Below are 57,671 nucleotides of genomic sequence, written 5' to 3'. Positions count from 1 at the left end.
GCCGAGCGATCGCGATCCAGTGGTACGAAGGACTGCTCATCCCGGGATTGCTCCAGACCGAGGAGTACGCCCGCGAGCTGCTGAGCCACAGTTGCCCACCGCTGGACGACGAGACGGTGGATGCCCGAGTGGCTGCACGACTTCAACGCCAGGAGAGGCTGCACCGCTCCCTGACTGTGATGTTCAGCTTCGTCATCTACGAAGCCGCGCTGCGATCCATGGTCGGGGGGCGATCCTGCATGAAGCACCAACTCCACCACCTGTTGGAGCTCGGCAAGTTGCGAAACGTATCAGTGCAGGTGCTACCGGTCGGACGCGGCGCCTACCAAGGCCTCGGCGGCTCCCTGATCCTGCTGGAGTCTCCCGAGCACGATCACTTCGCCTACATCGAAGGACAGGAAACGGGGGTGCTGTACGCCGATCCCGACAAGGTGAGCGTCCTGACTCGCCGCCATGGCATGATCAGCCAGCAAGCCTTGAGTGCCGACGGCTCAATGGAGTTCGTCAGACAGGTAGCGGAGGAGCTTTGAGCGACCAACCCGAGTGGTTCAAGTCCAGCTACAGCAACGATCAGGGCGGCGCCTGTGTTGAAGTCGCCTCCTGCCCCTCCGCCATCCACGTCCGGGACTCCAAGGACAAGGCCGGCCCGACCCTCACCTTCTCCCCCGAGGCGTGGTCCGCATTCGTCACCTTCGCCACCGAAGCTCAAGCCACCGACGCCGAGTGACCCTTTAGTCGAATGGGTGGGCAACCACCTTCCAACCACCCCCGCACGCAGCAGATATGACTTATCGTCACGACTTCACCACCACCCGTCGCGCCGTGTAGCGTGCCCATAACGAGAACAACCCCCGACCGGTGCTACCAACACCGAACGGGGGTCTGACCACCTCGATCGACTGACTAGGACTCGATCTGTGGCTACCCACAACTCTACCGCCATGGCCTCCCCCGGGTACGGCAAGCAGTCCGCGCCGGGGGAACTCCCCCGGGCCGCCGACGACTTCGGCCACCTTCCGGCCCGCGAGGCGTACCTCGCCAGCCTGATCAGCCACCTCCCCGACGGTGCCGCGATGGACGTCAAGACCCTCGCCGCCATCAACCCCCTCTTCGGGCAGATGGCCGTCCGCACCGCCCTCAGCAACCTCTCCACCGCAGGTCACCTGCGTCGCGTCCGCGAGCGCGTGAACGCCGACCGTCCGCAGTGGGTGTTCCGCACCTACTTCTCCCGGACGCCCCGCTCCGATGCCTGGTGGAACCACTTCATCTCCACCGGGGAGGAACTCCAGGCCCCGGAGGCGTCAACGGATTCGGCGCCCGATCCCCCGGAAGAGCGACGCACCGTCGTCTCCCCCGCTTACGCCGCCCTCGCCGGCCTCGGCCTCACGGACGCCCGCCTCCCGCTCTCCGCCGCCGACTGCGCGGCCCTCGAACCGCTCGCCGCCGAGTGGTTCGCCCGGGGCGCCACGCCCGCCCTCTTCACGGCCGCCCTCACCGCAGGCCTCCCGCCGGACGGCATCCACAGCCCGGCGGCCTTCACCCGCCGCCGCCTGCTCGACAAGCTGCCCCCGGAACGCCCACTCCCCCAACAGCAGGCCACCCGCATCGCCGAGTGCACCGACTGCCGCACCCCGTGCCGCCCGCACGCCCTCCTCGGCGGCCTCTGCCGCACCTGCCGGGGCACCCCCGCGGCCGCGCCGCCGCACCGGCACCTCTCCCCGGCCGCCGTCCGCGCGCATGCCGCACGCGCCCGCCGAGCGGTGATCACATCAGCACGATCGTGAATATTCACAGGCCGGGGCGTGAACCTATGCAAAATCCCAAGGTGAAGTAGGTTACAAACCTTGCAATCCAAGACGCCCGGTTTGCCCACATGCTGAGATCCGTGCGATAGTCAGGACATCGAGAACTTCGGCGGGCCCGACCTGGCACTGCCGACGCCCATCGCGCGACACGCACCCCCTTGGCCGCGCGATGACTTGCAGGGGCCCCCACCGCCGACCACGGCGAATCCGGGGGCCCTGCGCGTATCCGGACCCTGACGCCCGGCCCCGGAAGCCCGCCCCTCAGCCCCGCTCGCGGACCTTCAACTCGAACCACACGCCCTTGCCCCGCGGCAGCAGGTCCGCACCCCACCGGTCCGCCAGGTCGTCGACGATCTTCAAGCCGCGCCCGCGCTCGTTCACCGGCCGGGGCTCGGCGAGGATCATGCAGGGCAGCGACCTCGACGAATCCCGGACCTCGATCCGCAGCCACCCGGGCTTGCGGCTGACGTGCAGCCCGATGGTGCGCCCGGCGGCGTGCCGCACCGCGTTGGCCACCAGCTCGCTGGTGAGCAACTCACCGGCCTCCAGGTGCTGGTGGAGCTCCCAGGACTCCAGGACGTTCAGGACCAGCCGACGGGCCACCGGGCCCGACTCCGGCCGGGACGGCAGCCGCACCTCGTTGGGCGCGGACTGGTCGCACAGTCTGCCGGAGTACATCTCCTGCAGCTCCTCGGAGCTGAGCCGTTCCAGCGCCGAGAGCGCACCCTGGACGTCGATCCACGACGCCTCCGCGACCCTGCCGGCCACGGGAACCGATGACTGATCTGCTTCGCCCCAACCCGCCATGCCGTCCATCATTGCGGAACGCAAGCGGCCGCGTACGGACAATGAGCAAACGATCTCGCCCGAGTCGGCATATGCCTCCAGCAACCCGGCCCCGGAAAAGCGTCGACCCGGGCCGACCGAAGTCAAGCCCGGGTTGACGTCTCACCGCAGCGACCTGCTGGTTACCACTTGCTCCACGGCAGGTTCCAGCCGCTCAGCCCGTTCGCCGGGTCGAGCGTCTCCTTCTTGATGGAGTTCTTCACGGTGACGACGTCCCCGACCAGCGTGTCCGCGTAGAACTTGCCCATCGAGGTGGAGTCCCCGCCGCCCTTGACGTCGCGCAGGCCCACGCAGCCGTGGCTGACGTTGTCCTCGCCGAAGGCGGAGCCGCTCCAGTAGTTGCCGTGCACGTACGTCCCGCTGGTGGTCAGCCGCATCGAGTGCGGCACCTGGAGGTCGTAGGACGCGCCGGTCATCCCGGGCAGGGTGCTGGACTGCATCCGCACCGTGCCCTCCTTGGACATGACCACCATCGTGCCGTTCCAGGTGGGGTGTTCGTCCGAGCCGGAGGTGATGTCGATGGAGTTCGACTGGCCGTCCCGGACCACCGTCATCGTGTGCGCGGCGGCGTCAACCGTCGAGACCTGGGATCGCCCGATCGTGAAGGGCTCGTCCCGGTCGCTGCCGTACACCCCGGGGGCGATCTCCACGCTCTTGAGGCGGTAGTGCACCGTCACCTTGGTGCCCGGCTTCCAGTACTCCTCCGGGCGGAAGTCCACCCTGCGGTCGTCGAACCAGTGGCCCTTGACCTTGGTGCCGTCGCTGGCCTCGAAGGTGATGCCGTTCAGGACGGCGTCCTTGTTCTTGACGTCCTTGCTGAAGTCGACCGAGACGATCATGCCGACGCCGTACATCGCGTTGTCGTCCACGTTGTCGGAGGCCTTGGCGAGCGCCGCCGGGGTCAGCGTGGTGAAGCTGCTGTCCGCCTCGGCGACCGCGCCGTTGGCGTCCGCCGCCATCGCGCTGACCTGGTAGGCGGTGCCCACCGAGAGCCCGGCGGACGGGGTCCAGCTGGCACCGTCCGCGGCGATCGTGCCGGGGACCTCCTTGCCGGCCTTGTCGCTCACCTTGACGGTGGTCAGCTTGCCGCCCGTCGCACCGATCTTGAGCGTGCCCGGCGCCACGTCCACCGCGCCGTTCTTCGGCTCGATGCTCACCGCGGCCGTGGACACCTTCGGCGCCGAACTGCCGGGCGCCGAGGCGGACGCCGAGGCCCCGGCACCGGCCCCCAGATCGGCCTTGGCGGCGCCGCTCCCGCTGCCGCCCCCGTTGCCGCCGCCACAGGCCGCGGTCAACGTCATCGCCCCGCCGACCAAACCGACGGCCACCACTCTGCGTATCGACCTCATCGCCGATTCCCTCCCTTGCTCCCCGCGGTCACGACGGACCCGCCCCATAGATGTGCCGGGCCACCGGAAAGGTTGCGCCGTTCGAGGGGCTTTCTGCCCCGAAAACCGAGCGGCCCGACCACCCCAACGGGTGAGTCCGGGCCGCTCGTACAGAAATCCGACCGGGCCTACCAGTTGGCCCAGGCGATGTTCCAGCCGCCCAGCCCGTTGGAGGGCGAGACGGTCTTCTCCTTGCTGTTCACGACCTTCACCACGTCGCCGACCATCGAGTCGTTGTAGAACTTGCCGGCCACCGAGGAGTCGCTGCCGCCCTGCACGTCCTGCATCGAGATGCAGCCGTGGCTGCCGTTGAGGTTGCCGAACGGCATGCCCTTGTACCAGTAGTTGCCGTGCACGAAGGTGCCGGAGGTGGTCAGCCGGATCGCGTGCGGCACGTCCTTGATGTCGTACTCGCCGCCCAGGCCGACGGTGCGCGAGTCCATGTGGGTGATGCCCTCCTTGGCCATCACCACCATGGTCCCGCTCCAGGACGGCGTCGCGTCCGCGCCCATGGTGACCGGCAGGGTGGTGCTCTTGCCGTCCCGCTCGACCGTCATCTTGTGGGACTTGGCGTCGGCGGTGGAGACCATCGAGCGGCCGATGATGAACGGCTCGTCCTTGTCCACGTCGCCGTAGACGCCCGGCGCCACCTCGACGCTCTTCAACCGGTACTTGATGGTCACCTTGGTGCCCGGCTTCCAGTAGTCCTCCGGGCGGAAGTCCACCCGGCGACTGTCGAACCAGTGGCCCTTGACCTTGGTGCCGTCGCTGGCCTCGAAGGTGATGCCGTTCAGGACGGCGTCCTTGTTCTTGACGTCCTTGTTGAAGCTCACCGAGACGATCATGCCGACGCCGTAGGTGCCGCCGTCGGCGATGTTGTCGTTGACGGAGGCCTTCTTCTCCGGCGTCAGCGTGGTGAACGAGGTCGTCGACGCGGCCACCAGCCCGGCGTCGTCCTTCGCCTGCGCGTTCACCTTGTACGCCATGCCGACGGCGAGCGCCGCCGCGGGCTTCCAGCCGGCGCCGTCCGGGGCGATCGCGCCCTCGACCGGCTTGCCGTTCTTGTCGGTCACCTCGACCGCGGTCAACTTGCCGTTGGAGACCGAGACCTGGAGCGCGTTCGGCGCGACGTCCTCGGCACCGTCCTTCGCCGACACCGAGAGCACCGCCGCCGAGGTCTTCGGCGTGGCCGCACCGCCGCCGCCGGGGGCGGCCGTCCCGCCGGCGTCCGCCGGGGCCGCCGCCGTCGCGTCACCCGAGGTGGCGCCCTTGTCGTCGTTGCACGCCGCGGTGAGCAGCAGCACGCTCCCCATGACCAGTGCCATCGCGCCCCTGCGCCGGTAGCGCCCACCGGTGCGTATCGCAGCGCCGGCCGTGTTCCCCGTCTTCACGGAATCTCCCCTCCAGGTATTCACTCACTTGACGCGATGGGCGCCCGGAAGAGTTGCACCGGGTCCCGATCTTTCGCATCGGGCCCGACGCGTCGGAGCAGGATAACCGTGCGGTCGGAGCGGATCCCGGGGAGGTGGCTACCGCAGCGCGCTGCCCGCCACCCACTGGTCCCACGGCACGTTCCAGCCGTTCAGCCCGTTCGACGGCGGCACGAAGTCCCCGGCCGAGGCCCGCACCTCGATCACGTCGCCCGGGACGGTGTGCTCGAACAGCCACCCCGCCGGGGTGTCCTTGCCGGAGCCCCCCTTGACGTCCGCCAGCCCGATGCAGCCGTGGCTGGTGTTCGCGGTGCCGAACACCCCTTGGTCCGCCCAGTAGTTGCCGTGCAGGAAGGTGCCGGAGGTGGTCAGCCGCATCGCGTGCGGGACGTCCTTGATGTCGTACTCGTCGCCCATCCCGACGGTCTGCGAGTTCATCCGGGTCAGCTTGTACTTCTCCGACACCACCATCACCCCCCGGTAGGTGGAGTGCTCGGGGCTGCCCCCGGAGACCTTGAGCACCCGCACCACCTTGCCGCCCGCCCCAGCCCGGACCGTCAGGGTGTGCGCGTCCAGGTCCACCGTGGACACCTGGGCCCGGCCCACCGTGAAGCGCAGGTCCCGGTTCTGGCTGCCGAACGCCCCCGGCGCCCCCTGCACGTCCTTGAGCCGCAGCGCCACCGTCACCTTGGTGCCGGCCGCCCAGTACTGCTGCGGGCGGACGTCCAGGCGCTGGTTGCCGAACCAGTGCGCCGCCACCGGCACCGGCGGGTCCGCGGTGACCTGCACGGCCCGCTCCACCGCCGCCCGGTCGGCGATCGGCCTGCTGAACCGCAGCGAGACCGGCATCCCGACCCCGACCGTGGACCCGTCCTCCGGCGTGAAGAACGCCACGAAGGTGTGCGCCCGGGCCGCCGTGGAGAACTCCGAGTGCTGGGCCGCCCGCTGGCCCTGGTCGTCCTCCGCGACCGCGTCCAGGGTGAAGGCCGTCCCCAGCGGCAGCGCCCCCTCCGGCGCCCAGCTGGCACCGTCCGCGCCGATCGCCCCCGGCAGCTCGACCCCCTTCGCGTCGGCCAGCCGCACCGACACCAGCCGCCCCTGCGTCACGCCCACCCGCACCGGCCCCTCCGGCGGCACGTCCTGCGCCCCGTCCGCGGGCACCGCCGCCAGCACCGCCCGCGACGGCGGCGGAGGCGTGGGCGCCCCGGCCCCCACCGCGTCCCCCGCCGGCGCCCCGGCCGACCCGCCGCAGCCACTGACCACGGCCAGACAGCACACCGCCGCCGCCACCCGGCGCGCCCACACCCCACCTCGGCGCCGCATCCCGGGGCCTCCCACTGCTCGGGTCCGACGCCTGGAACACCGGACTCCGGGAACAACGACCCCGAACCACCCCGGGACACGCGCCCACCACCCGCACCACCCCATCCCCACCAACCACCCCCACCCCCGACCGGGGCGAGCGGGACGCGCCGCGGGAGGGGACGGTGGAGGGGGTGGGTGCGGAGAGGGGCGTAAACGGGAAAGAGAAGGTGAACGGGGCCCGGGACCCCCCGTTCAGGGAGGGCACGACCATGACCTCAGGCCAGGACCTGGAAGCCGAGGAGGCCGGGGTACGGCCGGGCAGCTGGCAGCCCCTGGGCGCCCGCTTCCGGACGGACCGGCCGGGCGGCCCCGGCACCAACTTCGCCCTCTGGGCGGCCGGTGCCGAGGCCGTCGACCTGTGCCTGTTCGACGAGGACGGCCGGGAGCACCGCCACCGCCTCACCGAGCAGGACCTCCAGGTCTGGCACGCCTTCCTCCCCGGCGTCCGCCCCGGCACCCGCTACGGCTTCCGGGTGCACGGCCGCTGGGACCCGTGGACGGGCGCCCGCTGGAACCCCGCGAAGCTGCTGCTCGACCCGTACGCCCGCGCCGTCGACGGCTGCTACACCTCCCACGACGCCGCGTGCTCCGCCGTCCGCAACTGGCCGGAGGCCGACGTCGCCGACACCGTCAGGGACAACCGCGACTCCGCCCCGTACGTGCCCAGATCCGTGGTCGTCCACGACGACGACGACTGGTACGACGACCACCGCCCGAAGACCCCCTGGGCCGAGACCGTCCTCTACGAGCTGCACGTCCGCGGCTTCACCATGCGCCACCCCGACATCCCCCCGCACCTGCGCGGCACCTACGCCGGACTGGCCCACCCGGCCGCGCTCGCCCACCTCACCCGCCTCGGGGTGACGGCCGTCGAGCTGCTGCCGGTGCACCAGTACGCCAGCGAGGACCACCTCCAGTCCCGCGGCCTGGTCAACTACTGGGGCTACAACACCGTCGGCTACTTCGCCCCGCACGCCGGCTACTCCGCCTCGGGCTCCCGGGGCGGCCAGGTCGGCGAGTTCAAGCGGATGGTCCGCGCCCTGCACGCCGCCGGGATCGAGGTGATCCTGGACGTGGTGTTCAACCACACCGCCGAGGGCGCCGAGCTGGGGCCCGCACTCTCCCTGCGCGGCATCGACAACGCCGGCTACTACCGGCTGGCCCCGCACCGCCCGCGCGGCTACGCCGACTACACCGGCTGCGGCAACACCCTGGACACCCGCCGCCCGCAGGTGATCCGGCTGATCACCGACTCGCTGCGCTACTGGGTCTCCGAGATGGGCGTGGACGGCTTCCGCTTCGACCTCGCGGCCGCCCTGGCCCGGGCGAGCGACGGCGTCGACATGGAGCACCCCTTCCTCGCCGCGATCGCCCAGGACCCCCTGCTGAGCCGGGTGAAGCTGATCGCCGAGCCGTGGGACGTCGGTCCGGGCGGCTACCAGGTCGGCGGCTTCCCCCCGCTGTGGGCCGAGTGGAACGACCGCTACCGCGACACCGTACGGGACTTCTGGCGCGGCGCCCGCCCGGACGTGCGCGAGCTCGGCTACCGGCTGGCCGGCTCCTCCGACCTCTACCAGCGCGCCGGTCGCCGCCCGTACGCCTCCGTCAACTACGTGACGGCGCACGACGGTTTCACCCTGCGCGACCTGGTCTCCTACGACCGCAAGCACAACGAGGCCAACGGCGAGGCCAACCGGGACGGCACGGACGACAACCGCTCCTGGAACCACGGCACCGAGGGCGAGACCACCGACCCGGAGGTGAACGCCCTGCGGCTGCGCCAACTGCGCAACCTGACGGCCACGTTGCTGCTCTCCGCGGGCGTCCCGATGATCACCGCCGGGGACGAGCTGGGCCGCACCCAGGGCGGCAACAACAACGCCTACTGCCAGGACGGCGAGGTCAGTTGGCTGGACTGGTCGCTGCTGGAGCAGCCCGGCTGGCAGGAGCTGTGCGAACTGACCGGACGGCTGGTCCGGCTGCGCCGGGCCCACCCGGTGCTGCGCCGGCGGGCGTTCTTCTCCGGCCGGGCCGCCACCCCCGGCGGGCAGCCGGACCTCGCCTGGTTCACCCCGCTGGGCAAGGAGATGACCGAGGCCGACTGGTTCGGCCCCACGGCCTGCCTCGGCATGCTGCTCTCCGGCGCCGCGCTGCCCGAACGGGACGACACCGGGCTCCCGCTGGCCGACGACAGCTTCCTGCTGCTGCTCAACTCCGGCCCCGAACCGGTGGCGTTCACCTTGCCCGGCGAACCCTGGGCGGAGCCGGAGGCCGCCTACGAGACGGTGCTGGACACGGCCGCCGCGGGCACCGGCGAGGCCCGGCCGCGGGGCGCGGTGGTGCTGGGCGGGCGCTCGCTGCAACTGCTGCGCGCACCCGCCCGCGACGCCCGGGTCAGTTGAAGGGGCGACTGACCTCGACGTTCTCCAGGATGCCGAGCGCGTCCGGCACCAGCACCGCCGCCGAGAAGTAGGCGCTGACCAGGTAGGAGGAGAGCGCCTGCTCGTTGATGCCCATGAAGCGGACGTTCAGGCCGGGCTCGACCTCGTCCGGGATGCCGACCTGGGTGAGGCCGACCACGCCCTGGTCGTCCTCGCCGACGCGCAGCGCCAGGAAGGAGGTGGTCCGGTTGGCCGCCACCGGGATCTTGTCGCAGGTGAGGATCGGCACCCCGCGCCAGACCGGCCGCCGCTTGCCCAGGACGTCGACCGTGCCCGGATCGATGCCGCGCTTGGTGCACTCCCGCTCGAAGGCGGCGATCGCCTTCGGGTGGGCGAACAGGAAGTCGGTGTCGCGCCGCATGGAGAGCAGCTCGTCCAGGTCGTCCGGGGTGGGCGCGCCCGAGTGGGTCTGGATCCGCTGGTCGAAGTCGGCGTTGTGGAGCAGGCCGAACTCCGGGTTGTTGATCATCTCGTACTCCTGCCGCTCACGCAGGGCCTCGATGGTCAGCCGCAGCTGTTCCTCGGTCTGGTTCATCGGCTTGCTGTAGAGGTCGGCGACCCGGGTGTGCACCTTGAGCACGGTCTGCGCGACGCTCAACTCGTACTCGCGCGGCTCCAACTCGTAGTCCACGAAGGCGCCGGGCAGCTCGTACTCGCCCTGGTGACCGGCCGAGAGGTCGATCTCCGCCTCGCCGTGGGCGTTCTGCGCCTGGGCGGCGTCGGCGGCGAAGCCCAACAGCTGCTCGCGCAGCGGCGCGGAGCGGTCGACCAGCTCCTGCAGCCCGGCCGCGTTCAGTGCCATGGCGACACCGGCGGTGCCCGCCCGTACCGTGTACGGCCAGCTGCCGCCGGGCTCGGTGATCACCTCGTCGCCGACGTGGTCGCCGTCCGCGAGGGTGCCGAGCACCGTCTCCTCGCCGTACTTGCCGGTGCCGATCCGGTCGACCTTGCCGTGGGCGATCAGGAACACCTCCTCGATCGGCGCCCCCTCCCGCACCAGGACGTCACCCGGCGCGAAGTCCCGCTGCACGAAGCGGCGGGCCAGCTCGGCCAGCACCTCCTGGTCCTCGAACCCGCGCAACGCCGGCAGCTCGGCCAGCGAGGGCGCGATCACCGTCACCGTGGAACCGGCCTTGGCGAAGCCCACCCGGCCGCGCCCGGCGGCGTAGCTGAGACGACGGTTGACCCGGTACGTACCCGCGCTGACCTGCACCCACGGCAGCACCCTGAGCAGCCAGCGGGAGGTGATCTCCTGCATCTGCGGCTTCGACTTGGTGGTCGTCGCCAGGTTGCGGGCGGCCGTGGTGCTGAGGCTGAGCTGGGCCCTGACCTGCACGGTTGCCGATCCTGGGCCGGGGGTGGGCTCGGTGTCGACCGTCATGTCCACACACTCCTGTCACTCGCTTGCCGATGAGCATCCGTCAGGAGATGTAATCGGCCGTTCGGCAGGCGCCCGCAAGAGGCGCACGGCGCACTCCTCCCTGCACGAACGGCTCCGCACGCCCCTCAGCACGCCCTCGCCTCACCCGTTCGGGTGGCCGGTTCTCGGCGGCCGTCACCGACAGGGGCGAAAAACCGGATGAGAAATGACGGGCACTCTGCCTACCCTCACCGCGATGGCCGAGAACCGACAAGACTCCGACCGCACGACCGGGCGACGCCGCTCCACGGTCCGCTCACTGCTGCGCCTGTGGCCCTACGCCCGGGCCGTCCGCGGCCGGCTCCTGGTCTCGGTGTCGGCCGCCACCCTCGCCATGCTGAGCACCCTGGCCGTCCCGGTGGTGCTCGGCCGGATCGTCGACGGCCCGCTCGCCCGGCACGACCTCGACGCGCTGTGGCCGCCGATCGGCCTGCTGCTGCTCCTCGGACTGGTCGAGGCCGCCCTGTTCTACACCCGCCGGGTGGTGCTGTCCCGCCCACTGGGCCGGCTGGAGGCGGCCATGCGCGCCGACCTCTACGCCAAGCTCCAGCGGCTGCCGGTCTCCTTCCACGACCGCTGGGGCTCCGGCCAGATGCTCTCCCGGGCCACCACCGACATGAACGCCATGCGGCTCTTCCTGGCCTTCCCGCTGGTGTTCCTGGTCGTCAACTCGGTGACCTTCCTGGCCGGCACGGTGCTGATGTTCGCCCAGGACTGGCGGCTCGCCGTGATCATCCTGCTGCCCGCCGCGCCGCTGCTGGTGCTCACCCGGCGCTTCGAGTCCGAGTACTCCGTCACCGCCCGGCTCGCCCAGGACCAGAACGGCGACCTCGCCACCGTGGTCGAGGAGTCGGTGCTCGGCATCCGCATCCTCAAGGCCTTCGGCCGGCACCGCGCGATGGCCGAGCACTTCCGCGCCCAGTCCCACCGGCTGCGCCGCACCGAGCTGAGCAAGGCGCACCAGCTCGCCAACCTGTGGGCGGTCATCGTCGGCCTGCCGGAGATCGCCCTGGGCTGCGCCCTGGCCGTCGGCGCCTACCTGGTCGCCCACGACGAGCTGAGCGCCGGCACCCTGGTCGCCTTCCTGTCCACCGCGCTCGCGCTGCGCTGGCCGGTCGAGTCGCTCGGCTGGCTGCTCGCCTACGCCAACGAGGCCGCCACCGCCACCGACCGGTTCTTCGAGGTCATCGACGAGCCCGATCCCGCCGACCCGACCACCGCGACCGCCGCCTCCGGCACGCAGGGCACCCCAGGCACCCCGGACGGCATCCGCTTCACCGGCGTCCGCTTCCGCTACCCCGACGCCCCCGAGGACACCCCCGACCTGCTGGCCGGCATCGACCTGCACGTCCGCAGCGGCGAGACGATGGCCCTGGTCGGCGCCACCGGCAGTGGCAAGACCACGCTCACCGCCCTGCTCCCCCGGCTGTACGAGGCCACCGGCGGCCGGATCACCCTGGACGGCCGGGACATCGCCGAGCTGCCCCGGCAGGAACTGCGCGAGCTCGTCGCGGTCGCCTTCGAGGAGCCCACCCTGTTCTCCGCCACCGTCCGGGAGAACGTCCTGATGGGCGCCCCCGGCGCGGACGACCGGCAGCTGGCCTCCGCCCTGGCCACCGCCCAGGCCGGCTTCGTCGAGAAGCTCCCGGCCGGAGTGGGGACCGAGGTCGGCGAGCAGGGCCTGAGCCTGTCCGGCGGCCAGCGCCAGCGCCTCGCGCTGGCCCGCGCCGTGGTCGGCGACCCGCCCTTCCTGGTGCTGGACGACCCGCTCTCCGCGCTCGACGTGCACACCGAGGCCCTGGTCGAACGGGCGCTGCGCGAGGTGCTCGGCTCCACCACCGCCCTGGTGGTCGCCCACCGCCCCAGCACGGTGCTGCTCGCCGACCGGGTCGCGGTGCTCGCCGACGGCCGGATCGAGGCCGTCGGCACCCACCAGGAACTGCTCCGGGACTGCCCCCGCTACCGCGAACTGATGTCGGGCGAGGCCGCCCCGGTGCCCGAGGGCCCGTTCGTCCTTGAGGAGGGCTCCACCCGATGACCACCACCGTCGAACCCGCCGGGCCCGCCGCGGCCGACCGGAGCGACCAGGCCGACCTGACCGCCCCGGCCGAGGAGGAGCTGCCCGCGCCCCCGGCGGACGAGGAGGACATCCCCGTCCCGCCCGGCGCGCCCCGGGCACTGCTGCGCTCGCTGCTCGCCCCGCACCGGGCCCGGATCACCGTCGCCATGGTGGTGATCCTGGTCCAGCAGGCCGCCCTGCAGTCCGGCCCGCTGCTGGTCGCGGTGGCGATGGACCGCGGCATCCCGGCGCTGCGCGAGCACGACTCCGGCCCGCTGGTCGCGGTGGTGGCCGGCTACCTCTTCTGCGCCCTGCTCAGCCCGCTGCTGCAGTGGGTGTTCATCAAGATCAGCGCCCGGGTGAACCAGGACGTCCTGCTGGACCTGCGCGGCCGGATCTTCCGGCACGCTCAGCGGCTCAGCCTGGACTTCCACGAGCGCTACACCTCGGGCCGGATCATCTCCCGGGCCACCAGCGACATCGACGCGCTGCGCGAACTGCTCTCCGAGGGCCTCCAGGAGCTGCTGACGGTCTTCCTGTCGGTCTGCTACATCTCGGTGCTGCTGGTGGTGCTGGACTGGCGGCTGGGCCTGGCCTCGCTGGCGGCCTTCCTGCCGCTGGCCCTGGTCGCCCACTCCTTCCGCACCCGCTCGCGCCGGGTCTACCGCCGCTCGCGGACGGCCGCCGCCTCGATGATCGTGCGCTTCACCGAGACCATGAACGGCATCCGCCCGGTGCAGGCCTTCCGCCGCGAGAAGGCCAACGACGCCGCCTTCGGGGTGGTCAACCGGCAGGCCTCGGCGGCCAACGCGGAGGGCTTCATGGAGCTCGCCCGGTACGTCGGCCTCTCCCGCGCCACCGCCAACGTCTGGTTCACCGGCATCGTGCTGATGGGCGCCTACCTGGTCGCCGACGACGCGCTGGAACTGGGCGTGCTGACCGCCTTCGCGCTCTACCTCCGCCGCCTGTTCGACCCGATCGACCAGCTGGCGATGTTCCTGAACAGCTACCAGGCCGCCGCCGCGGCACTGGAGAAGATCGCCGGCCTGCTCGCCCACGAGCCGACCGTCGCCGAGCCGGCGGAGCCCGCCGAACTTCCTCAGGCAGCCTCCAAGGGCCGCGAGGTCTCCTTCGAGGGGACGCGCTTCGCTTACCGCACCGGCAAGGAGGTGCTGCCGCCCTTCGACCTGCTGATCCCGGCCGGACAGACGGTCGCGGTGGTCGGGGCGACCGGCGCCGGCAAGTCGACGGTCGCCAAGCTGCTGGCCCGCTTCTACGACCCGACGGACGGCCGGATCCGGCTGGACGGCGTGGACCTGCGCGACCTCGCCACCCCGGAACTGCGGCGCGGGGTCGTGATGGTGACCCAGGAGTCCTTCCTGTTCTCCGGCACCGTCGCCGAGAACATCGCGATCGGCCGCCCCGGCGCCACCCGAACCGAGGTCGAGCAGGCCGCCCGGGAGATCGGCGCGTACGGGTTCATCGCCGCGCTCCCGGACGGCTTCGACACCGACGTGCGCAAGCGCGGCGGCCGGATCTCCGCCGGGCAGCGCCAGTTGGTCGCCTTCGCCCGCGCCCTGCTGGCCGACCCGGCCGTGCTGATCCTGGACGAGGCGACCAGTTCCCTGGACGTGCCGGGCGAGCAGGCCGTGCAGCGGGCGATGCGCACGGTGCTGGCCGGCCGCACGGCGGTGATCATCGCCCACCGGCTCTCCACCGTGGAGATCGCCGACCGGGTGCTGGTGATGGACCAGGGGCGGATCGTCGAGGACGGCTCACCGCGGCAGCTGATCGAGGGGGCGGGCCGTTTCGCCACCCTGCATCGTGCCTGGCGGGACAGTCTGGTGTAAGAAAGGCCCTGGCCGCAGGGCCCCACAGTTGTGCCCGTCCGGGTGCGCCGTCACGCACCCGGGCGGGCCGCTCCATGTCCGGGCCCGCGGGCCCCGGCCGCGTCAGGTCACCGTCACCACGTAGTCGGTGTGCCAGTCCGGCGAGGGGCGGTCCTCCACCGCGGCCACCACGTCCAACGTGCCGCCCGGCAGCACCTGCCCGGCGACGGTCGAGGAGTCGATCACCACGGCCGGGTCGATGAAGACCGCGTCCTCGAACCGCGGCCCGCTCGCGTAGTGACAGGTCAGCGTGCGCGGCCCGGTGGCGGTGCAGCCGTACGGGGGCGTGCCGGTCAGCGTGGTGTGCTCGGGCACGGTGATCGCCAGGTCGATCGGGTGCCGCGAGTACGAGGGGCCGGCGTTGTACACCCACAGCGGCAGGTCGATCGTCGCCCCGGGCCTGCCGGTGAGGTCGCCGGGCTGCGGGACGGGGTGCCCGGCCTGCCAGGCGGAGGAGGCGCCGACCATGAAGTGGGCCCTGGTGTCGGCGGTGGTCAGGCGGTACGCGGTGGTGTGGCCGGACTGGTCCGGGTCACCCGGGTAGAAGGCCTGGACGTCGCCGTCGACGGTGAGGAAGGACTCGGTGATCGGCGCGACGTACAGCGCCAGCCGCTCGACCGAGGCCGCCCCCGGTGCCAGCCCGGCCGGGATCGTGTACGAGCTGCCGGTGCCGAAGTAGGTCAGGGTGACGGCCGGGTCGGCCGACCGCACCACGCCCGGCGCGGGGAGGTGCACCACCACCAGGGTGTCGTCGGTGGTGGCGGCCGGCCCCTGGTTGGTGACCTTCACCTCCAGCGTCCCGGTCCCGCCCGGGACCACCGGGTCCTGCGGCGGGCAGACCTCCAGGGACAGCCGCGCGGTCGCCGGTGGCGCCGGGAGGGGGGCGGTGGCGGCCTGGGCCGGCCACGCCACGAGGAGCACGGAGAGCGCGGCCAGGGCGGCGGCGCGCAGGGTTCGCATCATGGCCTTCACGCTCCCCCCGCCCGTCACCCGGGGCAAGCGGATGACTGCCGTCCGTAGCAACGGTGGACGGCAGCCACCCGGTCCGGGGCCTCAGCGCAGCAGCCCGGCGTCCATCCCCGTCGACTCGGCCGGGAGGGCGACCAGCCCCAACTCGGCCGGCGAGGCCAGCCGGGGGTGCGCGGGCAGCACCCGCACGGTGTACCCGAACGGGCCGGTGCGGCCGAGCTCCAGCGCGCCCTCGTAGCGGGTGCGGCCGTCCAGGTCGGGCCCGCCGACCGGCTTGAGGGCGAGCACCTCGGCTTCCGAGATGCCGTCCGTCTCGTCGACCCGGCCGGAGACCGCCTGCACCTCGACGTCGCCCGGCTCCAGCGCGCCGAGCGCGACCTGCACCCGCAGCGCCAGCGAGCTGCCCAGCTCCTGGGCCTCGGCCGGACAGTCCGCCTCGACGTGCTCGACCCGCACGCCCGGCCAGCCCTCCCGGACCTTCGCCTTCCAGCCGGCCAGCTCCCGGGCGCAGGCGTGGTCCCGGACCGCCAGCTCGCGCTGGGCCAGCGCCGCCGGGGTGTACAGCCGCTCGACGTACTCGCGGACCATCCGCCCGGCCAGGACCTTGGGGCCGAGGGTGACCAGGGTGTGCCGGACCATGGCGATCCAGCGGTGCGGCAGCCCGTCGGAGCCCCGGTCGTAGAACCGGCCGGCGACCTGCTCCTCGATCAGGTCGTACAGCGCGGCGGCCTCGATGTCGTCGCGCCGCTCGGCCTCGCTGCTCTCCGGGTCGAGCACGCCGGCGTCCTCGTCGGCGGTGGGGATCGCCCAGCCGTTCTGGCCGTCGTACCACTCGTCCCACCAGCCGTCCAGGACGGACAGGTTGAGGCAGCCGTTGAGCGCGGCCTTCATCCCGGAGGTGCCGCAGGCCTCCAGCGGCCGCAGCGGGTTGTTCAGCCAGACGTCGCAGCCCGGGTAGAGGTGCTGGGCCATCGCCATGTCGTAGTCCGGCAGGAAGACGATCCGGTGGCGCACCGTCGGGTCGTCGGCGAAGGCGACCATCTGCTGGATCAGCCGCTTGCCCCCGTCGTCGGCCGGGTGGGCCTTCCCGGCGACCACGATCTGCACCGGCCGGGTGGGGTGCAGCAGCAGGGCGCGCAGCCGGACCGGGTCGCGCAGCATCAGGGTGAGCCGCTTGTACGAGGGCACCCGGCGGGCGAAGCCGATGGTGAGCACGTCGGGGTCGAGCACCGAGGAGACCCAGCCGAGCTCGGCCTCGCCGGCCCCGCGCTGGCGCCAGGAGGCGCGCAGCCGGCGGCGGGCCTCGTCCACCAGCTGGGCGCGCAGGCTGCGGCGCAGGTCCCAGACCTCGGTGTTGCCGATCCGCTCCAGGCCGGTCCAGCGCTGGGTCTCGCCGGTGGTCATCGCCTCCTCGGCGCGTTCGGCGCCGATCTCGGCGGCGCCCAGGCGGACCACGGCCGGGTCGATCCAGGTGGCGGCGTGCACCCCGTTGGTGACCGAGGTGATCGGCACCTCGGCGGGGTCGAAGCCGGGCCAGAGGCCGTTGAACATCGAGCGGCTGACCTCGCCGTGCAGGGTGGAGACCCCGTTGGCGCGCTGGGCGAGCCGCAGGCCCATGGCGGCCATGTTGAAGAGCTTCGGGTCCCCGCCGGCCCAGGTCTCGGCGCCGAGCGCGAGCACCGGCTCCACCGGGACGCCGGGCAGCGCGGCGTCGCCGTCGAAGTGACGGGCGACCAGCTCGCGGTCGAAGCGGTCGATGCCGGCCGGGACGGGCGTGTGGGTGGTGAACAGGGTGCCGGCCCGGACGGACTCCAGGGCGGCGGCGAAGTCCAGCCCGGCGCCGGCGGCGACCAGTTCGCGGATCCGCTCGACGCCGAGGAAGCCGGCGTGGCCCTCGTTGGTGTGGAAGACCTCGGGGGCGGGGTGCCCGGTGAGCCGGCAGTAGGCCCGGACGGCCCGGACGCCGCCGATGCCGAGCAGCATCTCCTGGAGCAGCCGGTGCTCGCTGCCGCCGCCGTAGAGCCGGTCGGTGACGTCGCGCTCGGCGGGCGAGTTGGCCTCGATGTCGGAGTCGAGCAGCAGCAGCGGGACCCGCCCGACCTGGGCCTTCCAGATGTGCGCGGCGAGGGTGCGGCCGCCGGGCAGGGCGAGGTCGACCCGGCAGGGGGTGCCGTCGGCCTCCCGGAACAGGCTGACGGCCAGTTCGTCCGGGTCCAGCAGGGGGTAGCGCTCCTGCTGCCAGCCGCTCCGGTCGAGGGACTGCCGGAAGTAGCCGTGCCGGTAGAACAGCCCCACGCCGATGATCGGGACGCCGAGGTCGCTGGCGGCCTTGAGGTGGTCGCCGGCCAGGATGCCGAGGCCACCGGAGTACTGGGGCAGCGCGGCGGCGATGCCGTACTCGGGCGAGAAGTAGGCGATGGCGGTGGGCGGCGGGGTGGCGCCGCCGTCCTGTTGGGCCTGGTACCAGCGCGGGCCGGTGAGGTACTCGCGCAGGTCGTCGGCGAGGTCGCCGAGTCTGCGCAGGAAGCGCCGGTCGGCGGCGAGCGCGGCCAGCCGGGCGGCCGGGACCTCCCCGAGCAGCCGCACCGGGTCCTCGCCGGTCGCGGCCCAGACCTCCGGGTCCACGGACCGGAAGAGGTCCCTGGTCTCGGGGTGCCAGGACCAGCGCAGGTTGAGGGCCAGCTCGTGCAACGGCTGGAGTTGTTCGGGCAGGACGGTGCGGACGGTGAATCTGCGGATTGCCTTCACAGCGGTGAAGCGTAGCCTCGACGCTCGGTCCGACTACGGGTCAAGTGGACTATTGGGCATCCGTTCGGGCTATTGATGAGATCGCATTCGGCGCATTGGTCTGCACGGGGGGCGCGCGAGGCGCACATTTCCGGGCGCCGCGCTACCAATGCGTGAACTCTGCGGAACAGATCCATTTCCGGCCGGTCCACGGCCCCGGACAAAACCCGAAACTACTGTCGTACCGCTGCGAAAACCGTGTCGCCGGTGCGAGGATGGCCGAAGGTCGTTGATGCTGCGGGGACAACGACGACGGGTGGCGTCCCCCGTGGAGCAGCACGTCCGAATCCTTTTCGCGTTGATCCTTCCTCTTCTCCCTTAGCCCGTTCGGCGCTCACCGCGCACCGGCGCGTGTCCTCGCGCACGGTCGGCTCGTTCACGGGTCGACCGGCCCGCCCGGGGGCGTGCCCGCGGAGGCGTGCGCCGGAACGCGCACCGGTTCCGGGGCGCCCCGCCACCGGTTCGGCGGGCGCCGGGCAGGTTGCCGGGGACAGCGGCGCGGGCAGGCTTCCGGTCGCACGTCCACCCCACCCACAGTCCTCCCGGTACTCCCCCCGGCCCACCCCCGGCCCGCGCGGGAGCTGCCGCTGATCTCGGGCAGGAGTTTGGCATGCACGGCGACACGCGGGACCAGTCCACACCGGTGGCCGACACCGTCGACGCAGCGGTCGCGGAATCCGCCGGACGGATGGATTCTGACACTCGGACAGACCCGGCGATGCCGTCGCCCCGGGTGTCCGGGGCGGTCCGTACCGAATCCTCCGCAGCACAGGCTCCCACGGCGCAGCCCTCCGCAACGGCCCCCCAACCCGGGGCCGAGGAGGGCCCGGCGGCGGCACCGCGCAGGCGCACCACCACCACGCGCCGCAGCACCGCCACCGCGGGGGCCGGCTCCGGGGCCACCCCGCCGGAGCCCTCGGGAACCGCCGCGAAGACGCCCGCGCGCAAGGCCCCCGCCCGCAAGACCGCCACCAAGACCGCCACCAAGCCCTCCGCCCGCAAGACGACAGAGAGCGACACCGTGATCGGCCGCATCCCCGTCCTGGACGTCAGCCCCCAGATCGACGCCGGCCGCCGCCCGGCCAAGGCCGTCGTCGGCGAGACCTTCCCGGTCACCGCGACGGTCTTCCGCGAGGGCCACGACGCCGTCAACGCCAACGTGGTGCTGCGCGACCCGCGCGGGCGCAGCGGCCCGTGGACGCCGATGCGCGAGCTCGCCGAGGGCACCGACCGCTGGGGGGCGCACGTCACCCCGACCGGCCCGGGCCGCTGGTCGTACCTGGTGGAGGCGTGGAGCGACCCGGTCGCCACCTGGCGGAAGACCGCCGCGGTGAAGCTGCCGGCCGGGATCGACACCGCGCTGGTCCTGGAGGAGGGCGCCCGGCTGCTGGAGCAGGCCGCCGCCGGGGTGCCGAAGAAGGACGGCCGGGCGCACGTGCTGGCCGCCGCGGACGCGCTGCGCGACCCCGGCCTGCCGCCGCTGTCCCGGCTGGCCGCCGCGCTCGCCCCCGAGGTGCTGGAGCTGCTGGCCCGCCACCCGCTGCGGGAGCTGCTCAGCGCCTCCCGCCCGCTGCCGCTCCAGGTGGACCGCGAGCGCGCGCTGTTCGGCTCCTGGTACGAGTTCTTCCCGCGCTCGGAGGGCGCGGTGGTGGACCCGAACGGGGTCGAGCCGCCGCGGTCCGGCACCCTGCGCACCGCCGCCGAGCGGCTGCCGGCGGTCGCCGCGATGGACTTCGACGTGGTCTACCTGCCGCCGGTGCACCCGATCGGGCGAGCCTTCCGCAAGGGCCCGGACAACACCCTGACGGCCGGTCCGCACGACGTCGGCTCGCCCTGGGCGATCGGCTCGCCGGAGGGCGGCCACGACGCCGTCCACCCGGACCTCGGCACCATCGAGGACTTCGACCACTTCGTCGCCGAGGCCAGGGCGCTGCACCTGGAGGTGGCGCTGGACTTCGCCCTCCAGTGCTCCCCCGACCACCCGTGGGTGAACAAGCACCCGGAATGGTTCAGCCACCGCGCCGACGGCACCATCGCGTACGCCGAGAACCCGCCGAAGAAGTACCAGGACATCTATCCGGTCAACTTCGACCAGGACATGGACGGAATCGTCAAGGAAACCGTCCGGACCCTCCGGTTCTGGATGTCGCACGGCATCCGGATCTTCCGGGTCGACAACCCCCACACCAAACCGGTGGTGTTCTGGGAGAAGGTGCTCGGCGACATCGCCCGCACCGACCCGGACGTGGTGTTCCTGGCGGAGGCGTTCACCCGCCCCGCGATGATGCACACCCTGGCGAAGATCGGATTCCACCAGTCGTACACGTACTTCACCTGGCGCACCACCAAGCGCGAACTCACCGAGTACCTCACCGAACTCACCGGCGACGCGGCCGCCTACATGCGCCCCAACTTCTTCGCCAACACCCCGGACATCCTGCACGCCTACCTCCAGCACGGCGGCCGCGCCGCCTTCGCGATCCGCGCCGTGCTCGCCGCCACCCTCTCCCCCAGCTACGGCGTCTACGCCGGCTACGAGCTGTTCGAGAACGAGCCGGCCCACCCCGGCTCCGAGGAGTACCTGCACTCGGAGAAGTACGAGCTCCGCCCCCGCGACTGGAACCGCACCGACACCCTCGCCCCGCTGCTCACCGTGCTGAACCGGCTGCGCCGGCGCCACCCGGCCCTGCAGCAGCTGCGCGACCTGCGCTTCCACCCGACCGACAACGAGCAGGTGCTCGCCTACTCCAAGACCGCGACCACCGCCGACGGCCTGACCGACCGGGTCATCACCGTGGTCAACCTCGACCCGCACCACGTCCAGGAGGCCACCGTCACGCTCGACGGCGACGGGCCCCACGCGGTGCACGACGAGCTCACCGGCGCCGCCTACACCTGGGGCCGGCACAACTACGTCCGGCTCGATCCCTCAGCCGAGCCGGCTCACCTCCTCACGGTTCGGAGGAACCCAGCGTGACAGTGAACGAGCCCGTCCCCGACACCTTTCCGGAGACCTCGAAGAAGAACCTGGACCCGGAGTGGTTCAAACGTGCGGTCTTCTACGAGGTGCTGGTGCGGTCCTTCCAGGACAGCAACGGCGACGGGGTCGGGGACCTCAAGGGGCTCACGACCAAGCTCGACTACCTGCAGTGGCTCGGCGTCGACTGCCTCTGGCTCCCGCCGTTCTTCGCCTCGCCGCTGCGCGACGGCGGGTACGACGTCGCCGACTACAAGTCGGTGCTGCCGGAGTTCGGCGACCTCGCCGACTTCATGGAGTTCACCGACGCCGCACACGCCCGCGGCATGCGCGTGATCATCGACTTCGTGATGAACCACACCAGCGACCAGCACCCGTGGTTCCAGGCCTCCCGGGCGGACCCGGACGGGCCGTACGGCGACTTCTACATGTGGGCCGACGACGACAAGCAGTACCCGGACGCCCGGATCATCTTCGTCGACACCGAGACCTCCAACTGGACCTACGACCCGGTGCGCAAGCAGTACTACTGGCACCGGTTCTTCTCCCACCAGCCGGACCTCAACTACGACAACCCCCGCGTCCAGGACGAGATGATCGCCGGGCTGCGGTTCTGGCTCGACCTCGGCATCGACGGCTTCCGGCTGGACGCGGTGCCGTACCTGTTCGCCCGCGAGGGCACCAACTGCGAGAACCTGCCGGAGACCCACGAGTTCCTCCGGCGGGTCCGCAAGGAGATCGACGCCGACTACCCGGACACCGTGCTGCTCGCCGAGGCCAACCAGTGGCCGGAGGACGTGGTCGACTACTTCGGCGACTTCACGGCCGGCGGCGACGAGTGCCACATGGCGTTCCACTTCCCGGTGATGCCGCGGATCTTCATGGCCGTGCGCCGGGAGTCCCGGTACCCCGTGTCGGAGATCCTGGCCAAGACCCCGGCGATCCCGGGCGGCTGCCAGTGGGGCATCTTCCTGCGCAACCACGACGAGCTGACCCTGGAGATGGTCACCGACGAGGAGCGCGACTACATGTACGCGGAGTACGCCAAGGACCCGCGGATGCGCGCCAACGTGGGCATCCGCCGCCGGCTCGCCCCGCTGCTGGAGAACGACCGCAACCAGATCGAGCTGTTCACCGCCCTGCTGCTCTCCCTGCCCGGCTCGCCGGTGCTCTACTACGGGGACGAGATCGGCATGGGCGACAACATCTGGCTGGGCGACCGGGACGGCGTGCGCACGCCGATGCAGTGGACCCCGGACCGCAACGCGGGTTTCTCCTCCGCCGACCCGGGCAGGCTCAGTCTGCCGCCCATCATGGACCCGGTGTACGGCTACCAGGTGACCAACGTCGAAGCGCAGCAGAGCAGTTCGAGTTCCCTGCTGCACTGGACGCGTCGCATGATCGAGATCCGCAAGCTCAACCCGGCGTTCGGCCTGGGCACCTACACCGAACTGCCGTCCAGCAACCCCGCCGTGCTGGCCTTCGTGCGCGAGCACGAGGGGGACCTGGTCATGTGCGTGAACAACTTCTCGCGGTTCGCGCAGCCGACCGAGCTGGACCTCCGGCAGTACGGCGGGCGGTACCCGGTCGAGCTGATCGGCGGAGTGCGCTTCCCGTCGATCGGCGAGTGGCCCTACCTGCTCACGCTGGCCGGCCACGGCTTCTACTGGTTCCAACTCCGACAGCCCCCGCGCACCAGCGGAACCGGGCGGTCGAAGTAACGATCCGCCGAGCCCTGCCACCAGCGGCCCGCACAGCACCACCAGACCCTCCGGGGGCGCGAGTTGACCCCCGCGCCCCCGGAGTTCTCTGCACCACCGCGTACGGAGAACAGCCCAACGGCCACCCACACGAAGGCGTGACACCCGAGCCGTGCTCGCGTGCCGCGACCGCCGCGCCGCCGAAATCCGGAAGACTGACGGACCCCGGCCACGACCCGTCGGGCCGTCCGCGTGCTTCCGGGGAAAGGGAGTCATGTCCGAAACCTCCCGTTCGCAAGCCCATGTGCAGCACGACGCCCCGGCCGGCTCCGCGCCGCACCCGGGCGCGCGGGGCACCGGGGTCCGGAGAACGGCCCTGGGGGTCAGCGAGCTCGTCCAGGCGGCCCTGCCGCTGATCGCCGACTGGCTCCCCACCCAGCGCTGGTACGCCGGGAAGGGACGCCCCATCACCGGACTCGTCCCGGTGGTCGGCACCCCGCTGCAGGTCGGCGACCCGGCCCTGCTGCACCTGCTGCTACGGGTCGAACACGCCACCACGGCCGGCCTCCCGCACGGCGACACCTACCAACTGCTGCTCGGCATCCGCACCCAGGGGCCCGCCGGGATCGAACCCGGCGCCGTACTCGGCCTGCTCACCCAGGGCCCGTACGACGGCGCCGCCCTCTACGACGCCGTGCACGACCCCGAACTCACCGGACGCCTCCTGGAACACCTGGCCACCGGCGACCGGTTCGGCTCGCTCTCCTTCCGCCGCACCCCTGGCTCCGGACTGCCCGCCAACCTCCCCGGCCGCGCCTCCACCGCCGAACAGTCCAACAGCTCGGTCATCTACGGCACCTCGTACATCCTCAAACTGTTCCGGCGCGTCCACCCCGGCACCAACCCCGACCTGGAACTCTCCCTCGCCCTCTCCCGGGCCGGCTCCACCCGCATCCCCCGGGTCGCCGCCTGGTTCGAGAGCCGGATGGAACGCGCCGAACCCGCCACCCTCGGACTGCTCCAGCGCTACCTGCCGGACGCCGAGGACGGCTGGGAACTCGCCCTCGACCAGGTCGGCCGGCTCAAGGGCGACCGTTCCCCCGGCAACTTCGCCATCGAGGCGCACCGGCTCGGCCGGGCCACCGCCGAGGTGCACCGGGTGCTCGCCCGCTCCATGCCCGTCGCCCGGCTCGACCGCACCGAGACCGGCCGGCTCGCCACCGCGATGGCCGACCGGCTGGACAGCGCCGTCGCCGCCGTCCCCGGCCTGCTGCGCTTCCGCGCCGCCCTGCGCGCCGCCTTCCAGCAGCTCGCCGACGCCCACCCGGACGGCCTGCCGGTCCAGCGCATCCACGGCGACCTCCACCTCGGCCAGGCCATGCGCACCCCGCACGGCTGGGTGCTGCTGGACTTCGAGGGCGAGCCCGCCAAATCCGTCAACGAGCGCCGCGAACCCCAGCCCGCCCTGCGCGACGTCGCCGCGATGCTGCGCTCCTTCGACTACGCGGCCGCCCACCTGCTGGCCGGCGGCCCGGTCGACCCCGAGCTGGCCCACCTCGCCGCCGCCTGGGCCCAGCGCAACCGCACCGCCTTCTGCGCCGGCTACACCGCCGGGGGCGGCGCCGACCCGGCCGCCTCACCCGAGCTGATGCGGGCGCTGGAGATCGACAAGGCGGTGTACGAGGTGGTGTACGAGGCCCGGCACCGGCCCAGCTGGCTGCCGATCCCGCTCGCCGCGATCAACCGGCTCGCCCTGTCCGTCTGACCCCGCGCTCCCGTCCCGCCCGCCCGCCCGCCACGAGTTCGCCCATCCCCGCCGCTGGAGGACCACGCCGTGACGCCGCTCGACCCGACCGGCCGCCCCACCCGCCCCGTTCCGGCCACCTTCCTGGCCGGGGCCGCCGAACCCGGGGCCGCCGACCGCGGGGGCTCCGACCGCGGGGGCTCCGACCGCGGGGGCTCCGAACGCGGGGGCTCCGAACGCGGGGCCGCCGCCCCGGCCGGTCCCGCCGCAGACGCCCCGGTCGGTGCCCTGCGCCTGCCCGAGGCGCCACTGCCGCCGGCCGAGGTGGACCGGCTGGTGAACGGGCAGCACCACGACCCGCACGCCCTGCTCGGCGCCCACCCGGTGCACGGCGGGACGGCGATCCGGGTGCTGCGCCCGTTCGCCGACCGGGTGGTGGTGGAGACCGCCCACGGCCCCGCCGAACTCACCCACCAGCAGGGCGGGTTGTTCACCGGCCTGCTGGCGGGCGGCGAACCCCCGGACTACACCCTGCTGGTGGACTACCCCGACGGCGAACCCCAGCGCCAGCACGACGGCTACCGCACCCCGCCCACCCTCGGCGAACTCGACCTGCACCTGATCTCCGAGGGCCGGCACGAACAGCTGTGGCAGGCGCTCGGCTCGCACGTGCGCACCGTCGACGGCGTGGCCGGCACCGCCTTCGCGGTCTGGGCGCCCAACGCCACCGGGGTGCGGCTGATCGGCGACTTCAACCACTGGAACGGCACCGGCCACCCGATGCGCTCGCTCGGCTCCTCCGGCGTCTGGGAGCTGTTCGTCCCGGGCGTCGCCGAGGGCGCCACCTACAAGTACGAGATCCACACCCGGCAGGGCTGGGTCCTCGACAAGGCCGACCCGCTCGCCCGGGCCGCCCAGTGCCCGCCCGGCACCGCCTCCGTCGTCACCTCCTCCACCCACCGGTGGCAGGACGACGAGTGGATGGCCCGCCGGGCCCGCACCGCGCACCACCGGGCCCCGATGTCGGTGTACGAGCTGCACCTCGCCTCCTGGCGGCCCGAGCTCACCGACTACCGTGCCATCGCCGAGGAACTGCCCCGCTACCTCAAGGAGTTGAACTTCACCCACGTGGAGTTCATGCCGGTGATGGAGCACCCCTTCGGCGGCTCCTGGGGGTACCAGGTCTCCGGCTACTTCGCCCCCACCGCCCGGCTCGGCAGCCCCGACGACTTCCGGTACCTGGTCGACACCCTGCACCGGCACGGCATCGGCGTGATCGTCGACTGGGTGCCCGCGCACTTCCCCAAGGACGACTTCGCCCTCGCCCGCTTCGACGGCGAACCGCTGTACGAGCCCGCCGACCCGCAGCGCGCCGAGCACCCCGACTGGGGGACGCTGGAGTTCGACTACGGCCGCACCGAGGTGCGCAACTTCCTGGTCGCCAACGCCGTGTACTGGTGCGAGGAGTTCCACATCGACGGCCTGCGGGTCGACGCGGTCGCCTCGATGCTCTACCTCGACTACTCCCGCGAGAGCGGCGGCTGGACGCCCAACCAGTACGGCGGCCGGGAGAACCTGGACGCGGCCGCCTTCCTCCAGGAGATGAACGCCACCGTCTACCGGCGCTGCCCCGGCGTGATCACCATCGCCGAGGAGTCCACCGCCTGGGACGGCGTCACCCGGCCCACCGACGCCGGCGGCCTCGGCTTCGGGCTCAAGTGGAACATGGGCTGGATGCACGACTCGCTGGTCTACATGTCCAAGGAGCCGGTGCACCGCAAGTACCACCACAACGACATCACCTTCTCGATGGTGTACGCCTACTCCGAGAACTACGTCCTGCCGATCTCCCACGACGAGGTCGTCCACGGCAAGCAGGCCCTGGTCTCCAAGATGCCCGGTGACTGGTGGCAGCAGCGCGCCAACCACCGCGCCTACCTGGGCTTCATGTGGTCCCACCCCGGCAAGCAACTGCTCTTCATGGGGCAGGAGTTCGCCCAGGGCGCGGAATGGGACCACGAGCAGGGCCCGCAGTGGTGGGTGCTCGACGAGCAGTGGCCCGCCCACCAGGACCACCGGGGCGTGCGCCGCCTCGTCCGCGACCTCAACCGGACCTACCGGGACACCCCCGCCCTCTGGGAGCTGGACACCACCCCGGACGGCTTCCGCTGGCTCGACGGCGGCTCCGCCGAGGACAACCTGCTCTCCTTCGTCCGCTTCGCCGCCGACGGCACCCCGCTGGTCGCCGTCTGCAACTTCTCCCCCGTCGTCCGCCACGGCCACCGGGTCGGCCTGCCCGCCCTGGACGGCCGCGAGCAGCTCTGGGAGGAGGTGCTGAACACCGACGCCGAGGCCTACGGCGGCAGCGGTGCCGGCAACTCCCGCCCGATCAAGGCCGATCCGGTCGAGTGGAACGGCCAGCCGCGCTCCGCCGAACTGGTCCTGCCCCCGCTCGCCACCCTCTGGCTCCGGCCCGCCTGACCCCGTAGGCTCCCCGCCCGGGACTGATCGTCAACGGGCGGGGGGCTCGTACGTGTTCACGGCCTTGGCACTGGCCTACCTGCTGCCGCCACTGATCTGCTGGGCGTTCCTGGCCCGCACCCGGGCCGTCGGAGCGGCCGTCCTCGCCGTCCTCGCCGCACTGGCCCTGGCGCCGGCCGGCCTGGAGCAGGAGTGGTACTTCACCCGCGCCACCGCCGAGATCGAGGCCGGGTACCCGGTCGCGGCCGGCCTGGTGGTGCTCGCGGGCGCACTGGTCGAGCGGCGGCTGCGCGGCCCCCGACCGGAGCGGCAGTACGACCACCCGGTCGCCGGATCGACCGTCGCGCTCACCGCCCACGCCCTGGTCGGCGTGGTCATCGCCCTCGGCTACGGCCTGTTCGCCTTCGACGCCTTCGTCCCGAGCGCGGCGGAAGTGTCCGTTCCCCCCGGGCTGACCGTCACCCGGAGCACCGAGGGCCACTGCGGCTCCAACTTCTGCTCCCGCACCCTCACCCTCGGCAGCACCGCCGGCCTCCCCGCCGCCGAGGTGGAGGCCCGCATGCGCGCCGCCCTCACCGCCGACGGCTGGACCCCGGGCCGCGACGGCGCCCTGCTCCGCCCGCACGGCTGGCTGCTGGACCCGCGCCTCTCGACGGCCTACCTCCACGGCACGGAACTGGAACTGTCCGGCTCCGAATCGGCCGCCGCCGCCCGCTGACCGCCCCGGTCGGCGTCACCGGGGAGCCGTGACCGGGAACCCGAGCTCCTCGGCGGCCCGGCCGAGCTCGCGGTCGTAGGTGACGAAGTCGGTGAGTTCGGCCCGGAAGGGCTCCGCGCTGGCCAGGTGCAGCGCGTCCAGCGATCCCAGCCGCGGGGTGCGGTAGGCGAGCGCCCTGGCCAGCACCGCGCTGCTGAGGTCGACCCGGTAGGCCCCCCGGAGCGCCTGGTCCACGTGGTACGGGACCAGCTGGTGCGACAGGCCCGCGCGGAGCAGCGTGCGGGTGATCTCCAGCCGGGCCAGTTCGCTGGTGATCAGTTCGGTGCCGTCGGGGAGCGCCTCCCGCCAGGCGCGCAGCGCGGCTGTCTCCGGCTCCGGCTTGATGAACTTCAGCAGCGCGCAGGAGTCCAGGTAGATCAACGGTCGCGCTCCCGGTTCCGGTCCTCGATCAGCAGGTCCGACAGGCTGCCGACGTCCGGCAGCAGGTCGAGGGCGAGCTCGGGCATGCCCTGCTCGGTGGGCGGAGTGACCTCTCCGGCCGCGACCAGGCGTTCGAGGGTCGACTCCGGGGCCGTCTCCGGCACCAGTCTCAGCACGGGCCGCCCGCGGTCGGTCACGACGATCGTCGCGCCGGCCCGGACCCGCGCGACCGCCTTGGACGGGTTCTGGTTCAACTCACGCAGTCCCATGGTCTCCATACCAGCCAATGTAACTACATGAGGTAGGTACATCAAGGGCAGGCGTCGGCGCAAGTCCCCGGCCCAGGCCCTTGGTCCCTTGCCCCTCCCCCTTGGCTCTGCTCGCGGACGGGCGTTCGTGGTGCGAAGGTATGGTCGAGATGACCAGCTTCCGAGGCGACGGGACGGAGACATCCGCGTGGCGCGCAGCGTGTACGTGACCGGGATCGACCGGGGGGACGGCCGGCAGGCCGTCGAACTCGGGGTCATGGAACTGCTCACCCGCCAGGTGGACCGGGTCGGGGTGTTCCGTCCGCTGGTGCACGCGGCCGCGCCCGGCGAGTCCGGCTCCGACCACGTCGTCGAGCTGCTGCGCGGGCGGTACCGGATCGACCTGCCGGGCACGGAGCTGTACGGGCTCACCTACGAGGAGGCCGCTGCGCTCCAGGCCGCCCAGGGGCAGGACGAGCTGGTCTCCGCGCTGGTCGACCGCTTCCGGGCGCTGGAGCGGCGCTGCCAGGCGGTGCTGGTGCTCGGCACGGATTTCGCCGACACCAACATCCCGGACGAGCTGGCCTTCAACGCCCGGCTCGCCAACGAGTTCGGCGCCGCCGTACTGCCGGTGGTCGGCGGCCAGGGCAAGGACCCGGAGGCCGTGATCGCCGAGGTGCGCAACGCCCACCGGGCGTACACCGACCTCGGCTGCGAGACCCTGGCGATGATCGCCAACCGGACCTCCCCGGGCGCCAAGCAGCGGATCCAGCGCGCGCTCACCGAGAAGCTGCCGATCCCGGCGTACGTGATCCCGGAGGAGCCGGCGCTGGCCGCGCCGACGGTCGCCCAGCTGGTGGAGGCGACCGGCGCCGAGGTGCTGCTCGGTGACGCGGCCGGGCTGGCCCGGGACGTCCGCGGCTTCGTCTTCGGCGGCGCCATGCTGCCCACCTTCCTGGACGCGCTGACCGAGGGCGCCCTGGTCGTCACCCCCGGGGACCGCGCCGACCTGGTGATCGGCTCGCTGGCCGCGCACGCGGCCGGCGCCCCGCCGATCGCCGGCGTGCTGCTGACCCTCGGCCAGCACCCCGGCCCGAACGTGATGGCGCTGGCCGCCCGGCTCGCCCCCGGCACCCCCGTCGCGGTCGTCCCGGAGGGCAGCTGGCCCACCGCCGCCACCCTGACCCACCTGGAGGGCAAGCTCACCGCGGCCAGCCCCCGGAAGGCCGAGATCGCCCTCGGACTGTTCGAACTGCACGTGGACACCGCCGAGTTGACCAACCGGATCGAGGTCGGCCGGTCCGAGCGGGTGACCCCGATGATGTTCGAGCACGAGCTGCTGGAGCGCGCCCGGGCCGGCCGCCGGCACGTGGTGCTGCCCGAGGGCACCGAGGAGCGGGTGCTGCGCGCGGCCGAGATCCTGCTGCGCCGCAACATCTGCGACCTCACCCTGCTCGGCGAGGTCGACGCGGTGCGCCGCAAGGCCGCGGGCCTGGGCATCGCCCTCCCGCAGGACGACCCGGGCGCCGACCGCGCCCAACTCCGGGTCGTCGACCCGAGCACCAGCCCGCTGCGCCGCCAGTTCGCCGAGCTGTACGCCCGGCTGCGCGCCCACAAGGGGATGACCGTCGAGCTGGCCCTGGACGTGGTCACCGACGTCTCCTACTTCGGCACCCTGATGGTCCAGGAGGGCATCGCCGACGGCATGGTCTCCGGCGCGGTGCACTCCACCGCGGCGACCATCCGCCCCGCCTTCGAGGTGATCAAGACCTCGCCGGGCGCGTCCATCGTGTCGAGCGTCTTCTTCATGTGCCTGGCCGACAAGGTGCTGGTGTACGGCGACTGCGCGGTCAACCCGGACCCGGACGCCCAGCAGCTGGCCGACATCGCGATCCAGTCGGCCGCCACCGCCGCCCAGTTCGGGGTGGAGCCACGGGTCGCGATGCTCTCGTACTCGACCGGCACCTCCGGCTCGGGCGCGGACGTCGACAAGGTCCGCAAGGCCACCGAGCTGGTCCGCGCGCTGCGGCCGGACATCCTGGTGGAGGGCCCGATCCAGTACGACGCGGCGGTGGACGAGCACGTCGCGGCCACCAAGCTGCCGGGCTCGCCGGTGGCCGGGCGGGCGACCGTGCTGATCTTCCCGGACCTCAACACCGGCAACAACACCTACAAGGCCGTCCAGCGCTCGGCCGGCGCGGTCGCGGTCGGCCCGGTGCTGCAGGGGCTGCGCAAGCCCGTCAACGACCTCTCCCGCGGCGCGCTGGTGGAGGACATCGTCAACACCGTGGCGATCACCGCCATCCAGGCCCAGGACGACAAGGAGCCGCAGGCATGACCGCAGGAACGCGCGTCCTCGTTCTCAACGCCGGCTCCTCGTCGGTGAAGTACCAGCTGATCGACATGCTGGACGGCGCCCGGCTCGCCTCCGGGCTGGTGGAGCGGATCGGCGAGGCGGGCGGCCGGCTGGTGCACACCCCGCGGGCCGGCGAGCGGCGCGAGCTGGTGCAGGCCTTCCCGGACCACTCGGCCGCGTTGAAGGCCGTCGCCGAGGAGCTGGCCGCCGACGGCATCGGGCTGGACTCCCCCGAGCTGGCCGCGATCGGCCACCGGGTGGTGCACGGCGGCAAGCGGTTCACCGAGCCGACGGTGATCACCGACGAGGTGCTCAGGGAGATCCGCCGGCTGATCCCGGTCGCGCCGCTGCACAACCCGGCGAACATCACCGGCATCGAGGTGGCCCGGGCGCTCCGGCCGGACCTGCCGCAGGTGGCCGTGTTCGACACCGCCTTCCACGCCTCGATGCCCGAGTACGCGGCCCGCTACGCGATCGACAAGGCCGTCGCCGACGAGCACCGGGTGCGCCGCTACGGCTTCCACGGCACCTCGCACCAGTACGTCTCGCGGGCCACCGCCCGGCTGCTCGGCAAGGACCCGGCCGAGGTCAACGTGATCGTGCTGCACCTGGGCAACGGCGCCTCCGCCTCGGCGGTCAGCGGCGGCCGCTGCGTGGACACCTCGATGGGCCTCACCCCCCTGGAGGGCCTGGTCATGGGCACCCGTTCGGGTGACATCGACGCGGGCGTGGTGTTCCACCTGCACCGGGTCGGCGGCCTGTCCGTCGACCGGATCGACGACCTGCTCAACCGCCGCAGCGGGCTGCGCGGCCTGTGCGGCGAGAACGACATGCGGGAGATCATGCGTCGCGCCGACGAGGGGGACGCGGACGCGAGGCTCGCCTTCGACGCGTACGTCCACCGGCTGCGCAAGTACATCGGCGGCTACTACGCGGTGCTCGGCCGGGTGGACGCGATCGCGTTCACCGCGGGCGTCGGGGAGAACGCCGCGCCGGTGCGCGCGGCGGCCACCGCGGGACTGGAGGAGCTGGGCATCGCCGTGGACCCGGAGCTGAACTCGGTGCGCTCGGGCGACGCCCGGATCATCTCGCCCGGCTTCTCCCGGGTGGCGGTCGCGGTGGTGCCGACCGACGAGGAGCTGGAGATCGCCCGGCAGGCCTTCGCCCTGGTGCACCGCGAGAGCGAGCTGTCCGAGGACTGACACGGAATCGTCTCGTTCCTCGGGATCATTCGTCGGCGATTCCTCCCGGTCCGTGCCGAATGCACCTATAACACGAACGGATAGACTGATCCATATGCGCCGAGCGAAAATTGTCTGCACCCTGGGTCCGGCCACGGACTCCTACGAACAGCTGAAGGCCATCGTCGAGGCGGGCATGAACGTCGCCCGACTGAACATGAGCCACGGCAACCACGCGGACCACGAGGAGCGGTACCGCAAGGTCCGCCAGGTCTCGGAGGACACCGGCAAGGCCATCGGCGTCCTGGCCGACCTCCAGGGTCCCAAGATCCGTCTGGCGACCTTCGCCAACGGCCCGGTGACCGTCGACAACGGCGACGAGTTCACCATCACCACCGAGGACGTCCCCGGTGACCAGCACATCTGCGGCACCACCTACAAGGGCCTGCCCGGCGACGTGAAGCCCGGCGACCCGATCCTGATCAACGACGGCGTCATCGCCCTGGAGGTCGTCAGCGTCGACGGCCCGCGGGTGAAGACCGTGGTGGTCGAGGGCGGCGTGCTCTCGAACAACAAGGGCATCAACCTGCCCGGTGCGGCCGTGAACGTCCCCGCCCTGTCCGAGAAGGACAAGGACGACCTGCGCTTCGCGCTGCGTCTGGGCGTCGACATGGTCGCGCTGTCCTTCGTCCGCAACGCGGAGGACATCAAGGACGTCCACGAGGTCATGGACGAGGTCGGCATCCGGGTGCCGGTCATCGCCAAGATCGAGAAGCCGCAGGCCGTCGAGGCCATGGAGGAGATCGTCCTCGCCTTCGACGCCATCATGGTCGCCCGCGGCGACCTGGCCGTCGAGTACCCGCTGGAGCGGGTGCCGCTGGTCCAGAAGCAGCTGATCACCCTGGCCCGCCGCAACGCCAAGCCGGTCATCGTCGCCACCCAGATGATGGAGTCGATGATCCACGCCTCGCGCCCGACCCGCGCCGAGGTCTCCGACGTCGCCAACGCCATCCTGGACGGCACCGACGCGGTGATGCTCTCCGCCGAGTCCAGCGTCGGCAAGTATCCGGTCGAGACCGTCCGCACCATGAGCCGGATCTGCGAGAAGGCCGAGGAGGAGCTGGTCTCCCAGGGCCTCCAGCCGCTCAACCCGGGCCGCAAGCCGCGCACCCAGGGCGGCTCCGTCGCCCGCGCCGCGTGCGAGCTGGGCGACTTCCTGAACGGCAAGGCGCTGATCGCGTTCACCAAGTCCGGTGACACCGCGCGTCGGCTGTCCCGCTACCGTTCGCCGATCCCGGTGATCGCGTTCACCCCGGACTCGGCCACCCGCAACCAGCTCTCGCTGAGCTGGGGCGTCGAGTCGTACGTCACCGAGCAGGTGGCCACCACCGACGCGATGGTCGCGCAGGTCGACCGCGAGCTGCTGAAGCTGGGCGAGCTGGGCGAGGGCGACACCGTGATCGTCACCGCCGGTGTCCCGGTCGGCATCCCCGGCACCACCAACATGGTGCAGGTGCACCGCGTGGGCGGCCACGGCGAGTGACGCCCCGGTAGAACGAACGCCGGTGGGGCGGTCCTCCGTAAACGGGAGGGCCGCCCCACCGGCGTTTTCGCGTCCGCTACCCGGCGCCGTGCGTCCGCCGCTCGGCGGTCACTTGTCGCTGTAGGGCGCGTCGTCGTTGAACAGGTGCATCCCCGGGATGTGCAGGGTGCCGCCGAACTGGCCGGCCTGCTTGGCCGTCACCCCGGTCAGCTCGATGTCCAGCGGGATCGGGATGGCGCCGATCAGGTCGTACAGCCAGCGCGGCAGGGTGTCCGGGGTGAGGGTGATCTCGCCCAGGTCGATCGGGATCGGCAGGCCGAGCAGCTTGGACAGGTGGCCGGACAACCGCTCCACGTACATGGTGACCGGGCCGTTGCGCATGGTCGAGGTCGAACCCGGGGCGCTCTGGACGTGGAAGGTGACGCCGTTGCCCTCCAGGGTCGACATGTCGAGGTTCTCGATGTCGACGCTGTCGACCACGAACTTCAGCACCCGCTTGGTGCCGGTCGGGGTCTTCACGTCGTAGACGCCGTGGAAGGCCGCGCCGTGCAGGCCGAGCCGGCTGGTCTGCAGCGTCCAGTTCTGCTCCGGGACGACGTGCTCGGCGGTGGCCGCACCGGCGGTCAGGTTCCGGGCGTCCACGTCGCAGTTGGGGTTCGCGGTGGGCGAGCCGGACGGGGTGGCGGCGGCCGAGGAGCTCGACGACGCACCCGCCGACGGGGTCGTGGACGGAGCCGCCTTGCCACTCGCCTTGCCGCCCGCCTTGGCGCCCGCCTTACCGCCGGAGGCGGTGGCGGCCGGCGAGGGCTGCCCGCCCGAGGGCTGGGCGGCGGCGGACTGCCCGTCCGGGGACTGAGCGGCGGGCGGCGCGGCCTGCTGGGTGCCGGCGGCCGGGGCCTGCGGCTGGGCGGGCTGCGCCGGGGTGCCGACCCGCGGGGCGGGGGCGGCCGGACCCTGGGGGGTGGCACTCGGTGTCGCGCTCGGCGAAGGAGTGGCCGAACCGCCCGGGTTCAGCAGGTGGTTGATGCCGCCGACGAGGTCGTCGATCAGCCCGGCCCGGCTCGCGGTGGCCGTGCCGCTCCCGGTGCCCGGGTAGACGGCGCTGACCGCGCCGGAGCCGCCGGTGGTGGCGGTGGTGGCGGAACGGACGGCCGACTGGGTGGCCGTCGTCGCTGGGGGCTTCACCGGTGCGGTGGTCGGCGCCGTGGTCGGTATCTGGCTCGGCGTGGTGGTCGGCGCGGTGGTCGGCAGCGAGCTCGGGCCGGACGAGGGCGTCGTCGTCGGGCTCCCCGTCGCCCCCGGCGTACCGGTCGGCGCGGGCGGCGGCTCGGGCAGCTCGCTCTTGGGGACGGGCGTCTCCTCGACCGGCGCCACGTCCGGCACGGCCACCGGTGCGTTGCCGCACGGCTTGCCCGCAGCGGACTCGGCGACCGCCGGGTTGGGCGTGTAGGCGGCCGCCATCAGCAGCGCGGTCGGCACCGCGGCCATCGCCAGGGCGCGGCCTCTCAGCCGGACCCGGACCGGCGTGCGCGGCGCGGCGTGCCGGCCGGAGCGCTGCGCGGGGACGGCCGTGCCCTCTGCTTGCTCGGCCGGCCCGGTCACCGCGCCCCCTCCTGCTCCCCGGCGGTGCCCTGCTTCGGAACAGCGGCCTCGGCGGCGGGCTCGGCCGCGGGCTCGACGGCCTGCTCCACGGGCCCGCCCTGGGCGGGCAGCTTCGCGGTGGGCGCCTCGACGGCGGCGGTCTCGGTGGCGACCTCAGCGGTGGCGACCTCAGCGGTGGCAGCCTCGGCGGTGGCGACCTCAGCGGTGGTGGCCTCGGCAGCGGCGCTCTCGGTGGCGACGCTCTCCGCCACCGCACCGTCCGCCGGCCGGCCGCGCCGTGCGCGCCGCCCCTTGGCCGGCGCGGTGGACGGCTCCGGCAGCGGCGCCCAGGAGACCATCAGTCCGCCGCCGATCAGACCGGGCAGCAGGGCGAGGCCGAAGCCCGCGAGGTTGGAGACCGGGATCGAGACCAGCGTCAGCAGGATGGTCGCGATGCCCGCGAAGACCCGGACGGCGGGCTGGAACCAGGCGGTCAGCCCGAGGATGATCATCAGTACCCCGATGATCAGCGACCCGGCACCGGCCGTGGTGGACATCGCGATGGTCAGCCCGCCGAAGGTGAGGTGGGCGTACGGGAAGTAGAGGATCGGGACGCCGGCGATCATGGCCAGCAGGCCGCCCCAGAAGGGCCTGGAGCGGCGGAATTCACGGAAGTGCCGCCAGAGCCACCCGACGGGGTTCTGCTGACGGGGCCGCGTCTCGACCGTTGCGCTGGACATGGTGCAGCTCCTCGACGTCGCTACGAGGGAAGAACGAAAAAGGTGGGTGCCGGGGGTGGCGGTCGCCCGCCGCCCCCGGCCCCGGGTTGCCCAGTCATCCGGGCACGCCGGTCGGCGTGCCGTCAGACGTGGCTCAGAAGCACTCGTTGCCCGCGCCGTCGCCGCTCTTGAGCGCGAGGTTGAGGCCGTTCAGCTTGAACGTGCCGGCCGAGGTGGCCCGCGCGGTCTGCTGAACGCCGCTCAGGTCGGCGGTCTTGGCGGACTGGGCGAAGCCGGTCGCGCCGGTCGGCAGGCCGGCGCCGCCGCCCGCCTTGGTGACACCCGCGTGCGGGGCCCAGCCCTGGGTGGCCGTACCCGAGAGGGTGGAGGCGTCCTGGCCGATGTTCATCTGGGTGAAGGTCGCGTCCGCCTTCAGCTGCTCCAGGTCGATCAGCAGGTTGTCGGCCTGGACCGGCTTGCCCGCCTCGGTACCGGCGTGCAGCTGGAGGGTGATCTTGCCCAGCCCGAAGCCGGACAGGTCCGTCACCACCGACTGGCACAGGTTGGTGATGTCGGCGTGGTCGAAGGCCGAGACCGCGACCGGGTGGGGCTTGCCGTTCGCCTCGATGTCGACCGAGCCGAACTGGGAGAAGTTGGTGCCGTGCAGCTGGTCGGTGCTGACCTTGAACTGCTGGCCGGAAATGCTGAACGAGGCGGCGAGCGCACTGTTGGCGATCGAGACGCCGACCATCGCGGTGGCCGCGACGCTCGGCACCATCACCAGGGCGAAGCGCTTCCAGCGGGTCTTGCCGTAGGTCTTGGACATGCGAGTCCTCCTTCTAGGACGTACATCTCCGGCTTCCCGGCGGCGCGTCCCGCGCCGGTGGGAGCCTGGGATGGGAGAGAGCTACGTCCTCGGTAGCGGAGAGCGCCTTGGGCGTCGTCGGACGCGGGAGCGGCCTGCGTACTGCGGCACTCCCGTCCCGAAACCGGCCGTCCTTGCGGGACGACGGGTCGGATCGACGACATCGGCGATCACCCCCGAGCGACAACCAGCGACCGCGCAGGGCCGCGCGGCCGGTCGAGGACAGGAACCGCCGTGGGACCGCGGATACCCCCCTGCCCTCCCTACCGCCGACCGGAGCCGGCGGATCACCCGGTGGGGATCCCGCGCTCCGCGTGGCCGACGGGCTGTCGGAGGGTGTGGAGTCTGGGACCGGGCGTGGCCGATCGTGCTTGAATCCCGGGCGAAGCACAAGGGGTGCCTTACTGACGGGTAATGCAACACCAGGTGGCATTGATCATGGAATTGACCCGAGTTGCACCGTGCGTGACGTGTTGAAGGAAACGTGACGGCGAAATCTGCCGGAAACAGTGGCGAAACACCCGTGGGTGGTCACGGAAAGTGACCACCCACGGGTGAAATCAAGATTTGGTAAACCTCTGTCCGGTTGACCGGATTGTCGCCAAATCACCAGGCGACACCGCAGGTCATCCGAGGTGCCAGGCACCCGGTGCCAGCACCGGGGCCGGGCCGCCGCGGGAGCGGCTCGGAACAGCAGGCTCAGAACAGCACGCGGCTCAGAACAGCACGCGGGCCAGCGCCGCACGGGCCACGACCACCCGCGGGTCCTCCGGGCCGATCACCTCGAACAGCTCCAGCAGGCGCAGCCGGGCGGTGTCCCGGTCCTCGCCGAAGGTCCGGCCGACGGTGTCCACCAGGCGCCCGAAGGCGTCCTCGACGTGACCGCCCACCAGGTCCAGGTCAGCGGCCTGCAGCTGGACGGCGACGTCCTTCGGGTCGGCGGCGGCCGCCGCCCGGACCGACTGGAGGTCCAGGCCCTCGACCCGGTGGAGCAGCTCGGCCTGCGCCAGGCCCAGCTTGGCCTCGGTGTTGCCCGGCTGGTCGACCAGCACGTTCCGGTACGCCTGGACGGCGCCGCTCAGGTCGCCGGCGTCCAGCGCGTCGTGCGCGGCGGCCAGCGCCGGGTCCTCCGGCCGCTGCACCGCGGCGTCGTCGGCCTCGCCCGGGACGAACGCACCGCCGGAGATGCCGAAGCGCTGCTCGGCGACCAGGATCAGCTGGTCCAGCACCTTGCGGACGTTGGCGGCGCTCTCCGCGCCCTGGAACAGCGGCACCAGCTGACCGGCCACCACGGCCATCACGGCCGGGATGCCCTGGATGCCGAACTGCTGGGCGATCAGCTGGTTGGCGTCCACGTCGATCTTGGCGAGCACGAAGCGGCCGGCGTACTCCTCGGCCAGGCCCTCCAGGATCGGGCTGAGCTGCTTGCAGGGCCCGCACCACTCGGCCCAGAAGTCGATGACGACCGGCACCTCGGCGGAGCGCTGGACGACCTCGGTCTCGAAGGTGTCCTCGGTGACGTCGATGACGAGCGGGTAGGCGGGCTGGGGGGCGGCGACTCCGTCCGCTTCGGCGGCGGCCGCCTGACGGGCCCGCTCGGCCCGGGCCTGCTCGGCCTTCTGGGCGGCCTCACCGGCCGCCTTCACCGCGGCGAGGTCGACCGCACCGCGCAGGGAGGAGCTGTTGAGACGCGAATTCCGTGGCTGCATGGCACCATCCTCCCCCGTCCGTGCTGCTCGCGGGCACCAACCTCCGGAAAGTCGCCCCGCGCGGGCTGCGCGGTGCGGACTGGCGGTCGGTGCGCCCTTCCCCCGGTAGCCTGAACCGTTCGGCGCGGATCCCCACCCGCACCCGCGCCGCCCCGTCCCACGGGGTCGGCGCCTGGTTGTCACTGCTTTCGCTACAGGTCGTAGCGTAACTGGAGCCGGTGCCCCGGCCGCAAGCCCCAGCGGCGCTTCGGGGACGTGAGCTGCCCCACTTTCACGGTCCGCCCGGCTGCCCGAATCGGCGAACAGTCGCTACCGTTACCAGCCCCACCCAGGTTACTTACCAGTAGATCGCAAGGAGGCCCGGTGCCGGCCGCCCAGCCCTCCGTGAGACCGGACGACACCGTCCGGGACGGCTCCGCTCGGGAGGGCACCGCCCGGGAGGGCGCCGTCCGGGCCAAGGGCCGCCCGCGCAGCGCCGCCGCCGACCTCGCGATCCTCGACGCCACCCGTGAGGCCCTCGCCGAACTCGGCTGGGGCGGACTGACCATGGGCCACGTCGCGAGCCGGGCCGGGGTCGCCAAGACCACCCTCTACCGGCGCTGGCCCTCCAAGAACGAGCTGGTGGTCGACGCCGTCGCCAGCCTCTTCGACGAGCTGGTGATGCCCGACCTCGGCAGCCTGCGGGCCGACATCGAGGCCGTGGTCGGCCAGTTCGCCGACCTGCTGGCCCGCCCGGAGACCCAGGCCGCGCTGCTCGCCCTGTTCGCCGAGGGCACCCGGGACCCCCAGCTGCGCCGCCGGATCCGGGAGGCCATCGTGGACCCGCAGAAGCGGCTGGTCCGGCAGGGCCGGGCGGCCGCCCAGGCGCGCGGCGAACTGGAGGCGGACACCGACACCGCCTCGGCCCGCGAGGAGGTCGACATCATCTTCGACACCATCGCCGGCACCGTCGAGCACCGCGTGCTGGTCAGCGGCGAGCCGATCACCCCCGCGTGGACCCGCCGCTTCATCGACCTGCTGCTCGGACCGCTGATCATCGGCTGACGGCACGCCGGAGCCGCCGTACGGACCTCCGTACGGCGGCTCGGGTGCTCAGCGGGTCAGAAGGCCGCGTTCTCCTGGTACGTCCCCCACTCCTGCCGCAGCGCGTTGCAGATCTCGCCCAGGGTCGCCTCGGCGCGCACCGCGTCCAGCATCGGCGGGATCATCGACTCGCCCGAGCGGGCCGCCGCCAGCATGGCGTCCAGCCCGGCCCGCACCGCCGCCTCGTCCCGGGCCGCCTTGCGCTCGCCCAGCACCCGCACCTGCTCGCGCTCGACCTCGTGGCTGACCCGCAGGATCTCCAGGTCGGGGGTGACGCTGCGCGGGTGGCAGTTGACGCCGACCACGCGCTTGTCCCCCTTCTCCACCGACTGCTGGTACTGGAAGGCCGCCTCGGCGATCTCGCCGGTGAACCAGCCCTCCTCGATGCCGCGCAGGATGCCGGAGGTGATCGGGCCGATCTCGTGGTCCTCCCGGCCCTTGTCCAGGATCCGCCGGAAGATCGCCTCGGCCTGCTGCTCGATCCGGTCGGTCAGCGCCTCGACGTACCAGGAACCGCCCAGCGGGTCGGCCACGTTGGTGACGCCGGTCTCCTCCATCAGCACCTGCTGGGTGCGCAGCGCGATCTCGGCGGCCTGCTCGGAGGGCAGCGCCAGGGTCTCGTCCAGCGCGTTGGTGTGCAGCGAGTTGGTGCCGCCGAGAACCGCGGAGAGCGCCTCGACCGCGGTGCGCACCACGTTGTTGTACGGCTGCTGCGCGGTGAGCGAGACGCCGGCGGTCTGGGTGTGGAAGCGCAGCCACTGCGCCTTGTCGGTCTTCGCGCCGAAGCGGTCGCGCATCCAGCGGGCCCAGATCCGGCGCGCGGCGCGGAACTTGGCGATCTCCTCGAAGAAGTCCAGGTGGGCGTCGAAGAAGAAGGACAGGCCGGGCGCGAAGACGTCCACGTCCAGGCCGCGGGACAGGCCCAGTTCGACGTAGGCGAAGCCGTCCGCGAGGGTGTACGCCAGCTCCTGCGCGGCCGTCGCCCCGGCCTCGCGGATGTGGTAGCCCGAGACGGAGAGCGGCTTGTACGCCGGGATGCCCCGGGCGCAGTGCTCCATCAGGTCGCCGATCAGGCGCAGGTGCGGCTCGGGGGCGAAGAGCCACTCCTTCTGGGCGATGTACTCCTTGAAGATGTCGGTCTGCAGGGTGCCGTTGAGCACGGCCGGGTCCACGCCCTGGCGCTCGGCGGCGACCAGGTACATGCAGAAGATCGGGACGGCCGGGCCGCTGATCGTCATCGAGGTGGTGACCTCGCCGAGCGGGATGCCGGCGAACAGCACCTCCATGTCGGCGGCCGTGTCGATGGCGACGCCGCAGTGGCCGACCTCGCCGAGCGACTTGGGGTCGTCCGAGTCGTACCCCATCAGGGTGGGCATGTCGAAGGCGACCGAGAGGCCGCCGCCGCCCGCGTCCAGGATCATCCGGTAGCGCTCGTTGGTCTGCTGGGCGTTGCCGAAGCCGGCGAACTGCCGGATGGTCCAGGTGCGGCCGCGGTAGCCGGTGGGGTGCAGGCCGCGGGTGAACGGGTACTCGCCGGGCCAGCCGATCCGCTCGAAGCCCTCGACGGGCTGCCCGGGCGCCGGGCCGTAGACCGGCTCGACCTCGTCGCCGGAGAGGGTGGTGAAGTCCGCGTCGCGCTTGCGGGCCTTGTCGTACCGCTGCTGCCAGCGCTGCCGTCCGCGCTCGATCTCCTCGGCGTCCATGGGCCGAACTCCGCTCCGTACGGCCGCCACGGCACCGGGCGGCACAGCTATTAGGACGTCCTACTAATTTACTCGGACGTCCTAGTACTTGTCGATGGAGCCCCGCCGTGGAAACGGCGGCGGCCGGGAACGGCCGCCGGGCAGCCGGGTCCGGACACGCCGAGGGCGCCCCTTCCCCGGCCGGGGAAGGGGCGCCCTCGTGACGCGAACCGGTGGTGGCGCGGGCGGCTCAGACGCCGGCCGGCTGACGGGCGCCGCCCGCCGGCAGCTGCTCGGCGGCCTCGCGGGCCACCCGGCGCTCGAAGACGAAGGAGAGGAACGGGATGCAGCCCGCCGCCAGGGTCAGCACCAGGCGGCCGAGCGGCCACTTGAGCTTCTGCCCGAGCAGGAAGGTCACCACGAAGTACCCGATGTACAGGTAGCCGTGCAGCATCGCGACGTAGGTGGTCAGGTCCTCGGCGGTGCTGAACCCGTACTTCGCGACCATGAAGCCGCAGAACACCAGGAGTGCCACACCGGTCGCAATGGCCAGGCCGCGGTACCAGCCCAGCAGGGGGGTCGCCTTCATACTCTTCCTCGCCTCGCTCGGCTTTTTCGGCCGGTACGCCCGGATCCGCGCACCGCTCCCACGAGGGTAGCCGCCCTCACGGCCGCCCTTCCGCAGCCCCCTCGTCCGGCTCGGCGAAGTCGCCCGCCGCGATCCGCAGCGGCTTGAGCAGTTCGAAGACCTGCCGGCACTGTTCGGGGCCGTACTCCTCCAGCCCGAACTCCATCGACATCAGCTCCCGGGTGGCCTCCTCGACCACCTCGCGGCCGCGCCCGGTGATCGCGGCGAGCACCCCGCGGCCGTCCAGCGGGTTGGGGCGGCGGGCGACCAGGCCGGCCCGCTCCAGGCGGTCGACGGTGTTGGTGACGCTGGTCGGGTGGACCATCAGCCGCTCGCCGATCTTGGAGAGCGAGAGCTCGCCGGTCCGGCTGAAGGTCAGCAGCACCAGCGCCTCGTACCGGGCGAAGGTCAGTCCGTACGGCTTGAGCACCGCGTCGACCCGGGACAGCAGGATCTGGTGGGCGCGCATGATCGAGGTGATCGCCGCCATCGAGGGCACGGTGCCCCAGCGGCGGGCCCACAGTTCGTCGGCGCGGGCGATCGGGTCGAAGTCGAGTGCGAGGGGCTTGGCCACCTCCTTACCGTACCGGCGGACGGGACGTGTGCTACCAGCCGTCCTGATGGTGGACAAGCGCGACGCGTGGCGGGATCCCGCCAATCGGACGGCCAGGTCCATACCTGGACATTGCGTCGGTGTGAACTGCGGGCAACAGCCGCCCGGCACAACGGGGTTGACCATCGAACGCCCGAACGCCCCGCTAGCAGGCCTCGGTTCGGACCGGAACCCGCTGAAAGTCGGGGCGGAACGCCCGCTTTGTCCGCCCGTTCACATTCCTTCGTCTTGGCGGGACTTGGCCAATTCATGAGGAAGACCTGTCATTTGATTTGCTCGATTGTCATGCTTTCCGCCAACCCCGTTCGACCGCCACCACCCCCACCCAACCGGTGGCAGCCGCACGACCGTTCGGGGTCCTCGCACGTCAGCGCCCGTCCCGCCCCGAAGGTGCCGAACCCGGCCCCCCGGGACGCGGCGCGACCGCGCCCACACGCGGTTTCCCGGAAGGACTCGTCCGTGAAGCGAAAGCTCGCCGCAGTCGCCGTACTCTCCGCCACCGCTCTGCTCACCGGTGTCGTCCAGGCCGGCGCGGCCCAGGCCGACCCCGCCCCGCAGGCCGGCAGCTCCCAGCAGCTCGCCGCCCTGCTCGCCCAGGCGAACGGCCAGTCCGGCAAGGTCGCCCACGCCCTGGCCCTCGGCGGCCAGGAGCAGCTGGTGGCCAAGGACGTCGTGGTGGACGCCGACGGCACCCGCCACCTCCGCTACGAGCGCACCCTCGCCGGGCTCCCCGTCCTCGGCGGCGACCTGGTCGTGCACCAGAAGGCGGACGGCACCACCACCGCCGTGGACAAGGCCATCGGCGCCAAGCTCGCGCTGCCCAGCCTCACCCCGCAGATCCCCGCGGACAAGGCGGCCGCCCAGGCCACCGGCGCCGTGCAGTCCACCGTCGGCATCACCGTCGACGAGGACGAGGCGCCGCTGACGGCGGTGCACCAGACCGGCAAGGCCGAGCTGGTGGTCTGGGCCACCGACGGCAGCCCGCGCCTGGCGTACCGCACCACGGTCGAGGGCGAGCGCGCCGACGGCACCCCGAGCCGCCAGCTGCTGGTCACCGACGCGGCGAGCGGCCAGGTGCTGTCCACCCACGAGGAGGTGCAGACCGCCGCCGGCACCGGCAAGGGCGTCTTCGTCGGCACCGTCCCGCTGACCACCACCCAGAGCGGCAGCTCCTACCAGCTCAAGGACGCCACCCGCGGCGGCCAGGCGACCTACACCCTCAAGGGCAGGACCTCCGGCTCCGGCACCCTGGTCGCCAACACCACCAACAGCTTCGGCAACGGCCTGGCCTCCAACGCGGAGTCCGCCGCCGTGGACGCCCAGTACGGCGCCGCGGTCACCTGGGACTTCTACAAGAACACCTTCGGCCGCAACGGCATCAAGAACAACGGCGTCGGCGCCGCCAGCCGGGTCCACTACGGCTCCAACTACGTGAACGCGTTCTGGGACGACTCCTGCTTCTGCATGACCTACGGCGACGGCTCGGGCAACACCCACCCGCTCACCGCGCTGGACGTGGCCGGCCACGAGATGAGCCACGGCGTCACCTCCGCCACCGCCGGCCTCAACTACTCCGGCGAGTCCGGCGGCCTCAACGAGGCCACCTCGGACATCTTCGGCACCATGGTCGAGTGGTACGCCAACCTGCCCTCCGACAAGCCGGACTACCTCATCGGTGAGCAGATCAACATCAACGGTGACGGCAAGCCGCTGCGCTACATGGACCAGCCCTCCAAGGACGGCGCCTCGGCGGACTACTGGTCCTCCACGGTCGGCAACAAGGACGTCCACTACTCCTCGGGCGTCGCCAACCACTTCTTCTACCTGCTGTCCGAGGGCAGCGGCGCCAAGACCATCAACGGCGTCAACTACAACAGCCCGACGTCCAACGGCTCCAGCCTCTCCGGCATCGGCCGGGACAAGGCGGCGAAGATCTGGTACCGCGCGCTGACCACCTACTTCACCTCCACCACCAACTACGCGGCGGCCCGCACCGGCACCCTCAAGGCCGCGGCGGACCTGTACGGCGCCACCAGCGCCGAGTACAGCGCCGTCGCCGCGACCTGGACCGCCGTCAACGTGAAGTGACGCCCGGCGGAAGGTGAGCTGGACGCCCGGGGCCCCGTTGGAGGGCAGGCCCCGGGCGTCCGTCCATGTCCGCCGCCGGTCCACCGCGCCCCCTCGCCGCCGGTCCACCGCGCCCCCTCGCCGCCGGTCCACCGCGCCCCCTCGCCGCCGGTCCGCCGCGCCCCGCGGCGCGTCAAGCGGTCCCGGTTGGCGGAGTCCCGCCAGCCGGGACGAACCGAAGATTCCGGGCAGTGGACGGCAACCGAACCATCCGCACCGCCCCTGGCGACTCCTGGCCAATCCCGGGGGGCGCCCTGTCCTTTCCTGCCACGGATTGTCATGCTTATGACCAAGCTCCCGCCCGACGATCCGTCGCCCCCACCCGACCGACGGACCGTCAGCAGCCGCACGGGAGAAGCACGTTCGCGCCCTACCGCCCCAACGGCGCCACCCCCGGCGCCCCGGTACGCGGCGCACCCGCACGCACCCCGCGGGTCTCGTGGAAGGAACTGCCCCACGTGAAGCGAAAGTTGACCCTCCCGGCGGTGCTCTCCGCCACCGCACTGCTGGCCGGCGTCGTCCAGATCGCCGCCCTCCCCGCCGCCCAGGCCGCCGACCTGTCGCAGTCCGCGCCGCTCGCGATCGCCGCCGGCCAGAGCGCCCCGCTCGCCGGCGCGCTCGCCCTGGGCGCCCAGGAGCGGCTGGTCGCCAAGGACGCCGTGGTGGACGCCGACGGCACCCGCCACCTCCGCTACGAGCGCACCTACGCCGGCCTGCCGGTGCTGGGCGGCGACCTGGTCGTCCACCAGCGCCCGAACGGCTCGGTGGCCTCGGTGGACCGCGCCTTCGACGGCCGGCTCGCCCTGCCGAACGGCCTGGCCCCCGGACTGTCCGCCGACCAGGCCGCCGAACGGGCCGCCGACGCGGTGCGGGCGACCGTCGGCCTGGCCGCCGACGACGACGAGGCCGCGCTCAGCCGGGTGGACGGCACCGACCGGACGGACCTGGTGGTCTGGGCCGCCGACGGCAACCCCCGGCTGGCCCACCGCACGGTGGTGCGCGGCGAGCGCGCCGACGGCACCCCGAGCAGCCAGCAGGTGGTCACCGACGCGGCCACCGGCGACCTGCTCTCCACCCACGAGGAGGTGCAGACCGCGGCCGGCAGCGGCAAGGGCGTCCACGTCGGCACCGTCCCGCTGACCACCACCCAGAGCGGCTCGACCTACTCGCTCAAGGACGCCACCCGGGGCAACCAGTCGACCACCGACCTCAAGGGCGGCACCTCGGGCAACGGCTCGCTGTTCACCGCCACCAGCAACACCTGGGGCAACGGCCTCACCTCCAACCGCCAGTCGGCCGCCGTGGACGCCCAGTTCGGCGCCTCGGCCACCTGGGACTTCTACAAGAAGACCTTCGGCCGCAACGGCATCAAGAACAACGGCGTGGGCGCCCTCAGCCGGGTGCACTACGGCTCGAACTACGTCAACGCGTTCTGGAACGACTCCTGCTTCTGCATGACCTACGGCGACGGCAACGGCAACACCAACCCGCTCACCGCGATCGACGTCTCCGGCCACGAGATGACCCACGGCGTCACCTCCGCCACCGCGGGCCTCAACTACTCCGGCGAGTCCGGCGGCCTCAACGAGGCCACCTCGGACATCTTCGGCACCATGGTCGAGTGGTACGCCAACCTGCCGGCGAACCCGCCGAACTACTGGATCGGCGAGAAGATCAACATCTTCGGCAACGGCAAGCCGCTGCGCTACATGGACAAGCCCTCGCTGGACGGCAAGTCCGCGGACTCCTGGTACTCCGGCGTCGGCAACCTGGACGTCCACTACTCGTCCGGCATCGCCAACCACTTCTTCTACCTGCTCTCCGAGGGCAGCGGCGCCAAGAGCATCAACGGCTACAACTACAACAGCCCGACCTCCAACGGCTCGAAGGTCACCGGCATCGGCCGGGACAAGGCGGCCGCGATCTGGTACCGCTCGCTGACCGTGTACTTCACCTCCACCACCAACTACAAGGCCGCCCGCACCGCGAGCCTCAAGGCCGCGGCCGACCTCTACGGCGCCAACGGCGCCGAGTACAAGGCGGTGGCGGCGGCCTGGAGCGGGGTCAACGTCAACTGACCGCGCCCCGCACGAGCCATCCCCGGTAAGAAAACGGCGACAGGCTGCCGCGGCCCTTTGGGAGAGGAGGCCGTGGCAGCCTGTCGGCCGTCCACCCGGAGCGGGATCAGGCGGTGGCGGGCTCCAGCTCGCCGCGCTCCTCGCGGCCGAGCATCCGCTCGGCGAAGAAGCCGCCGAAGGGCAGCACCGAGAGCACGAAGAGCAGGGCGCCGCGCTTGACGTCCCACTTCTGCGCCTGCCAGGCCTGGATCCAGAAGACCACGTACAGGACGAACAGGACCCCGTGGACCATGCCCATCACCGGCACGGCGTCGAAGGACGTGGTCCGCTTCAGCACCGAGCAGATCAGCAGCAGGACGAAGGAGATCGCCTCGGGGGCGGAGACCAGGCGCAGGCGGTGGACGGCGCTGCTGTTCACGTTGGATACCTCAATACGGGGGTCGGAGGCGTGGGCACGCTTGTGAAGCGACTCACAAGCCTTCCGGCCATTATCACCGAGCACACGTACGGGCCCCGGGCCGGGGGTGGCCACCGTGCCGGATGTCACAGCCGCGCGCCAGAACCCCGCCGACCGCAGCAGGGCGTCGCCCGTACCCCCTATCCTGCTGCCCGCGCGCCCAACGGAACCGGGCGCCACCGGCATCGCACCACGGGGGTAGCACCACATGTTCAAGCGTGACTGGGACCGCAGGACCTGCGCCAAGCGCGGCCACATCACCTACGCGCCGACCGAGCCCGAGCTGGCCGCCCGGCTGCACACCGCCACCGCCGTCGGCGACGCCTGGCGCTGCCTGCGCTGCGGCGACTTCGCGCTCGGCGCCCCGCACGGCTCCGGCCCGGCGGCGGACGCCCCGCTGGTGCCCCGCGGCAAGGCGCTGCGGGACCTCTTCATCCTGCGCTTCCTGGCCGTCGAGCGGGTGCTGCGCGGCGTGATCATCATCCTGATGGCCTGGGGCGTCTGGAAGTTCTCCAACAGCCAGGAGGCCGTGCAGCGGATCTTCGAGGACGACCTCACGATCTTCAAGCCGGTCACCGACCACTTCCACTGGGACCTCGACCACGCCCCGATCGTCGAGACCATCCGCAAGACCTTCGGCTACCAGAAGAAGACCCTGCTGGTCGTCGCGGGCGCGATGATCGCCTACGCGCTGATCGAGATCGTCGAGGCGGTCGGCCTCTGGCTGGGCAGGCGCTGGGCCGAGTACCTGACCGTGGTCGCCACCGCCGCCTTCCTCCCGCTGGAGGGCTACGAGCTGCACGAGCACGTCAGCGCCGTGAAGGTCTGCACCCTGCTGCTGAACATCGCCGCGGTGCTCTGGATCATGCTCTCCAAGCGGCTGTTCGGCCTGCGCGGCGGCGTGGTGGCCTTCGAGGCGGAGCGCCACTCGGCCTCGCTGCTGGAGGTCGAGGAGGCCGCCGGGACCGTCCCGCACCCGGGCCACGGCCACGGGGCGCACGCACGCTCCTGACGCGAACGATTGTCCCGAGTCCGTACCGGTCCGCCCCGGCCCTCTCGCCCGGCCGCCCCCGCGGCGGCTAGATTGCGGCCGTGGCACAGTTCAGACTCCAGGGATCAAGGGTCCTCGCCGTCGAGTTGGGCGGGGACGCCGTCAAGGCCCGACACGGCTCGATGGTCGCGTACACCGGCCAGATGACCTTCAAGAAACTGACCGGCGGCGGGGACGGGCTGCGCGGCATGGTCGCCCGCAGACTCACCGGCGAGCGGATGACGGTCATGGAGGTGAAGGGGCAGGGCACCTGCTACTTCGCCGACCGGGCCACCGAGATCAACCTGGTCCGCCTCGACGGGGAGACGCTCTACGTCGAGGCGGACAACCTGCTCTGCACCGAGGCCGGACTGCACACCGGCACCAGCTTCACCGGGCTGAACGGCGTCTCCTCGGGCAACGGCCTCTTCACCACCAAGGTGGAGGGGCACGGCTGGGCGGCCGTCACCTCCAACGGGCCGGCCGTCATCCTGCGGGTCGACAAGTCCATGCCGCTGCGGGTCGACCCGGGCGCGTACGTCGCGCACACCGGCAACCTGCACCGCAGCGTGAAGTCGGGCGCGGGCTGGACCACGGTGATCGGCGAGGGCGGCGGCGAGGCCGTGCAGGTCGAGTTCACCGGCGAGGGCCTGGTGTACGTCCAGCCCTCGGAGAAGGTCACCCTCGGGGGTGACGTCTGATGGGCTTCACCCGGATCAACGGCAAGATGGTCGAGGCCCAGGTGGTGCCCGGCCAGCGGCTGTTCAGCCAGCGCGGGGCGATGCTCGGGTACACCGGGGACGTCCGCTTCACCCCGAACATCACCGGCGGCCAGGGCGGGGTGATGTCGATGATCGGCCGGCGGGTCGCCAACGAGGACACCCCGCTGATGACGGTCGAGGGCCACGGCCGGGTGATGTTCGGCCACGGCGGCCACCACGTGCACGTGATCGACCTGGTCGGCGACACCCTGTTCGTCGAGGCGGACCGGCTGCTCGCCTTCGAGGGCACCCTGCGCCAGTCCACCGTCTTCCTCGGCTCGCAGGGCGGCGTGATGGGCATGGTCCGCGGCCAGGTCAGCGGGCAGGGCCTGTTCACCACCCGGCTGGAGGGCCACGGCTCGGTCGCGGTGATGGCCCACGGCGGCGTCTTCGAGCTGCCGATCACCCCCGGCCAGTCGGTGCACGTCGACCCGCAGGCGTACGTGGCGCACCGCGGCGAGGTGCGCAACAAGCTGTCCACGGCGATCGGCTGGCGCGAGATGATCGGCCGCGGCTCGGGCGAGGCGTTCCAGCTGGAGCTGTCCGGGCAGGGCACGGCGTACGTCCAGGCGAGCGAGGAGAAGCTCTGATGTCCCAGCCGCCGCAGCCTCCGCAGCCGCCGTACGGGGGAGGCTCCCCGCACGACCAGCCGACCCAGCCGGGCTTCACGCTGCCGCCGAACTACGGCCGCTCCGCGGACCAGCCGCCTCCTCCCCCGCCGCCGCACTACCAGCCCCAGGCGTACCAGCCGCAGCCGCAGGCCCAGCCGGCGCAGCCCCAACAGTCCTACGCCCAGGAGCAGTTCGGCGGCGCGCAGGCCCCGCTGCCGACCACCCACGGCGGCACCGGCCCGGTGGTGTACGACGCCCACACCCTGCCGGCCAACGACAACGTCAACCCGTACGCCTTCGCCGTCGAGCTGAACGGCTCCTACTTCCTGCAGAAGGGCAAGATGGTCGCCTACTACGGCGACATCTCCTTCCGCGGCGTCGGCGCCGGGATGGTCGACCGGGTGCTCGGCCAGCACTTCAACTCCCCGCTGCACGCCGCGGACTGGGTGGTCGCCCAGGGCTCCGGCCGGCTGCTGCTGGCCGACCGCGCCTTCGACCTCAACTCCTACGACCTGGACGACGGCAATCTGACCGTCCGCTCGGGCAACCTGCTCGCCTTCGACCCGACGCTGCGGCTCAAGCAGTCGATCATCCCGGGCTTCCTGACCCTGATCGGCACCGGCCGCTTCGTCGCCGCCTCCAACGGGCCGGTGCACTTCGTGGAGCCGCCGGTCCGGGTGGACCCGCAGGCCCTGGTCGGCTGGGCGGACTGCCCGGCGCCGTGCCACCACTACGACCACGACTACCTGCACGGGGTGGTCGGCGGCCTGCGGCGGCTGACCGGCATCGGCGGCGCCTCCGGCGAGGAGCACCAGTTCGAGTTCATCGGCGCGGGGCAGGTGCTGGTGCAGTCCAGCGAGACGCTGCTGGCCGAGCGGTCGGTCGGCCGGGTGGACGCCGAGGCCGGGGTCCCGGGCGGCGGGGTGCCGAACCAGCCGGGCCACGGCGGCAACCAGTCCAACGCGCCGGGCCTCGGTAACCTGGGCGAACTCGGTCGGCGTTTCGGCCTGTAAACTTGTACAAGATTGAACTAAATCGGCTATGCTGGACCCCATGGATACGCACACGATCGGCACCGCGGACACCCCTCCGTCTCAGCCCGAGGAGGAGACTCCCTGGCTGACCGCCAGGGAACAGCGGATGTGGCGCGCCCATCTGGAGGTCGCCAAGCTGCTGGACTACCAGCTCAGCCGCGAGCTCCAGCCCCACAACCTGGCGATCAACGACTACGAGATCCTGGTCGTGCTCTCCGAGGCCCCCGACCACCGGATGCGGATGACGGACCTCGCGACCGCCACCCTCCAGTCCAAGAGCCGGCTCTCGCACCAGATCACCCGGATGGAGAACGCCGGGCTGGTGCTGCGCCAGGAGTGCCCCGGCGACCGCCGCGGCCTCTACGCCCACCTCACCGAACAGGGCTGGGAGACCATGCAGCGGGTCGCCCCCGACCACGTCCGCAGCGTCCGGGCCCACTTCATCGACCGCTTCACCCCGGAGCAGCTCGACGCCCTCTACGAGGCCCTGGCCCCGGTCGCCGACCACCTCCGCGGCCTGCGCGGCCGGTCCTAGCCGCTCCTGGCCGCACCCGGCCGCACCGCAGCGCCTGCGGCGGGGCCCCGGACCGCGCCCGGTCCGGGGCCCCGCGCGCGCGACGCTCAGCCCGTGGTCAGGCCCGCGACCAGTTCGTCGGCCGCGCCGTACGGGTCCAGCTCGCCGTTGACCACCCGCTCGGCCAGGCCGGCCAGGTGGCGGTCACCGGAGAGGTCGCCGATCCGGGCGCGCAGCTCGGCCAGCGCGATCGCCTCGATCTCCTGGGCGGCCCGACGGCGGCGGCGCACCGCCAGCTCACCGGTCTCCTCCAGCCAGGCGCGGTGCTTCTCCAGGGCCTCGACCACCTCGTCCACGCCCTCGCCGCGGGCCGCGACGGTCTTCACGATCGGCGGGCGCCAGTCCCCCGCCTCGCGGGCCTCGCCGAGGCCCAGCATGTGGTTGAGCTCCCGGGCGGTGGCGTCGGCGCCGTCCCGGTCGGCCTTGTTGACCACGAAGACGTCGCCGATCTCCAGGATGCCCGCCTTGGCGGCCTGGATGCCGTCGCCCATCCCGGGGGCCAGCAGCACCACGGCGGTGTCCGCCTGGGCGGCGACCTCGACCTCGGACTGGCCCACGCCGACGGTCTCCACCAGGATCACCTCGCAGCCGGCCGCGTCCAGCACCCGCAGCGCCTGCGGCGCCGCCCAGGACAGCCCGCCCAGGTGCCCGCGGGTGGCCATCGAGCGGATGAACACCTCGGGGTCGGTCGCGTGGTCCTGCATCCGGACCCGGTCGCCCAGCAGCGCCCCGCCGGAGAACGGCGAGGACGGGTCGACGGCGAGCACCCCGACCCGCTTGCCGAGCCGCCGGTAGGCGGAGACCAGCGCCGAGGTGGAGGTGGACTTGCCCACCCCGGGCGAGCCGGTCAGGCCCACCGTGTACGCCTGCCCGGTGTACGGCGCGAGCGCGGCCATCGCCTCCCGCAGCTGCGGGGCGGCGTTCTCGACCAGCGTGATCAGCCGGGCGACCGCCCGCGGCCGGCCCTCCCGGGCCTGCTCGACCAGCGTGGCGACATCGATCATCAGGAGCTCCTTGCGCGGATGCCGGCGGGTGGCGGCGGCGTACGGCGGCGAACGACGGCAGATGCCGAAGGGGCCGCGGACCACTTGTGGCGGTCCGCAGCCCCGGAGGTCGGAACAGATCAGGCCTTCGGCACGCGCACGATCAGCGCGTCGCCCTGGCCGCCGCCGCCGCACAGCGCGGCCGCGCCGACCCCGCCGCCGCGGCGCTGCAGCTCCAGCGCGAGGGTCAGCACCACGCGGGCACCGGACATCCCGATCGGGTGGCCGAGCGCGATCGCGCCGCCGTTGACGTTGACGATGTCGGAGGAGACCCCGAGGTCCTTCATCGACTGGTGGGCGACGGCCGCGAAGGCCTCGTTGATCTCGATCAGGTCGAGGTCGGAGACCTCCAGGCCCTCCTTGCCCAGCGCGTGCCGGATCGCGTTGGACGGCTGCGACTGGAGCGAGTTGTCCGGGCCGGCCACGTTGCCGTGGGCGCCGATCTCGGCGATCCAGGTCAGGCCCAGCTCCTCGGCCTTGGCCTTGCTCATCACGACCACGGCGGCGGCGCCGTCGGAGATCTGCGAGGAGGTGCCGGCGGTGATCGTGCCGTCCTTGGTGAAGGCGGGGCGCAGCTTGGCCAGGCCCTCCACGGTGGTGTCGGCGCGGATGCCCTCGTCCTGGCCGAACAGCACCGGCTCGCCCCTGCGCTGCGGGATGGCGACCGGGACGATCTCGGCCTCGAAGACGCCGTCGGCCTGCGCCTTGGCGGCCCGCTGGTGGGAGGCGGCGGCGATCTCGTCCTGCACGTCGCGGGCGATGCCCAGGCGGGTGTTGTGCTTCTCGGTGGACTCGCCCATCGGGATGTTCTCATAGGCGTCGGTCAGACCGTCGTACGCCATCGCGTCGAGCACCTCGACCGCGCCGTACTTGTAGCCCTCGCGGGACTTCGGCAGCAGGTGCGGGGCGTTGGTCATGGACTCCTGGCCGCCGGCCACCACGATGTCGAACTCGCCGGCCCGGATCAGCTGGTCGGCCAGGGCGATGGCGTCCAGGCCGGAGAGGCAGACCTTGTTGATGGTCAGCGCCGGGACGTTCATCGGGATGCCGGCCTTGACGGCCGCCTGGCGGGCCGGGATCTGACCGGCGCCGGCCTGCAGCACCTGGCCCATGATCACGTACTGGACCTGCTCACCCGTGATGCCGGCCCGCTCCAGCGCGCCCTTGATCGCGAAGCCGCCGAGGTCGGCACCGGAGAAGCCCTTGAGGGAACCGAGCAGGCGGCCCATCGGGGTCCGCGCACCGGCAACGATCACAGAGGTGGTGTTGGTCATGGGACGGGCCCCTTCGCACGTCGTGGCCAGGTGGTGAGGATGCGCTCAGGGTACTGACCCGTTTTCCGCCCGTCACCGGAGCGACGGTGTGATCGAGCGCACTGGCACCGTCCAGTCAACACCGTGTCAATGCGATCCGGGTGAACGTCCGGGTGATTCCCGGCGTGTGAGCAGGCTCGCACGTCCGGCACTGGCGCCGCCTCGGGGCCGTACGCTGCACTGGGTGCCACTGTCCGTCCACCCGCCCCTGGAGGCGCCGTGCTGACCCGCATCGACCACATCGGCATCGCCTGCCGAGACCTCGACAAGACGGTCGAGTTCTACCGCGCCACCTACGGCTTCGAGGTGTTCCACAGCGAGGTCAACGAGGAGCAGGGGGTCCGCGAGGCCATGCTCCGGATCAACGGCACGGACGACGGCGGCGCCTCGTACCTCCAGCTGCTGGAGCCCACCCGCCCGGACTCCACCGTCGCCAAGTGGCTGGAGAAGAACGGCGAGGGCGTGCACCACATCGCCTTCGGCACCGCCGACGTGGACGGCGACGCCGAGGCGATCCGCGACAAGGGCGTCCGGGTCCTGTACGACCAGCCGCGGATCGGCTCGATGGGCTCGCGGATCACCTTCCTGCACCCCAAGGACTGCGGCGGCGTGCTGACCGAGCTGGTCACCTCGGCCCAGCCGGGCGAGCACGAAGGGCACTGAAACGACCTCGGAACCGCTCCCGGTGCCGCCCGCTCCCGGGCGGCACACCGTGCTGCGCCCCGCCTCGCTACCGCTCGGCAGCCGCTTCACGGAACCGGGCACCTCTCGATGGCGGCCTCGCTACGCTCGGCCACAAGACCCTAGCGACCCGTCAGTAACGTGGTCCGTCAGCCGGAAAACCCCCACGCGGCCATTCCCCCGCGGTGCGCGCCCACTACAATGCCCAGGTGCGCGAAGACTCCGGGGGACGGAGGCGACGGGCACGGCCGATGACAGGCCTGTCCGCCCTCCGGTGGCCGGCCCGTCGCAGGGGAGTCCAGTACGCGGGCACGGCTGAACAGTCGCAAGACGGATCTGTCACCATTCTCCACAGGCAAGAGTTCGCCCAGGAGTCCACCCGGACGGGGGAACGCGGCACGTCCGCGCTCCCGCGACCAGGACTCCGACGACCGCGGCGGACGGCTCCGGCTTGGCAGCGGGTCGTCCGGTGGACGCGGATGCAAGGACCAGTCGGACCAGGGCCCCGGACACGGGTGGCCGGGACCGGCCCGGTCGAGGACGCGACCAGGAGATGGATGGGACCGCGGAGTGCGGGGCAACGACCGCTACGAGGTTGACGATCACCTCTCCCAGTTCGAGGCCGAGATGGGTCGGACTCGGAAGGAGCGGGACAAGGCAGTCGAGCATGCCGAGGACCTCGCCTACCAGGTGGAGGTGCTCCGGGCCAAGCTGCACGAATCCCGGCGCATGCTCGCCCAGCCGCGCGCCTTCGACGCCGTCTCCGGCCAGGCCGAGCAGATGCTGCGGACCGCCGAGATGCAGGCCCAGCAGATGCGCGCCGACGCCGAGCGCCAGCTGCGCGACTCCCAGGCCGCCACCCAGCGGATCATGGCCGAGACCGCCGAGCGCACCGCCCGGCTGGAGGCCGAGCTCGCCGCACGCCGCCGCCAGCTGGAGGACGAGCTCACCGAGCTGCGCCGCTCCGCCGAGCAGCACGTCAACGGCTGGGCCGAGCAGACCCGGTCCGGCTCCGAGCAGGAGGCCCAGCGCCTCCTCCAGGACGCCCGCGCCGAGTCCGAGCGGATGGTCGCCGCGGCCCGCGCCGAGGCCGCCGCCCTCTCCGACCACGCCCGCGCCCAGACCGCCGCCGACGTGGACGCCGCCCGCGGCGAGGCCCAGGCCGCCGCCGAGGCCGCCCTCCAGAAGGCCCAGAACGACGCCGAGCGACTGCTGCGCGCCGCCTCCGAGCACGCCCAGCAGGCCGGTGCCCAGGCCGCCGCCGACGTGGACGCGGCCCGCGGCCAGGCCCAGCAGGAGCTGGCCGCCGCCCACGCCGCCGCCGAGCAGCAGCTGGCCGTCGCCCACACCGAGATCAGCCGGCTCAAGGAGCAGGCCGCCGCCGAGCAGTCCCGCGCCGAGCAGCAGCTGGGCGCCGCGAAGGCCGAGATAGAGCGGCTGCGCGACGCGGCGATCGCCGAGGCCGAGCGCGCCCGCCGGGAGGCCACCGAGCTGCGGGTCCAGGCCGAGCAGGCCGCCGAGCAGCTGCAGGCCGACGCCGAGGCCGCCGCCGAGCGCAAGGTCGCCGACGGCGAGGCCGCCACCGAGCAGCGCTCGCAGACCGCCCGGGCCGAGATCGCCCGGCTGGTCGCCAACGCCACCAAGGAGTCCGAGGCCATCCGGGCCGAGGCCGAGGCGATCCGCAGCAACGCCGCCACCCGGCAGGCCGAGGCGGACGCCGCCAAGGCCGCCGCCGCCGAGGAGAGCGAGCGGCTGCGGGCCACCGCCGAGTCGGTCGCCGCCCAGTTGAAGGCCGAGGCCGAGGCGGCGATCGCCGAGCTGCGCGCCCAGGCCGACCGGGACGTGGCGGAGCTGCGGGCCCAGGCCGACGCCGACGCCCAGCGGCTGCGCGGCGAGGCCGAGGAGGCCGGCCGCGCGGCCGGCGCCAAGGACGCCACCGTCCACCTCGCCAAGGCCGCCAAGACCGCCGAGGAGGTACTCGGCCGGGCCAACCAGGACGCCGAGACCGCCCGCGGCGAGGCCTCCGCCGAGGCCGAGCGGATCCGCGCCGAGGCGCACGCCGAGGCCCAGCGGCTGCGCGAGCAGGCCCAGGCCGCCGTCGAGCAGGCCCAGAACGCCGCCCTGGACGACGCCGCCGCGATCCGCGAGCGGATCGAGCAGATGCAGGACGAGGCCGCCCGGCTGCGCGCCGAGGCCGAGGAGCTGCGCGCCCAGGCCGCCGCCGAGGCCGACCGGGCCCGCAGCGAGGCCCGCCGCCAGGCCGTGCTGCAGATCGAGGAGTCGGCGAAGAACGCCGAGGAGCTGCTCACCAAGGCCAAGGCCGACGCGGACGAGCTGCGCGCCGGTGCCGCCGGGGAGATCGAGCGGCTGCGCGCCCAGGCCCAGGAGCAGGCCGCCGAGACCCAGGGCCGGGCCGAGCAGACCCTGGCCCGGGCCCGGACCGAGGCCGAGAAGATCACCTCGGCCGCCGAGCAGCAGGGCCAGGACGCGGTGACCGCCGCCAAGGCCGCGGCCGCCGAGAACCGCGCCGCCACCGAGCGGGAGACCGCCGAACTCCGGCGCGGCGCAACCGAGTTCGACCAGCAGGTGCGCACTGCGGCGACCGCCGCCGCGGAGGCCCTGGCCGCCGAGTCCCAGGCCGAGGCGAACGCCGTCCGGGACGCCGCGGTCGCCGACGCCGAGCGGGTGCGCACCGAGGCCGACACCGAGGCCGCCCGCACGAGGGCCGAGGCCGAGGCCACCGCGAACGCGCTGCGCGAGGAGAGCCGGCGAGAGCACGAGGAGGCCGCCGCCGGGCTCCAGCGCGAGCGCGAGGAGACCGCCGAGCAGCTGGCCGGTGCCCGCGCCGCCCGCGAGCAGGCCGAGCAGGGCGCCGCCGAGCTGACCGAGCGCACCGCCCGGGAGAGCACCGAGGTCCGCGCGGCCGCCGACCGGTACGCCGCCGAGCAGCGCGAGCTCGCCGACCACGAGACGGCCGAGCAGCGCGAGGAGGCGGAGCGGTACGCCGCCGAGCACCGCGCGGAGGCCGAGCGGGCCGCGGCCGAGCTGCGCACCCTCGCCCAGCAGGAGACCACCCAGCAGCGCGAGACCGCCGAGGCCTACGCCGACCGCGTCCGCACCGAAGCCGAACAGCACGCCACCGAACTGCGCACCGAGGCGGAGCAGTACGCCACCGACCACCGCACCGAGGCGGAGCAGTACGCCGCCGAGCACCGCGCCGAGGCCGAGCGGGCCGCGGCCGAGCTGCGCACCCTCGCCCAGCAGGAGACCACCCAGCAGCGCGAGACCGCCGAGGCCTACGCCGACCGCGTCCGC

Annotated in this window: 43 protein-coding genes (1 of these 43 running past the window's edge); 24 read left to right on the top strand and 19 right to left on the bottom strand. The window is 72.5% G+C overall.

All coding sequences use genetic code 11. From position 1 onward, the window contains the following. The 3 genes from ACFV8H_RS06035 to ACFV8H_RS06025 all read left to right on the top strand — a co-directional run. Positions 1 to 530: the 3' portion of a helix-turn-helix domain-containing protein gene (locus tag ACFV8H_RS06035; RefSeq protein ID WP_380396839.1), read on the top strand. 283 nt of this gene lie to the left of the window's left edge; the window shows 530 of its 813 coding nt (coding positions 284–813); its start codon lies off the left edge, out of view; its stop codon occupies positions 528 to 530. Next, positions 527 to 727, top strand: coding sequence for a DUF397 domain-containing protein (locus tag ACFV8H_RS06030; RefSeq protein ID WP_380396837.1), 201 nt, complete (start codon positions 527 to 529; stop codon positions 725 to 727). Before ACFV8H_RS06035 ends, ACFV8H_RS06030 begins: the two co-directional genes overlap by 4 nt. Before the next feature lie 214 nt (positions 728 to 941). Then, a complete protein-coding gene (locus tag ACFV8H_RS06025) occupies positions 942 to 1,784 on the top strand; it encodes a hypothetical protein (RefSeq protein ID WP_380396836.1) in 843 nt (280 codons plus the stop codon). 282 nt (positions 1,785 to 2,066) lie between these two features. On the opposite strand, the gene ACFV8H_RS06020 is transcribed toward ACFV8H_RS06025, so the two are convergent. The 4 genes from ACFV8H_RS06020 to ACFV8H_RS06005 all read right to left on the bottom strand — a co-directional run bounded on the left by ACFV8H_RS06020 (position 2,067) and on the right by ACFV8H_RS06005 (position 6,792). Continuing rightward, positions 2,067 to 2,573, bottom strand: coding sequence for an ATP-binding protein (locus tag ACFV8H_RS06020; protein ID WP_380396834.1), 507 nt, complete (start codon positions 2,571 to 2,573; stop codon positions 2,067 to 2,069). Between the two features lie 200 nt (positions 2,574 to 2,773). After that, positions 2,774 to 3,952: an Ig-like domain-containing protein gene (locus ACFV8H_RS06015; protein ID WP_380396832.1), complete on the bottom strand. Its 1,179-nt coding sequence runs from the start codon at positions 3,950 to 3,952 to the stop codon at positions 2,774 to 2,776. Positions 3,953 to 4,167: 215 nt separating this feature from the next. Continuing rightward, a complete protein-coding gene (locus tag ACFV8H_RS06010; RefSeq protein WP_380396830.1) occupies positions 4,168 to 5,430 on the bottom strand; it encodes an Ig-like domain-containing protein in 1,263 nt (420 codons plus the stop codon). Positions 5,431 to 5,568: 138 nt separating this feature from the next. Next, the gene (locus tag ACFV8H_RS06005) at positions 5,569 to 6,792 is read right to left on the bottom strand and encodes an Ig-like domain-containing protein (RefSeq protein WP_380396828.1); all 1,224 of its coding nucleotides are present in this window, start codon (positions 6,790 to 6,792) and stop codon (positions 5,569 to 5,571) included. A 251-nt stretch (positions 6,793 to 7,043) separates the two neighbouring features. Here ACFV8H_RS06005 and glgX point away from each other — a divergent pair, with 251 nt between their 5' ends. Beyond that, a complete protein-coding gene (gene glgX / locus ACFV8H_RS06000) occupies positions 7,044 to 9,236 on the top strand; it encodes a glycogen debranching protein GlgX (protein ID WP_380396826.1) in 2,193 nt (730 codons plus the stop codon). On the opposite strand, the gene ACFV8H_RS05995 is transcribed toward glgX, so the two are convergent. Next, positions 9,229 to 10,656: a family 2B encapsulin nanocompartment shell protein gene (locus ACFV8H_RS05995; RefSeq protein ID WP_380396824.1), complete on the bottom strand. Its 1,428-nt coding sequence runs from the start codon at positions 10,654 to 10,656 to the stop codon at positions 9,229 to 9,231. The genes glgX and ACFV8H_RS05995 overlap by 8 nt on opposite strands. A gap of 235 nt (positions 10,657 to 10,891) precedes the next feature. On the opposite strand from ACFV8H_RS05995, the gene ACFV8H_RS05990 reads away from it, so the two are divergent. Next, positions 10,892 to 12,733, top strand: a complete 1,842-nt coding sequence (locus ACFV8H_RS05990) for an ABC transporter ATP-binding protein (protein WP_380396822.1) — start codon at positions 10,892 to 10,894, stop codon at positions 12,731 to 12,733. Continuing rightward, the gene (locus ACFV8H_RS05985; protein ID WP_380396820.1) at positions 12,730 to 14,604 is read left to right on the top strand and encodes an ABC transporter ATP-binding protein; all 1,875 of its coding nucleotides are present in this window, start codon (positions 12,730 to 12,732) and stop codon (positions 14,602 to 14,604) included. The genes ACFV8H_RS05990 and ACFV8H_RS05985 overlap by 4 nt, the downstream gene beginning before the upstream one ends. 102 nt (positions 14,605 to 14,706) lie before the next feature. Here the strand turns inward: ACFV8H_RS05985 and ACFV8H_RS05980 are convergent, their stop codons facing one another. Together ACFV8H_RS05980 and glgP are read right to left on the bottom strand one after the other, a co-directional pair. Beyond that, positions 14,707 to 15,606, bottom strand: coding sequence for a hypothetical protein (locus ACFV8H_RS05980; RefSeq protein ID WP_380396818.1), 900 nt, complete (start codon positions 15,604 to 15,606; stop codon positions 14,707 to 14,709). 90 nt (positions 15,607 to 15,696) lie between these two features. After that, entirely contained in the window at positions 15,697 to 18,360 is a 2,664-nt protein-coding gene (gene glgP / locus ACFV8H_RS05975) for an alpha-glucan family phosphorylase (RefSeq protein ID WP_380396816.1), read from the bottom strand. Positions 18,361 to 19,420: 1,060 nt separating this feature from the next. On the opposite strand from glgP, the gene ACFV8H_RS05970 reads away from it, so the two are divergent. From ACFV8H_RS05970 to ACFV8H_RS05950, 5 genes are all read left to right on the top strand, one after another. Continuing rightward, positions 19,421 to 21,376, top strand: coding sequence for an alpha-1,4-glucan--maltose-1-phosphate maltosyltransferase (locus ACFV8H_RS05970; RefSeq protein WP_380396915.1), 1,956 nt, complete (start codon positions 19,421 to 19,423; stop codon positions 21,374 to 21,376). Continuing rightward, positions 21,373 to 23,097, top strand: a complete 1,725-nt coding sequence (treS, locus tag ACFV8H_RS05965; RefSeq protein WP_380396814.1) for a maltose alpha-D-glucosyltransferase — start codon at positions 21,373 to 21,375, stop codon at positions 23,095 to 23,097. The genes ACFV8H_RS05970 and treS overlap by 4 nt, the downstream gene beginning before the upstream one ends. Positions 23,098 to 23,350: 253 nt before the next feature. Continuing rightward, positions 23,351 to 24,841: a phosphotransferase gene (locus ACFV8H_RS05960; RefSeq protein WP_380396812.1), complete on the top strand. Its 1,491-nt coding sequence runs from the start codon at positions 23,351 to 23,353 to the stop codon at positions 24,839 to 24,841. Positions 24,842 to 24,910: 69 nt separating this feature from the next. Beyond that, positions 24,911 to 27,301: a 1,4-alpha-glucan branching protein GlgB gene (gene glgB, locus ACFV8H_RS05955; RefSeq protein WP_380396810.1), complete on the top strand. Its 2,391-nt coding sequence runs from the start codon at positions 24,911 to 24,913 to the stop codon at positions 27,299 to 27,301. Positions 27,302 to 27,353: 52 nt separating this feature from the next. Beyond that, on the top strand, positions 27,354 to 28,019 hold the full coding sequence (locus tag ACFV8H_RS05950) for a hypothetical protein (RefSeq protein WP_380396808.1): 666 nt from the start codon (positions 27,354 to 27,356) through the stop codon (positions 28,017 to 28,019). Positions 28,020 to 28,034: 15 nt separating this feature from the next. Here the strand turns inward: ACFV8H_RS05950 and ACFV8H_RS05945 are convergent, their stop codons facing one another. Both ACFV8H_RS05945 and ACFV8H_RS05940 read right to left on the bottom strand, forming a co-directional pair. Further along, positions 28,035 to 28,439: a type II toxin-antitoxin system VapC family toxin gene (locus tag ACFV8H_RS05945; RefSeq protein ID WP_380396806.1), complete on the bottom strand. Its 405-nt coding sequence runs from the start codon at positions 28,437 to 28,439 to the stop codon at positions 28,035 to 28,037. Beyond that, positions 28,436 to 28,717 carry a type II toxin-antitoxin system Phd/YefM family antitoxin gene (locus ACFV8H_RS05940; RefSeq protein WP_375891498.1) on the bottom strand — a complete coding sequence of 94 codons (282 nt, stop codon included), beginning with the start codon at positions 28,715 to 28,717 and terminating at the stop codon, positions 28,436 to 28,438. Before ACFV8H_RS05940 ends, ACFV8H_RS05945 begins: the two co-directional genes overlap by 4 nt. Before the next feature lie 178 nt (positions 28,718 to 28,895). Between ACFV8H_RS05940 and pta the strand changes: the two genes are divergently transcribed. The 3 genes from pta to pyk all read left to right on the top strand — a co-directional run bounded on the left by pta (position 28,896) and on the right by pyk (position 33,767). Then, positions 28,896 to 31,025, top strand: coding sequence for a phosphate acetyltransferase (gene pta, locus ACFV8H_RS05935; protein WP_380396804.1), 2,130 nt, complete (start codon positions 28,896 to 28,898; stop codon positions 31,023 to 31,025). After that, positions 31,022 to 32,245, top strand: a complete 1,224-nt coding sequence (locus tag ACFV8H_RS05930) for an acetate kinase (protein WP_380396802.1) — start codon at positions 31,022 to 31,024, stop codon at positions 32,243 to 32,245. The genes pta and ACFV8H_RS05930 overlap by 4 nt, the downstream gene beginning before the upstream one ends. Positions 32,246 to 32,339: 94 nt before the next feature. Next, positions 32,340 to 33,767 carry a pyruvate kinase gene (pyk, locus tag ACFV8H_RS05925; RefSeq protein ID WP_375891495.1) on the top strand — a complete coding sequence of 476 codons (1,428 nt, stop codon included), beginning with the start codon at positions 32,340 to 32,342 and terminating at the stop codon, positions 33,765 to 33,767. Positions 33,768 to 33,875: 108 nt separating this feature from the next. Here the strand turns inward: pyk and ACFV8H_RS05920 are convergent, their stop codons facing one another. From ACFV8H_RS05920 to ACFV8H_RS05905, 4 genes are all read right to left on the bottom strand, one after another. Beyond that, entirely contained in the window at positions 33,876 to 35,369 is a 1,494-nt protein-coding gene (locus tag ACFV8H_RS05920; RefSeq protein WP_380396800.1) for a hypothetical protein, read from the bottom strand. Further along, on the bottom strand, positions 35,366 to 36,088 hold the full coding sequence (locus ACFV8H_RS05915) for a DUF6114 domain-containing protein (RefSeq protein ID WP_380396798.1): 723 nt from the start codon (positions 36,086 to 36,088) through the stop codon (positions 35,366 to 35,368). Before ACFV8H_RS05915 ends, ACFV8H_RS05920 begins: the two co-directional genes overlap by 4 nt. A 133-nt stretch (positions 36,089 to 36,221) precedes the next feature. After that, positions 36,222 to 36,893, bottom strand: a complete 672-nt coding sequence (locus ACFV8H_RS05910; protein WP_375891492.1) for a DUF6230 family protein — start codon at positions 36,891 to 36,893, stop codon at positions 36,222 to 36,224. A gap of 755 nt (positions 36,894 to 37,648) precedes the next feature. Further along, positions 37,649 to 38,641, bottom strand: a complete 993-nt coding sequence (locus tag ACFV8H_RS05905) for a tetratricopeptide repeat protein (RefSeq protein ID WP_380396796.1) — start codon at positions 38,639 to 38,641, stop codon at positions 37,649 to 37,651. Between the two features lie 492 nt (positions 38,642 to 39,133). Here ACFV8H_RS05905 and ACFV8H_RS05900 point away from each other — a divergent pair, with 492 nt between their 5' ends. Continuing rightward, complete coding sequence (locus tag ACFV8H_RS05900) at positions 39,134 to 39,685, top strand: TetR/AcrR family transcriptional regulator (protein ID WP_380396913.1); 552 nt, start codon at positions 39,134 to 39,136, stop codon at positions 39,683 to 39,685. Between the two features lie 56 nt (positions 39,686 to 39,741). On the opposite strand, the gene ACFV8H_RS05895 is transcribed toward ACFV8H_RS05900, so the two are convergent. The 3 genes from ACFV8H_RS05895 to ACFV8H_RS05885 all read right to left on the bottom strand — a co-directional run bounded on the left by ACFV8H_RS05895 (position 39,742) and on the right by ACFV8H_RS05885 (position 42,608). After that, on the bottom strand, positions 39,742 to 41,427 hold the full coding sequence (locus ACFV8H_RS05895) for a methylmalonyl-CoA mutase (protein ID WP_375891490.1): 1,686 nt from the start codon (positions 41,425 to 41,427) through the stop codon (positions 39,742 to 39,744). 229 nt (positions 41,428 to 41,656) lie between these two features. After that, complete coding sequence (locus ACFV8H_RS05890) at positions 41,657 to 41,995, bottom strand: DUF3817 domain-containing protein (RefSeq protein WP_375891489.1); 339 nt, start codon at positions 41,993 to 41,995, stop codon at positions 41,657 to 41,659. A gap of 76 nt (positions 41,996 to 42,071) precedes the next feature. Next, positions 42,072 to 42,608: a MarR family winged helix-turn-helix transcriptional regulator gene (locus ACFV8H_RS05885; protein WP_375891488.1), complete on the bottom strand. Its 537-nt coding sequence runs from the start codon at positions 42,606 to 42,608 to the stop codon at positions 42,072 to 42,074. A 498-nt stretch (positions 42,609 to 43,106) separates the two neighbouring features. On the opposite strand from ACFV8H_RS05885, the gene ACFV8H_RS05880 reads away from it, so the two are divergent. Together ACFV8H_RS05880 and ACFV8H_RS05875 are read left to right on the top strand one after the other, a co-directional pair. Further along, complete coding sequence (locus ACFV8H_RS05880; protein WP_380396793.1) at positions 43,107 to 44,735, top strand: M4 family metallopeptidase; 1,629 nt, start codon at positions 43,107 to 43,109, stop codon at positions 44,733 to 44,735. A gap of 497 nt (positions 44,736 to 45,232) precedes the next feature. Further along, the gene (locus ACFV8H_RS05875; RefSeq protein ID WP_380396791.1) at positions 45,233 to 46,852 is read left to right on the top strand and encodes a M4 family metallopeptidase; all 1,620 of its coding nucleotides are present in this window, start codon (positions 45,233 to 45,235) and stop codon (positions 46,850 to 46,852) included. A 106-nt stretch (positions 46,853 to 46,958) separates the two neighbouring features. Here the strand turns inward: ACFV8H_RS05875 and ACFV8H_RS05870 are convergent, their stop codons facing one another. Beyond that, complete coding sequence (locus tag ACFV8H_RS05870; RefSeq protein ID WP_375891485.1) at positions 46,959 to 47,270, bottom strand: DUF3817 domain-containing protein; 312 nt, start codon at positions 47,268 to 47,270, stop codon at positions 46,959 to 46,961. A gap of 247 nt (positions 47,271 to 47,517) precedes the next feature. On the opposite strand from ACFV8H_RS05870, the gene ACFV8H_RS05865 reads away from it, so the two are divergent. The 5 genes from ACFV8H_RS05865 to ACFV8H_RS05845 all read left to right on the top strand — a co-directional run bounded on the left by ACFV8H_RS05865 (position 47,518) and on the right by ACFV8H_RS05845 (position 51,280). After that, positions 47,518 to 48,321, top strand: coding sequence for a DUF2127 domain-containing protein (locus tag ACFV8H_RS05865; protein ID WP_380396790.1), 804 nt, complete (start codon positions 47,518 to 47,520; stop codon positions 48,319 to 48,321). Between the two features lie 80 nt (positions 48,322 to 48,401). Next, the gene (locus ACFV8H_RS05860; protein ID WP_380396788.1) at positions 48,402 to 49,040 is read left to right on the top strand and encodes an AIM24 family protein; all 639 of its coding nucleotides are present in this window, start codon (positions 48,402 to 48,404) and stop codon (positions 49,038 to 49,040) included. Further along, positions 49,040 to 49,690, top strand: coding sequence for an AIM24 family protein (locus tag ACFV8H_RS05855; protein ID WP_380396786.1), 651 nt, complete (start codon positions 49,040 to 49,042; stop codon positions 49,688 to 49,690). The genes ACFV8H_RS05860 and ACFV8H_RS05855 overlap by 1 nt, the downstream gene beginning before the upstream one ends. 233 nt (positions 49,691 to 49,923) lie before the next feature. Further along, a complete protein-coding gene (locus tag ACFV8H_RS05850; protein WP_380396911.1) occupies positions 49,924 to 50,724 on the top strand; it encodes an AIM24 family protein in 801 nt (266 codons plus the stop codon). A 40-nt stretch (positions 50,725 to 50,764) separates the two neighbouring features. Continuing rightward, complete coding sequence (locus ACFV8H_RS05845; RefSeq protein ID WP_380396784.1) at positions 50,765 to 51,280, top strand: MarR family winged helix-turn-helix transcriptional regulator; 516 nt, start codon at positions 50,765 to 50,767, stop codon at positions 51,278 to 51,280. Between the two features lie 86 nt (positions 51,281 to 51,366). Here the strand turns inward: ACFV8H_RS05845 and meaB are convergent, their stop codons facing one another. Both meaB and ACFV8H_RS05835 read right to left on the bottom strand, forming a co-directional pair. Beyond that, positions 51,367 to 52,323, bottom strand: a complete 957-nt coding sequence (meaB, locus tag ACFV8H_RS05840) for a methylmalonyl Co-A mutase-associated GTPase MeaB (protein WP_380396782.1) — start codon at positions 52,321 to 52,323, stop codon at positions 51,367 to 51,369. A 119-nt stretch (positions 52,324 to 52,442) separates the two neighbouring features. Further along, positions 52,443 to 53,636, bottom strand: coding sequence for an acetyl-CoA C-acetyltransferase (locus ACFV8H_RS05835; RefSeq protein ID WP_380396780.1), 1,194 nt, complete (start codon positions 53,634 to 53,636; stop codon positions 52,443 to 52,445). A gap of 258 nt (positions 53,637 to 53,894) precedes the next feature. On the opposite strand from ACFV8H_RS05835, the gene mce reads away from it, so the two are divergent. Both mce and ACFV8H_RS05825 read left to right on the top strand, forming a co-directional pair. After that, positions 53,895 to 54,338, top strand: a complete 444-nt coding sequence (mce, locus tag ACFV8H_RS05830; RefSeq protein WP_375892942.1) for a methylmalonyl-CoA epimerase — start codon at positions 53,895 to 53,897, stop codon at positions 54,336 to 54,338. 588 nt (positions 54,339 to 54,926) lie between these two features. Then, on the top strand, positions 54,927 to 57,671 hold a 2,745-nt coding region (locus ACFV8H_RS05825), incomplete at its 3' end, for a hypothetical protein (RefSeq protein WP_380396778.1).

It is taken from the genome of Kitasatospora sp. NPDC059827 (assembly GCF_042731675.1).
In the GTDB taxonomy this organism is placed as follows: domain Bacteria; phylum Actinomycetota; class Actinomycetes; order Streptomycetales; family Streptomycetaceae; genus Kitasatospora.
This window is presented reverse-complemented; position numbering and strand designations above follow the sequence as displayed.

Bases quoted from the DNA above. Each gene is read 5' to 3' on its own strand.
- ACFV8H_RS06025 (WP_380396836.1), top strand. From the start codon at position 942: ATGGCCTCCCCCGGGTACGGCAAGCAGTCCGCGCCGGGGGAACTCCCC.
- ACFV8H_RS06015 (WP_380396832.1), bottom strand. From the start codon at position 3,952: ATGACGTTGACCGCGGCCTGTGGCGGCGGCAACGGGGGCGGCAGCGGG.
- ACFV8H_RS06005 (WP_380396828.1), bottom strand. From the start codon at position 6,792: ATGCGGCGCCGAGGTGGGGTGTGGGCGCGCCGGGTGGCGGCGGCGGTG.
- glgX (WP_380396826.1), top strand. From the start codon at position 7,044: ATGACCTCAGGCCAGGACCTGGAAGCCGAGGAGGCCGGGGTACGGCCG.
- ACFV8H_RS05995 (WP_380396824.1), bottom strand. From the start codon at position 10,656: ATGACGGTCGACACCGAGCCCACCCCCGGCCCAGGATCGGCAACCGTG.
- ACFV8H_RS05990 (WP_380396822.1), top strand. From the start codon at position 10,892: ATGGCCGAGAACCGACAAGACTCCGACCGCACGACCGGGCGACGCCGC.
- ACFV8H_RS05985 (WP_380396820.1), top strand. From the start codon at position 12,730: ATGACCACCACCGTCGAACCCGCCGGGCCCGCCGCGGCCGACCGGAGC.
- ACFV8H_RS05980 (WP_380396818.1), bottom strand. From the start codon at position 15,606: ATGATGCGAACCCTGCGCGCCGCCGCCCTGGCCGCGCTCTCCGTGCTC.
- ACFV8H_RS05960 (WP_380396812.1), top strand. From the start codon at position 23,351: ATGTCCGAAACCTCCCGTTCGCAAGCCCATGTGCAGCACGACGCCCCG.
- ACFV8H_RS05940 (WP_375891498.1), bottom strand. From the start codon at position 28,717: ATGGAGACCATGGGACTGCGTGAGTTGAACCAGAACCCGTCCAAGGCG.
- ACFV8H_RS05930 (WP_380396802.1), top strand. From the start codon at position 31,022: ATGACCGCAGGAACGCGCGTCCTCGTTCTCAACGCCGGCTCCTCGTCG.
- pyk (WP_375891495.1), top strand. From the start codon at position 32,340: ATGCGCCGAGCGAAAATTGTCTGCACCCTGGGTCCGGCCACGGACTCC.
- ACFV8H_RS05915 (WP_380396798.1), bottom strand. From the start codon at position 36,088: ATGTCCAGCGCAACGGTCGAGACGCGGCCCCGTCAGCAGAACCCCGTC.
- ACFV8H_RS05910 (WP_375891492.1), bottom strand. From the start codon at position 36,893: ATGTCCAAGACCTACGGCAAGACCCGCTGGAAGCGCTTCGCCCTGGTG.
- ACFV8H_RS05905 (WP_380396796.1), bottom strand. From the start codon at position 38,641: ATGCAGCCACGGAATTCGCGTCTCAACAGCTCCTCCCTGCGCGGTGCG.
- ACFV8H_RS05895 (WP_375891490.1), bottom strand. From the start codon at position 41,427: ATGGACGCCGAGGAGATCGAGCGCGGACGGCAGCGCTGGCAGCAGCGG.
- ACFV8H_RS05890 (WP_375891489.1), bottom strand. From the start codon at position 41,995: ATGAAGGCGACCCCCCTGCTGGGCTGGTACCGCGGCCTGGCCATTGCG.
- ACFV8H_RS05865 (WP_380396790.1), top strand. From the start codon at position 47,518: ATGTTCAAGCGTGACTGGGACCGCAGGACCTGCGCCAAGCGCGGCCAC.
- ACFV8H_RS05855 (WP_380396786.1), top strand. From the start codon at position 49,040: ATGGGCTTCACCCGGATCAACGGCAAGATGGTCGAGGCCCAGGTGGTG.
- ACFV8H_RS05845 (WP_380396784.1), top strand. From the start codon at position 50,765: ATGGATACGCACACGATCGGCACCGCGGACACCCCTCCGTCTCAGCCC.
- meaB (WP_380396782.1), bottom strand. From the start codon at position 52,323: ATGATCGATGTCGCCACGCTGGTCGAGCAGGCCCGGGAGGGCCGGCCG.
- ACFV8H_RS05835 (WP_380396780.1), bottom strand. From the start codon at position 53,636: ATGACCAACACCACCTCTGTGATCGTTGCCGGTGCGCGGACCCCGATG.